Origin of the sequence: Arthrobacter sp. NtRootA1 (assembly GCF_019976975.1) — a bacterium.
GTDB lineage: Bacteria > Actinomycetota > Actinomycetes > Actinomycetales > Micrococcaceae > Arthrobacter > Arthrobacter aromaticivorans.
In genome coordinates this window covers 2,469,987-2,526,909 of sequence record NZ_AP024630.1, presented here as the reverse complement: position 1 = coordinate 2,526,909, position 56,923 = coordinate 2,469,987, and the positions used below count along the sequence as shown (strand labels likewise).

The following is a 56,923-nucleotide window of genomic DNA, read 5'->3' as shown; positions in this document are numbered from 1 at the left end:
GCTTGGCCAACTGCCATGCCCGGTGATCATTAGCCGGGTCCATGCAGTGAAGCACTCGGAGTAGCTTTGGGAAGCACTCAGGGAGTTGTGCGGGCCCCGGTTCCATCCATTGGTTCCGGGGCCCCGGACGCTATGACGGTTCAGCGTGCCTGACGACTATCACCGGGCAGCCGGCGTGGTGCAGCACCGCGTGTGCAGTTGAACCAATGCTGCCCCTGACGAGGCCGTGACCTGCACTCCCAACAATGACAACCTCGGCATCACTTGTTGCGCTCAGGAGGGTTCCCGCTACGGATGTTCCGGTCAGCAGGACGTCCGCCACGTCCAGGCCCGGGAAAGCGTTGCGTACCGACCGGACCGCCGAGTCAAGCATTTCCCGGGCACCGGGTCCGCCAGCCGGGTCGTGACCGTCGTGCTTCCTGCGAACGTGCACCGCCCTAAGGCTGGCGTTGGACTGGGACGCGTAGGACGCCGCGTACCTTAGCGTGGCCTCCCAGCCTTCCCCGTCAATTCCGACGACGACCGGCCCACCTGGACGCTCCACGGGACCGATAACGGCCACGGGACATACAGCAGTGGCAGCCAGCTCGAGGCTTACCGATCCCACCAGCAGGCCCAGGAATCCCCCCATGCCCCGGGTACCCACAACAAGAAGAGAAGCCCGTGAAGCGAGTCTGCGAAGATTCTCAGCCGGCCACCCGTATACCAGGCTGGTTGTGACCTCGAGATTGGTAGATACCTCGCGAGCGCGGGCCACGCCATCGGAAACGATCGACTCGGCCGCGTGGCGCAAGCCGCTTTCGGCGATTCCAGGCACAGGGTCCATGTTGTGCGTTATGACGGGCCAGAGCGAGCAGTGCACCAATTGCAGCGGGCAGTTTCTCCTGTCGGCCAGCCGGGCAGCCCAGTGCACTGCCCTGTCTGCTTCGTGTGAGCCGTCGTAACCAACGACGATCAGCTCTGTGTCGTTCATGGTTGCATCCTCACTCCGCCACCCCTGCCCACGGGTGTTCTCAGGCCAGGTAGACGTGGCGGCCCGTCAGCTCGACGGCCTGGATCCGGACGAAGAGGTCACGTCCGCCGCCAGCCCAAGGCTCGTGCATAGCCTTGCCCCAGAGCTGGGTCAACAACTCATGCTCAACGACATGGGAGGACGGGCCACTGGCCAGCACCGACCAGCCTTCGCTCCTGTCCGCCCGGAAGTCGTCAACCTGGAACGATATCTGCATCCGTGCAAATGGCTCACCGATGAGCCCTTCCGCAGCTGTGCGGAAGTAGATGTTGTTCTCGTGGATCACGTGGTTGACGGGCAGGATCATCACCCTCCCGTGGTGCACGAATCCAACCCTGCCGGTTGTATGGGATCGTAGCAATTCCCAGCACTGCTCTTTGCTTAGATCTTCGCTGACATGCCGTGCTCCGTCGATCCGGCTGGGTTCCATGCTTGGCAACGTCATCTTTATCTCCTCCATTGGGCGGGTGCGTTCACCCGTCGCCTACTGCGAGCCTAGGAAGTCCGGGGCATGTGGACCTAGGGCCAAAAGGCCCCGCCTACGCTTTCGGTGTCAAGTTGCACTGTCAAGAACTTCGGCCAGGATTCCTCCCCAACGGGTCGCGCGTTCAAGCTGGTCCGGGCCGACGGATGGCGTGGCGTCTACCTCGAAGCTCTGGGGCTCAGCAATCAGCGTGAAACCGGCTTTGCGTAGTCCGGTTGCGATGCCTTTGGATGCCCTTCCGGTGAGGAATGCAGGTCCGTGGTTGCGGGTATCGAATGATGCCGCCTTTTGGCCCTGGAAAGCCGGACGGAGCTGCGACAGCCACTCCCGCACGCCAACGGTCAGATTGGCATCCGGCACATCGGAACCACTTGCAGCCGCCACGTTGATGGCGGACCGTCTCGTTGACGATCGACTCATGCCGTGCACATGCGTCGGCCCTCCGACGATCAGCAAATCGCAAGCACCCGGTTCTTCCCCCGTGAGTTCGGCAACAGAGACAGTCCGGGCTTCGCCCCTGTCACTGAACCCCGCTGCAATTGCCTCCGCTACGCGGCGGGTATTCCCGTACACGGTTTCGTACACAATAAGAACATCCATTACTGGCTCCTGCCGCTGTCCGCCGTCGAACCCTTCTCCGGCTCATGCACAACGAGTACCGGGCAGTGGGCGTGTGCGACGCACGCTGAGCTGACAGATCCAACCAACAGTCCGCCGAACCCGCCATGTCCGCGCCGGCCAACGACGATCAAATCCGCCTCACGGCTGGCTTCGATGAGGCCTTGCCGGGGATGATTGCGGACGAGGTGGGACACGACGTTTTCCGGGATGGCAGGACCAAATGCTTTTTCCACTGATTGCTTGAGGACCTCCCCTGCGGCTTCCTCGAAGCCGGTGATTCCCATGGCAAGGTAGCCCTCATAGACGCGGGGATACTCCCAGAAAGCCGTAGCAACCACCTCAGCGCCCAAGGGCGCAGCCAAACGTTGGGCTTCCCGGAGTGCCGCGATTGATGCCTCCGACCCATCGACTCCAACGATGATAGTGCCCGCTGAATCTGAGTTGTTCATAGCCGTCCTCCCACCGAACAAAGCATTTGTACTGCCACATTCTCGTGAAAGCCCGGCGCCAACCAGAGTCTTAGGTCACGACGTGCTCACAGGACGTCGTTGGATTTTCCCGAGTCGTTGGATGTGTCCGAGCGGAGTCCCGCAATGGTTTGCCGGAGCGTCCGAATGGTGTCGTCCAGTTCCGACGATACGTCCTTCATCCGCTCCAAGGCTGAAGGGTCCTCCATGAATCGCCGAAGGTTCTGAATTCCCAGCCCTGCGGCAAAGAGGCGTTGGATGACGAGGTCGTGCAGGTCACGCGCGATTCGTTCCCTGTCCGTCAGCAGCAGCGCCTGTTCCCGGAGGGCGCTGACTCGCGCCAGGTCCAATGCGAGACCCACCCGGCTGCCAAACAAGGCGCTTGATTCAATATCTGAGCGGGTGTAGAGGGCGCCGCCCACTGGACGGGCCAGCAGGAGGACTCCGTTCCCAGTCCCGCGGTGTCCCAGGGCGGAAACCAGCACCGTGCCGAGCTTTTCCGACACCCCGGCCCCGAACACCACCGCGGCGTCGTTCACGAGCTGGGATTCTCCCGTTTCCAGCACCGACGCCACGACGTCATTGGCTGGAAGCTCTTGGCCCGAGTACAACCCCTGCACCCCTACAGCCGAACGGCAGCGCAGTATTCCAGTTGGAGTCGGTACGGCTACGACGCCAAGGATAGAGTCGGAGGCCCGCAAGGCAGTTTCGGCAACACGGTCAAGATTGGCCGAGCCACTGTCCGTCTGGCTGGCGATCAGGCGGCCGCCCAACTCCATTCCGGCTTCCAGCCACCGCTGCCGGCGACGGCTCTCTTCGAAAAGGCGGGCATTCTGGATGGCAACACCGGCAGCCGCTGCCAAAGCGATGGCAAGTTCCTGATCCGCTGCGGTGAAGTCCTGGCCATTGCTCTTTTCGGTGAGGTACAAATTGCCAAAAACGATGTCCCGGACCCTGATGGGAACGCCAAGAAAAGTCTTCATGGGCGGGTGGTTCTCCGGGAAACCAGCAGCCATCGGATGATCGCGCAGGTCGTGGAGCCGCAGGGGTTCCGGCTCCCGGATCAAGTGCCCCAGCACCCCATGTCCGGTCGGAAGGTCGCCAATGGAGCTTATGCCGTCCTCGTCGATGCCCACCGTGATGAAGTGGCTCAGACGCTGGTCCTCGCCGATCACGCCCAGCGCTCCGTACTTGGCGTCCACCAGCACACAGGCCGATTTGACCACGCGATCGAGAACGGCTTCCAGGCTGAGGTCCTCAGCGATTGAAACGACTGCTGCGAGCAGCCCGTTCATTTGTTCTTGGGCGTGGAGCAACTCATCTGCCCGCTCCACGAATTCGCGGAGCAGTGTGTCCACACGCCCTTTCACCGGGGCGCTCCAGTAGTGGTCCTCGTCCATTGGGATACCGGACTCCCTTGCGTCGGTCCACGGGTGTCTCTTGGTTGAGTCTAGGGGAAATCACGGGATACGGACATATGTCCCGGAACGTCTGAAGGGAGCACTTGCCGGGCCATGACCTTTGGCCCTAGACCAACGTCCCCATATCCGGAACCCTTTTATCTGAGCGTGAACAGCGTGGAGGTAGCATGCACCGTACGAGGGGTGCAAACGATTGCAGCGAGGGTTGCAGCCAGTGACCAATTCGTACGGTCGGCCTGCGGGTCTTACGGCCGAGGAAGTCTCGCAGCGGGTCCGTGACGGCATGGTCAACGTCATGCCCGACCCAACCAGCCGAAGCTTGGCGGCTATCGTCCGCGCCAACGTCCTTACGCTTTTCAACGGCATAGTGCTGTCCGGGTTTATGCTTCTGCTCTTCCTCGGACAGTGGCAAGACGCCCTTTTCGGGTTGGCGGCCATCGGAAACGCCCTCATTGGCGTGATTCAGGAATACCGCGCCAAACGATCACTCGATCGCCTGACCATCATCCACGCAGCCACGGCCAGAGTGGTCCGGGACGGACATAACCAGGAAATTCCCGCAACCGGACTGGTGATGGATGACCTGCTGTTGCTTGGCGCCGGCGATCAACTGCCAGCTGACGCAGTTGTCATCGGGGACGGTTCCCTGGAGGTGGACGAGTCGTTGCTCACCGGCGAATCCGCACCTGTCCCCAAGCGCAGCGGGGACCTGCTGTTGTCTGGCTCCTTGGTTTTTGCCGGGTCCGGTTCTGCCAGGCTCATCAGGGTCGGCAGGGAAACATTTGCCAACCGCCTGACAGCTGATGCCAAACGCTTTTCCCTTGTGACCTCCGAAATACGCAGGGGAATCGACAAGGTGCTTGGTGTCGTGGCCTGGATCGTCCTGCCGGTGACGCTGCTGGTATTGAATTCGCAGTTTGTCCAGCAGGACGGCTGGGAGGCAGCATTGGCTTCCGGGGATTGGCGGCAGAGCGCTGTATCCACAGTAGCAAGTACCATAGCCATGATTCCCCTCGGCTTGGTGCTATTGACCTCCGTCGCCTTCGCAGTTGGTGCCGTTCGCCTGGCCCGGCAGAAAGTCCTCATCCAGGAACTGGCAGCTGTTGAAGTACTCGCCCGCGTGGACGTCCTGTGCTTGGACAAGACAGGAACGCTCACGGACGGACAAATGGCCTTCGACGCCGTCCACCACCTCCGGGACGACGCTATGGATGGCTGGAGCGAGGCATTGGAATGGTTTGGTGCCAATCAGCCGGCCAACGCCACCTCACGGTCCGTCGGGGAGGCTTTCCCCCTGAAACGGGAGCCGTACGCCTTGGCTTCAGTGCCGTTCGACTCAGCGCGGAAGTGGAGTTCGGTGACACTCGAAAAATCCCAGGGCGGCTCCTGCACGTGGGTACTTGGGGCCCCGGAAGTTGTCCTGGCGGGAGGCCATCCTGGCTGCAGTTCCGCACGGCAACGGGCTGAACGGCTGATTTCGTCCGGTTTCCGAACCATGGCGTTAAGCCGCTCCATTTTGGACACTGATGGGTCCCAGATCCGCTTGCCCCCCGATTGCGAACCGGTGCTGCTCCTGACATTCCGTGAAAGTATGAGGCAGGATGCACCGCGCACGCTGGCCTACTTCCGTGAAGAGGGAGTGGCCATAAAGATTCTTTCCGGCGATAATCCGCGCACAGTTGGTCTGCTGGCCGGCAAGCTGGGCCTGGAAGACACGGGTGCAATCGACGCCAGCACCTTGCCGGAAGATCGCGCAGTGTTGGAAAGGCTCATCGAAGAACATTCGGTGTTCGGACGCGTCTCCCCGAAGCAAAAGAGGGAGCTGGTGCTCGCCTTGCAGCGCCGGGGCCACACAATTGCGATGACGGGAGACGGTGTCAATGACACCTTGGCGCTCAAAGTCGCAGACCTTGGCATTGCGATGGACTCTGCAGCGCCGGCCACCAAGGCTGTGGCGCGCATCGTCCTGCTCGACGGCAAATTCAGCCGGCTTCCTGCAGTGGTGGCTGAAGGGCGCAGGGTAATCAACAACATGGAGCGGGTTTCCATGTTGTTTCTCAGCAAAACGGCCTATGCGGTTGCTATTTCCGTGTTCTGCGGGACGCTCCTGCTGCCCTTTCCATTCCTTCCACGCCAACTGTCCGCCGTCGATGGACTGACCATCGGGCTGCCCGCGTTCTTCCTGGCCTTGCTTCCCAATTCGCGTGGCTATACCCGCGGATTCCTGCGCCGCTCGCTGTCCTTCGCTGTACCTGCGGGGCTGGCCACCGCAGCAGGGGTAACCGCGCTCAATTACTACGTCGAAGCCACAGGCAACTTCAGCATCGACCAGGCCCGCTCCGCATCGACCATGGCTTTGACACTCATTGGTTCGTGGATCCTGGCAGTCATCGCGCGTCCGCTCGACGCCAGGAAAACGGCTGTCCTTGTGTCGATGTATATCGGCACCATCAGTGTGTTCAGTTTCCCGCTGCTCAGTGACTTCTTCCGGCTCGACTGGCCCCCGGGCGATCTCTTACCGGTGACGTTGGTAGTTGCGGTGGCGTCCAGCGCCGCCGTCGAGATCGCAGGACGACTCCGCAGGAGGATCCCGCCCGGCCCCAAGAGTGGTGTCCCGTGACCTTTGGCTCTGGTTTGGGCCCATCCAACCTGCAAGCCTCGTGGCAGTGAATCATGGAAGGACGTAGTAATGCGTGCATGGTGGGTAGGTAATCCCGGACCAATATCGACCCGGCCCTTGGTGCAAGGAAATCGGACAGATCCCCGGCCCAAAGCCGGGGAGATATTGATCCGTGTGAGTGTGTGCGGTGTATGCCGGACCGACCTGCACTTGGCTGAAGGTGATTTGCCGCCGCGCGGCGCCAACGTGGTTCCGGGCCACGAGGCCGTTGGGACTGTGCTCGAAACCGGCTCGAATGAAAGCAGGTTCGCGCCGGGCGACCGCGTAGGCGTGGCATGGCTCGGTGGCACCTGCGGAACCTGTACCTTCTGCCGACGGGGCAAGGAAAACCTTTGCCTGGCACCAACCTTCACGGGATGGGACCGCGACGGTGGATTCGCGGAGCTGCTAACAGCCCAGGAGGATTTTGTCTATGCCGTCCCCGCCCGCTTCACGGACGAACAGGCCGCTCCCCTTCTCTGCTCGGGAATTATCGGCTACCGCGCGCTGAAACGATCTTCCCTACCGCCAGGTGGGCGCCTGGGCATCTACGGTTTCGGGGGCTCTGCTCACCTCACCGCCCAGATTGCGATGCATCAGGGCGCCTCGGTCTTCGTCATGACACGTTCAGCCGAAGCCCAGGCGCTTGCCCGTTCCCTTGGTGCGGAGTACGTTGGGGGCGCCGCAGACGTTCCTCCGGTAAAACTCGACTCCGCCATTCTTTTCGCACCGGCGGGAAATCTGGTGCCCTACGCATTGAGGTCGCTGGACCGCGGCGGAACCCTGGCCATTGCCGGCATACACCTCACGGACATTCCATCACTCCGGTATGCCGACGACCTGTTCTACGAACGCCAGGTCCGGAGCGTAACAGCCAATACGCGCGCGGACGGCGTAGAACTGCTGGCCATCGCAGCGGACATGGCATTGACACCGACCACAACCACGTACGACTTCGCGCGGGCAGACCAGGCCCTGGACGACCTGGCCAACGACCGGATCACCGGAGCTGCCGTGCTCCGCGTCCACTGACCATTAGAGGCCCCGGCAGGTGGCCAGGACCGGTTCGCTGGCTTCGAAGGACTTTCGACTCTGGATGGCCGTCCCTTGGTGACCGAGGCTATAAGTGCCCGGGGAACCAGTCCCGGCGTTGATTACACCAGAGTTGATCGGACCAGGAGGAAGACATGACGGACTTGATGAAATGGTTTGACTCGCGTCGTTCGCCCATTGAGCTAATCGAGAGGCTCTTCGATGCAGACACCGGCACGGGTGCGATAAGGGTTGAAGAAGTGATTGAGGGCAACACCTTGGTTGTCCGGGCCGAGCTCCCCGGAATCGATCCCGAAAAGGACGCTGAAATCACCGTCTCCGATGGCGCATTGACGATCAAGGCCGAAAGGCAGGAGAAGAAAGAGCAGAAGGACAAAGACAGTTATCGCTCAGAGTTCCGCTACGGATCCTTCTTCCGGCGCGTCCCGCTACCTGACGGGGTGCAGGAAAGTGATGTTAAGGCGTCGTATAAAGACGGGGTCCTGGAAGTAAGGGCTCCCATCCCGGAGCCGGCGTCGGTAGCCTCCCATTCAAGAATCCCCATCACCAGGGAGTAGTCGTTTGGCCCGGCCTCACCGGGCCAATCGATTTGTCGGGAACTTTGCTTCCGGCCGGGTGCGGCCGCCGGGGCCTAGCCGAAGAGTTCCTCGGCTTCCAAATACCGTGAAACCGGCACTGATTTGGTGGTCCCCAAGGCGGCTTCCAGGCCCACGGTAGTAATGTCCGTTCCGCGCAGGGACACCATAGTCCCCCATTCTCCGGCCGCGGCTGCCCGGACGGCTGCCATTCCCAGACGGGTTGCCAGGACCCGGTCAAAAGCAGTCGGCTCGCCGCCACGTTGAATGTGGCCAAGAACGGTTGCGCGGGTCTCGATTCCCGTAAGGTCCTGCAGTTGCTGTTCCAACAGCAACGCGATGCCACCGAGGCGGGGGCGGCCGAATGTGTCCAGTCCACGCGGCGAGTACGGTGCGTCCCGGCCGGCAGGCACAAACGCCTCGGCGACAACAACCAAGGGCGCCCGGCCGCGCGCATGCGCCGAATTGACCCATGCGGCAATCTGGTTCATAGTCACTCGATGCTCGGGAATGAGTATGGCGTGTGCACCTGCGGCCATGCCCGCATGCAGCGCGATCCACCCGGCGTTGCGTCCCATCACCTCAGCAATCATGCACCGATGATGCGACTCACCCGTGGTGCGCAGCCTGTCGATCGCTTCAGTGGCCGTCTGGACTGCGGTATCGAAACCAAATGTGAAGTCGGTAGCGCCCAAGTCATTGTCAATGGTTTTCGGCACCCCGATGACGTTGATCCCTGCATCCGACAGAATCCTGGCCGCAGCCAGGGTGCCCTCTCCCCCTATCGCAATCAATCCCTCCAATCCATTGCGCTGCAACGAGTCGGATACAGGCGCGGGGCTGTCCGCCTTCAACGGATTTGTCCGTGACGTGCCCAGGATTGTTCCGCCGAGTCGTGAGATTCCGCGAACAGCCCGCCGCGGCAACGGGATGACGTCGTCCTCCAGCACGCCTCGCCAGCCGTCGCGGAATCCAACGAATTCGACCCCATGGGTCAGGGCTCCTCCCAGCACCGCCCCTCTGATGACAGCGTTCGAGCCCGGGCAGTCGCCACCGCTTGTCAGGATGCCCAATCGGTTCATTGGCTATTGCTCCGGCGTGTTGACTGCATTCGGAAGCTTCGGGTGTCTCCACACGCCAACATCACGGTTTGGCCGTGGACCGTGACCCTTACCGGTGGTGCGGCGCCCGGGGCAGAGAATATTCTGATGCGTCCATCTTTCAGTTGGATGTCCATGAAGTGTCCCCTGTAGGTCACGTGGAAGGAGACCGATCGAAGGCCGTGGGGCATGTTCGGCGTGAACGACAACCCCATCCGGTCCAGCCGCAGGCCAGCGAAGCTTCTCTGGACCACGTCTATGGTGCCAGCCATCGCTCCCAGATGTATACCCGCTTTAGTGGTGCCGTGCTGGGTGTCATCAAGGTCAGCGTCTAGGGCTTCCCTGAAACTCTCCCATGCACGTTCCGGGTCCAAGGCGGCCAGTACAGAGGCGTGCGCGACCCTGCTCAAAGTCGAACCGTGCGCCGTTCTCGCCAAGTAGTACTCAATCGTTCGATCCAACTGTTGCGGCTGCAGGGCGTAACCCAGCCTGCCTAGAAACGAAATGAGACCTTGGCGTCCCATGAGGTAAGGCAGCATGAGAACGTCGGCCTGTTTGGCCAGCTTGTATCTGTTGACATCGTCTCCCTCTGCTTCGAGGATGAGGTCCAACCGCTCAATGTTGTCGTACCGTTGGCGGTACTTGTCCCAGTCCAGTTCCTCCAGCCGGTCATAGCCGGCGAATTGGCTGATGATTCCATCCTTGGTGAAGGGCACAAACATGGCACGGGACAGGCGGCTCCACCGGGCAACTTCGTGTTCCGTGACGCAAAGGCGTTCAAGGAGGTCGGCCAACTCATGACCCGAGAAGGTATCGGGAATCCCTGCTGCACAGGCACAGACCCACGCAGCCATCACGTTGGTGTACGCGTTGTCATCGAGGCCGGGATTCCTGTTTCCAGGCAACCGCGTGTGGTACTCGTCCGGTCCCACTACCCCACGGATGTGGTAGCGGTGGTCCGCGGAGTCGTACTCGGCGACAGCGGCAAAATAGCGGGCAACTTCCACCACAAGGTCCGCCCCTTTCCTCGAAAGCCACGCCAAGTCGTTGGTGGCCTCAAAGTACTGCCACGCGTTAAAGGCCACAGCAAGCCCCACATGCCTTTGCAAGTGCGAGTGGTCCGGCACCATACGTCCCGACCTCGCGTTGTACAGCCACCGCGGAGTTTCTTCAGTACCGTCGCTCCCGCTTTGCCACGGAAACCTGGCACCGGGTAGACCGCCGCCGGCCGCAGCCTGCCGGGCCGCGGGGAGCCGTCGCCAACGGTAGTCCAACAAGGCCCGCGCCACGTCAGGTGTCCTCGACGTGAGAACGGGAAGGACGAACAGCTCGTCCCAGAAGACGTGGCCCCGGTACCCTTCACCATGCAACCCCCGTGCAGGCACGCCAACATCAAGTTCGCTTGTATGCCGCGTCAGCGTTTGCAGCAAGTGGAACAGGTGGAGATTCAGGACCAGCTTTACCTGTGCCGGAGCATCCAATTCCACCTTGAACGGGCGGATCGTCCGCTGCCACGCCGCCTCATGGGCCCGCAGGAGCTTGTCGAAATCAGTGCCGGCCCTTACAAGGCACGCGGCGGCCGCCGTGCCAGCCGAGGAAATAGGCCTATCCCGGGAAGTCACTACGGCCACGATCCTCGTCACCGTCACTGCTGCACCGTCGGAACAATGGCTTTCGAAAGTCCGGAAGTGGAAAGCCCCCTTGCTCCCCGGAATCCCCTCGATGCCGCCGACATCAGCGCGAAGACCCACGCCGATCCGAATCTGGCTTTGGCTGGTTTCCGCTTCCACCATCAGGGTGTTCGCTTGATCGGCGCCCGCTCCGTCAAAGGTTGTCCGGTCAGTCAAGTGTTTCCGGCCCGTCAAGGGTGGTTCGGGAAGGTTTGCGTTGCGTACGCCCACATCGACACCCACCCGGATTCCAATCAATCCACTCCAACCCAGTGGCGTTATGCGGGTCTTGAGGGCCATCAGGTGGGGATCGGCCATGGAGACGAGTCGCGCCTCGCTGACTTCCAGGCGCCGTCCGTCGGGTGACTCCAGGACGAGACGCCGCGCGAGGACTGCCTTGTCCATCTGAAGTGTTCGTCGCTCATGGATCACCCGCAGCCCGTCACGAGACCACCAGGAACCGCCTTCCAGCCGCAAATCCATCGGGAGGCAATCGGGCCCGTTCACCATGTGTTCCTCGAAGACGGTCTCCTGACCGACTCCGGACGGGACACGATTGAACACCCCGGCAAGATACATCCCGGCATACCGCGTGGTCCGGTTGGATTCCATCACGGCGCCGCGGACGCCCATGTAGCCGTTCCCGAGTGTTGTCAGTGCCTCGCGATGCCCCTCGTGGTCCGGATCGGTGCCCTCGAAGATCAGCTGCCACGGCTCACCCATGACCAGCCCAAGGTCAAGTTCACTGACGTCGTTGAGCACTACGCTCGCGCCAGCGGCTTCGAGTTGGTTCCGGATTCCCCTGCGATCAATCCCCACCACCAGCCCGAACCCGCCCCGATGGGCGGACTCCACCCCCGCAACAGAGTCTTCTATGACCACTGCACGCGTTGGCGGGACGTTCAATCGGTGGGCGGCTTCAAGGAAGACCTCGGGCGAAGGCTTGCCGGGAAGGCCCATCGCGGTGGCTGTCGTCCCGTCAAGGACTACGGCGAAGGTATCTTCCATGCCGGCCGCAGCCAGGACGGCAGTGGCATTGCGACTTGAGGTCACCACAGCCGTTGGCACCCCCGATGCCTTCAAACCCGCCAGGAACTGGACTGTTCCGGGGTAGGTTTTGACACCGTCAGTCCGTAGACGCGCCAAGTAGGCCTTGTTTTTCAACGCCCCCAAACCGAAAGCGGTCCACTCCCCTGTGGGGTCGCTTGGTAGTCCCGCCGGTATTCGAACACCCCGGGACGCCATGAGATCCATCAAACCTTGTTCGCGGGGCTTTCCGTCCAGCAATCCGAAGTAGTCGCCCGGTTTAAAGGCGCGGCGGTCGGCGTCCGGCGGAAAGCGGGGATCACGAATGATCGCCTCATAGGCGTCCTTCCAAGCCGCTTGATGAACAGTCGCAGTGGTGGTCACCACCCCGTCCAAGTCAAGAATGACGGCATCATAAGGGGGCCTGGCCGCTGCAGCGGTGGGTGATCCCTTCATGTGACGCTGTCCTCGGCCGGCCGCTGTTCGGCCGCTGCGATCATCGGCAAGGTGCGGAGGAAGGTGTCCGGGTTCAATGAGATCGAGTCGATACCCTCGTGGACCAGGAACCCGGCGAAATCGGGGTGGTTGCTTGGCCCTTGACCGCACAATCCGATCTTGATTCCCGCACGATGTGCTGCCTTGATGACTTGGGAAATCATTGTGGTCACGGCGGGATCCCGTTCATCGAAAAGCCCGGCCAACATTTCCGAATCCCGATCGACGCCCAGAACCAATTGGGTGAGGTCGTTGGATCCCACTGAAAAGCCATCGAACATCTGCGCGAATTGTTCTGCCAGCACGACGTTCGAAGGCACCTCGCACATCATGTAGATCCTGAGCCCATTGCTGCCTCGCACCAGACCGTTGTCCGCCATGACATCCATGACCGTCTCCGCCTCGTGAATCGTTCGGCAAAACGGGACCATGACAATGATGTTGGTGAAGCCAATAACGTCCCGGACGCGCTTCAAGGCCCTGCACTCCAGCTCGAAACCCTCCTTATACTCATTGCTGTAATACCTGGAGGCGCCCCGGAAGCCCAGCATGGGGTTTTCTTCGGGGCGCTCGAAGTATTGGCCTCCCATCAGGTGCGCGTATTCATTGCTCTTGAAATCGCTGAGCCGTACAACCACGGGCTTGGGATGGAACGGAGCCGCGATCTTCGCAATTCCTGTGGCCAGGACCGAAACGAAATACTCCTCGGGACTTTCGTAATTGGCGGTCAGCTCACGGATCGACGCGGCTGTATCCGCATCAGTGATCCGCTCCGGGTGCACCAAGGCCATGGGATGAACGCGGATCAGATTGTTGATGATGAATTCCATCCTGGCCAAGCCCACCCCAGCTACCGGCAGCCGCCACCAGCGAAACGCGGCAGAAGGGCTGGCAACATTGATCATCACGTCAGTCCGGGTGGCCGGAAGCGTTCCCAAGTCCACTTCTTCGACGTCGAACTCCAGCAAGCCCTCATAAACCCTGCCTTGCTCACCTTCAGCGCATGAGACCGTCACTTCTGAGCCGGGCTTGAGGACTCCCGTGGCGTTTCCTGTTCCAACAATTGCCGGGACCCCGAGTTCCCTGCTGACGATGGCAGCGTGGCTGGTGGGGCCACCATGATCCGTGACAATGCCCGCAGCACGCTTCATGACGGGGACCCAATCGGGGTCCGTCATCTGCGTAACCAGAATGGAGCCATCCACGAACGATTCGATATCCCCCGCATCCCGGATGACACAGACGGGGCCCTGGGTGATCGACTCGCCCACCGCCGCACCGGTTGCCAGGAGCCTCCCAGGGCGCCGAAGGTGGTGCATGCGGAAACTGGAGGCAGACCGTTGGGCTTGGACAGTTTCCGGACGCGCCTGGACCATGAACAGCTCTCCCGTGACGCCGTCCTTTGCCCACTCCATATCCATGGGACGGCCGTAGTGCTCTTCCACAGCAGCGCCCCACCGTGCCAGCTGGAGTATCTCCGAATCCGTCAGGACCAACGAGCGCTGTTCCTGCTCGCTCGTGGCTACGAGCCGGGTCCGGGCACTACCACCCTGCCCGTAGACCATCTTCCGTTCCTTGGCTCCAATATCGCGTTGGATCACCGGTACCAGCGACGGATCGCCCAGGAGCGGCTTGAAGACCTGATACTTGTCAGGGTTGATGGTTCCTTGAACAACCGTCTCCCCCAGACCCCAGGCCGCGCTGATGACGACGCTCCGCGGAAAACCGGACTCAGTGTCAATAGAGAACATGACACCGGAGGCCCCGACGTCGGAGCGGACCATTCGCTGTACGCCTACTGACAGCGCCACGTCCAAGTGCCCAAAGCCCTTGATCTCCCTGTAGCTGATGGCCCGGTCAGTGAACAGGGATGCGTAGCACTGCCTGCAGGCCTCCAGGACGCCACGCTCGCCGGAAACGTTGAGATATGTTTCCTGCTGGCCGGCAAAGCTCGCGTCCGGCAAATCCTCTGCCGTCGCACTGCTCCGAACAGCCACCGCAAGCTGTTCCTGGCCTGCGCGTTCGCACAGCATGCCGTAACTCTGCTGAACGCTGCGGGCGACGTCCGGCGGGAATTCGGCCGATAGGAATGCTTCCCTGATGATGCTCCCGGCCTGCCGCAAGGATGAGCCTCCGGAACGGTAACGGTCCAACGAATCACTGATCACCGATTCCAGGCCGTTCGCGGAAAGGAAATGGCGGTAGGCGTCAGCAGTGGTGGCAAATCCATCAGGTACCTTCACTCCCGCGGACCGAAGAGACCTCGTCAACTCACCCAGTGAGGCATTCTTACCGCCCACGAAGGGGATGTCCTGGATGCCTGAATCTTCAAACCACATGATGTGGGCGCTGTTCAACGAAGCCTCATGTGCTGAATACATGCCTTGATTCTGGACGCACGGGCGCAGGATGGGGAGGGTCTTTGGTCCCCCGGGCCCGTTGTGACTTTTGGCCCTGTTTCGCATGCTGGCAGCCGCCCATGCTGGAAAAGAGAGCAGGAGGCAAAACCATGGAACTATCCAACTTCGAGAAGCTGGAATTGGACAAGATCGCGCGGGGACTCGAAGAAGACGACCCCAGGCTGGCCACCCTCATGAGCATGGAAGATCTGGGACGAATCCGTTGGAAGTACGCCATTCGGGGAGCCCTTGTCGGTCTCTCAGGACTGGCCTTGCTGCTGGCCGGCGTCGCGCTGGGTGAACCAGTGCTCGGAATAACCGGCTTCATGGTGATGGGCGGTGGCACCTACTGGGCAACGCTCTTCATGGATGCCCGTCCCGCCCGCAGGAAAACCGCGGCCACGAGGCTCCACCAGGGAAGAGACAGGGAAACACCATGAAAGCAGTCGTTGTCTACGACTCCGCTTATGGGAATACGAAGGCCATCGCGGAGGCCGTGGCGGCCGGTCTGGGAACGACCAACGCAAGGACAATGCCGGTCGGAAAGTTCGGCCGCGGGGACGTTTCGGTTGGCGACCTGTTGGTCGTGGGGAGCCCCATCAACGGCTGGCGGCCAACGCCCAAGACCCTGGAAGTTTTGGCCGCTCTTGGGACCCAGGGACTTTCCGGGATTCTCGCAGCTTCCTTCGACACCAGAGTCAAGTTGTTCATCCACGGCGATGCAGCCAAAAAGATCTCCCAGCAACTGAAAAAGGCCGGCGCAACGCTGGTCAGCCAGCCCACGCCCTTCTACGTCAAAGGGACGGAAGGCCCCCTTTTGGCCGGCGAGACTGAGCGCGCACGGACTTGGGGCGGGGAGCTTCTTGCACAGATGAAATCCCATGCAACCAGAAGGAGCGCCTGATGGCCGGTCGTTTGGACCCCAGCAAGATCATCGTCGGTGTCGATGGTTCCAAAGCGTCGGTAGAAGCCTTGCGCCAGGGCCAGCATCTGGCCCTGGCACTCAATGCCCCTCTGGAGGCATGGGGCTGCTGGGAGCTTCCGTTGGGATACGAAGGCTATTTGGCCATGGGCATAGACGGCTTTGCCCATGATGCCGAGCAACACGTGGCGGATGCCCTCAAGGAGGCTTTCGGGGCGGACTTGCCAAAGAACGTCAGTACACGGCTAGTTCAAAGCTCGGCCCGGGCCGCCTTGGTGGAAGGCAGCAAGCATGCAGCGCTCGTTGTCGTCGGCCGCCGTGGACACGGTGGCTTTGGTGGCCTCCTTCTTGGTTCAGTGAGTTCCGCAGTCGTCGCACACGCCCACTGTCCCGTCGTCGTCGTCCATTCACGCGAACCCGCCACCTGACATGGAACCGGACCAGAAAACGCGGCTTCCAGCCCAAAGGCCTGCGGCTCCTGAACCGGCAAGCCCACGTGCGGTGATTGAGTGCTCGGGCCTGAGCAAAGCCTTCGGACGCAAAATTGCCCTCGACGCGGTCAACCTGAGCGTCCCTGAAGGCTCGATCTTCGGTTTCCTTGGCCCCAACGGCGCAGGAAAGACCACACTGCTCCGCATCATGACGGGCCTCTCCCGTGCTACATCCGGCGGACTTCGGATACTCGGCATGGACGTCGGCGCCGAAGCGCCCCAGGTCCGTCGCGAAGTTGGCTACCTCCCTGACGTTCCGGCCTTCTACGACTGGATGACAGCTTCCCAAACCCTTGAGCTCGCCGGCCGGCTGTGCGGGCTCAAGGGCAAACTTCTTGCCGATCGGGTCCAGGAGCTGTTGGGCTTTATGAGGTTGAAGGGAAACAACCAGGCAATCGGGAAGTACTCACGGGGAATGCGTCAGCGTCTGGGTGTGGCGCAGGCCTTGATAAACGCCCCCAGGCTACTTTTGCTGGACGAACCCACCAGCGCGCTGGACCCCGGCGGACGAAGGGAACTCCTGGAATTCATCGGCGGGCTGCGGGGGCAGACAACGGTGTTCTTCTCAACCCATATCCTCAGCGATGTGGAGCGTGTTTGCGACTCAGTGGCCATCCTCGACAAGGGCAAGGTCCTCTCCCAATCCTCAATGGACGAGCTTCGGTCCAGGCATGGACAACAGACAATCGCAGTGGAGGTCAATACCGGAGCCGAGAGGCTCGCCCAAGCAATCGCCGGAAGGAAGTGGACCATATCGGTGCGCCCCGGTCCGCGGGGGGAAATCCTCGCGCGCGTATCGGATGTGGCTGCAGCCCAGCACGAGATCCCCGCTCTGGTCAGTGAGCAAGGTACCGGCTTGGTGCGTCTGGAAAGCGCCGAGATCAGCCTGGAAGACATTTTCCTCGAACTCGTTGGAGAACCGGTGCCATGAACAGCTTCCCAGTCCTCGCCCGGAAGGAAGCCCAGGAGATAGTACACACGTGGCGTATATGGGTGCTTCCCGCGATGGTGATCTTCTTTGCCGTCACCGGCCCGCCCCTGGCCCGGATCACTCCTGAGCTCCTGGGATCACTTACGGCCGGGACCCCGGGGTCGATCACGCTTCCCCCGGCAACGTTTGCCGACGCTTACGGGCAATGGGTCAAGAACCTGTCCCAGATCATCCTGTTCGCCGTCATCATCATGTACGGCGGAATGGTCTCCACCGAGGTCCGCGAAGGCACCGCCGCTTTCGTCCTCACCAAGCCTGTGCGCAGAAGCACGTTCATCACTGCCAAGGCAGCCGTTCATGGGCTCTTCCTCGCCATCGCGTTTGGCCTGGGCACCTTGGCAACGTGGCTGGTCACCCAATTGGTGTTTGGCGACGCACCCGCCGGCCGGCTCTGGGGCCCGGCGCTCCTGCTCCTCCTCTTCACACTGGTGATCCTCGCCTTTATGGAACTCTTTTCGGTCTTGATTCCGGCCCCGGCAGGGGCCGCCGGGGCCGGACTTGGCCTGTATGCCCTCCTCGCAGTGGGCGGAGCATGGGACCCGTTGGCGAGCTATTCTCCGGCAGGGGTCCCCGGTCTGGCAGCCGCCATAACGGCGGATCAAGCACATCCTTCGCCGGTCTGGCCTGTGATCACCGGGCTCGCTGGCATAGCGGCCGCTGTCGCCTTGGCCACGCTGGCTTTCAAAAGGAAAGAACTGTAGCGATGACGAAACCAGCCTCAATCGCAATGCTCGTCGTCGGCATCGTTTTGTCACTCTTGGGACTCGTCGTCACCACTGGAGGGGCAGCGGCTGCCTTATTGGCCTCGGGCCAAGGCGATGAGGGCTACTTCACCTCGCGCACGGAACGCTACACCGTGGCATCGTACGCGTTGGTCTCTCCACACCTGGATGCCATCGGCGAAGGAACCCCTGAAAGGCTCCCCTTCGACGTTGGCACACTGAGGCTCAGGGCAACGCCGGCCGAACCTGACGGCCGGGTTTTCATCGGCATCGCGCCACAATCCGATGTTGATACCTATCTGAAGGGAGTCCACTATACGGAGCTGCAGGAAGTGAAGTTCCAGCCCTTGCGCCCCGTCTACCGGGACATCCCGGGGTCGTCAACTCCGGCCTCACCCGATAGTCAACCCATGTGGGCCGCCTCAACTTCCGGTCCGGGACAACAGGAACTCACATGGAACATATCCGCAGGCAGCTGGACTGTGGTCGTCATGAATGCCGATGCAAGTGAGGGTGTTTCCGCCGATCTCCAGGCAGGCTTCCGATCAGAGCTCATTAAGCCTGCGGCAACGGGCCTGCTGCTCGCCGGGACTCTGGCCCTCGTCCTGGGCGTGCCGTTGTTGGTAGCAGGCGCCGTAGGCCTCGGCAGGCACGGCCGCGCCACATCGCCAGTGCCCCAGCAGGCACCCTTCGTCGCCGGGCAACAACCGGGAGCCGCAGGGACCATTGTCTATCCGGTTCGCTTGGGAGGCCATGTGGATCCGGCCTTGGCACGTTGGATATGGCTGGTCAAATGGTTCCTTGCGATTCCGCATTTCTTCGTGCTGTTCTTCCTTTGGTTTGCATTCGCGGTGACCACCGTTATCGCGTGGTTTGCCATTCTGTTCACGGGCCGGTACCCGCAGTCACTCTTCCACTTCAACGTGGGCGTCCTGCGGTGGACCTGGCGTGTGGCTTTCTACGCCTACGCTGCAGGCGGAACGGATCAATACCCACCGTTCACACTTGCACCTGCCAACTACCCTGCTGACCTGGACATCGACTATCCGCAGCGTCTTTCCCGTGGACTTGTCCTTATCAAGTCCTGGTTCCTGCTCATCCCGCACTTGCTCATTGTCGGAGCCATGACTGGCACGGCGACGTGGTCGTGGCGCTCGCAGGACGGACCCGCCGGTGTGGTGGGCGACCGCGGCGGAGGATTGTCGCTGCTTGCCCTGCTGGTGCTTATTGCCCTGGTGATGCTGCTGTTCACCGGCAGGTATCCCCAACCTCTTTTTGCTTTCATCATGGGCCTGAACAGATGGGTGTTCCGCGTCATTGCCTACGGCGCGCTCATGCGTGACGAGTACCCTCCATTCCGGCTTGACCAGGGACCTGATGAGCCGTACGTGGCCCGGGCTCCGGATCCAAACCAACAGGACGGCCACCCGTGACCGGGAACGGCCTGCCGCCCAGGCGTAAGGCTCGACGGCGGATGGTCGCCGTCGTGCTTTTGGTTGCCCTGGCGGTTATTGCGGCCGGCCTGACGCTGATGATCAGCTTGAGGCCAAACGGATCTCCGGGCGCCGTGACGCAGACTGCATCGCCCGAGCCAGATGCGGCAAGTACCCCAGCCAGTCCTACGCCTCCTACCCCCGACGCGACACCAACCACGACACCAACCACGGAGCCATCTCTGGTTCCCCCACCGGAACCGTCACCCACCGTTCCCGGAACCACGACGGCCGCGCCGCCTGCCCTCCCCTTTCCAGAGCCCCTCCTTGGACAGGACATCACGTCGATTCCAGGAGCAGGAAAACAGATCGCCTTGACCTTCGACGGCGGTGCCAATGCGGCAGGACTTCAGAGCATTCTGTCCACGCTCGAGCGGGAGAACGTCCGGGCGACGTTCTTCCTGACAGGAACCTGGGCAGCGGCCAATCCGGACGGCGTGGCCCGGATAGTGGCATCCGGGCATCGCCTGGGCAACCATTCGATGACCCACCCGGCTTTCACCCAGCTCACGGACCCGATAATCGCCGACGAAATCGGACGCGCCGAATCGGCCATCGTTGCTGCAGGTGGTTCACCCCGGCCCTTCTTCCGGTTCCCTTTCGGAGACAGGGACGCCCGGACCATCAACACAGTCAACGGCCTCGGCTATGTGCCCGTGCGTTGGAGCGTGGACACCCTCGGATGGCAGGGAACCAGCGGCGGCATGACCCGTGAATCCGTACTCCAACGGGTCTTGGGGGGTTTGCAGCCGGGCGGCATCGTCCTCATGCATATTGGTTCGAATCCCGACGACGGCAGCACCCTGGATGCAGACGCTTTGCCGTTAGTCATTGAAGGGACACGGTCCGCCGGATTTGGTTTCGTTACCCTCGATGCGCTCTTGGCCGGCTAGTCCAAAGGATGCGCCCCGATGAAGAACGGCATCCAGACAGCCCACCACAGCCTGCGCGCCCATGAGGTAGTGCTGCTCCTGGAAGCCGACGCGTTTCGCGGCCTCAAGGTTGATGAAATTGCGGGTCGGAGGCAAGCCTACGGACTGAACGTGCTCCCGCGCAGTGCCCGAAGCGGGATTCTGCGCGCCACGGGCCGTCAGTTCAACAATCCCTTGGTCTATGTGCTGATTGCTGCGGCCATCGTGACCCTGGTTCTCGGTGAGTTTGTGGACACCAGCGTCATTCTTGGAGTTGTGATCGTCAACGTCGTGATCGGACTCATCCAGGAAGTCCGTGCAGAGGCGGCGTTGGAGGCATTGCGCTCTCTTGTGGCTACGCGCAGCGTCGTGGTCAGAGGGGGCCAACGCATGGAGGTAGCCTCCGAGTATTTGGTGCCGGGAGACCTCGTATTGCTGGAAGCAGGCGACAAGGTTCCCGCGGACATCCGGCTGGTACGTGCTTCCGGTCTACGCGTTGACGAGTCCGCCCTGACGGGGGAATCCGAGGCAGTGAGCAAAGACGAGGTCGTCCTACCGCTCACCACACCCGTGGCCGACCGCCGCAACATGCTCTATGGAGGTACCCTGGTCACCACCGGCAACGGCTCCGGAATCGTCGTCGCCATTGCCGGCGAGACGGAACTCGGGGCGATCCAGCGGCTCATGGGGGCGGTCACTCCGGCACCCACTCCCCTTACCAACAAACTGGCCTCATTCAGCATGAGACTCACTGTGGCAATCCTCGCGTTGGCTGCGCTTGCCTTCATCATTGGCGTGGTCCGGGGCCAACATCCCGCCGGAATGTTTACCGCCGCTGTCGCCTTGGCGGTCGGCGCCATACCCGAGGGACTGCCAGCTGCCGTCTCCGTGACGCTGGCCATTGGAGTGAGAAGGATGGCCCGCCGACGTGCAGTGGTCCGTCGGCTTCCTGTGGTGGAGACCTTGGGGAGCACCACAGTTATCTGCTCGGACAAAACCGGCACGTTTACTGAGAACCAGATGACAGTGACCGCGCTAAGGACGCCCTCCTGCCACTATGAGGTCACAGGAACCGGATATGGTCCTGCGGGAGCCATCGCGGCTCCTTCCCCGGTGCAACCTGCAGTTCCTGCGGCCGCCGGTGACGCTGCGCTACGTTGGTGCCTTGTGGCCGGTGCTGTCTGCAACGATTCCGCAGTCTTCCAGGAAGATGGGCAGTGGCATGTGCGGGGTGACCCTACAGAAGCGGCCATGATCGTGGTTTCGGGCAAGGGCGGGGTGGATATCCAGCGCTTCATTTCCTGCAATCCCAGGCAGGGCACCCTCCCGTTCACGCACGAACGCCAATACATGGCAAGTTTCCATAAGGACGCTGCCTCGGAAACGGGCAGCCTGCTTCTGGTCAAAGGAAGCCTTGAACGTGTTTTGGAACTTTCTTCCAGCCACATGGGCAGCGACGGCAGCTCCATGCCGCTCGACGGGCGGACCATCAGCGAGGCCGCTGAGGAACTTGCCGGACGTGGCCTCCGGATACTGGCAACAGCCATGAAGCGCCTGCCCGGAGCACCGGAAATCGACGCCACGACACCGCTTGAAGGACTCGTGTTTACGGGGTTTCAGGCGATGTACGATCCTCCGCGGGCTGCAGCCGCAGGTGCTGTGCGCTCCTGCCGGGACGCCGGCATTGCCGTGAAGATGATCACGGGCGACCACCTTGGAACCGCCATCGCTATCGCCGAAGCCGTTGGTCTTGACAGCGTAACAACCCCTAAAAGAGCCCTTGCGGGCACCGACCTTGAAGGCATGGGCGAGGAAGAACTGGCGGCCGCGGCGGACAAGGCGTCAGTATTCGCAAGGGTATCGCCGGAACTGAAACTGCGCCTTATCGATGCGCTGCAAAACAAGGGGCACGTCGTCGCCATGACAGGAGACGGCGTTAACGACGCGCCCGCACTTCGGCAGGCCAACGTCGGGATCGCTATGGGCCGGTCAGGAACGGAAGTCGCCAAGGAGGCATCTGACATTGTGCTGACCGATGACAATTTCGCGACCATCGAAGCCGCAGTCGAGGAAGGCCGGAATGTCTTCGACAATCTGGTTAAGTTCATCACCTGGACCCTCCCGACCAATATGGGAGAAGGCCTGGTCATCCTGGTGGCCATTGTCCTGGGCTCGACGCTCCCAATCCTGCCGACGCAGATTTTGTGGATCAACATGACGACGGCTGTTGCCCTTGGGCTCATGCTCGCCTTCGAACCGAAGGAACCCGGTCTCATGTCCAGGCCTCCGCGGGATCCGGGCCAGTCCCTGCTGACCTGGACCCTGATGCTCCGCATCCTGCTTGTTTCCGTCCTCCTCGTGGGTGGTACCTGGTGGATCTTCGAATTCGAGACAACCCATGGATCCACGCTCGATGAGGCGCGCACGTCAGCCGTCAATCTCTTTGTCATGGTGGAACTCTTCTACTTGTGCAGCTGCAGGTCACTGACGCGCTCCGTGTGGAAGCTGCCCCTTTTCAGCAACCACTGGCTTGTTGTGGGTGTTGTCATCCAAGCAGCAGGACAAGCGGCACTTACCTACCTGCCGTCCATGAACGACGTGTTCCACTCTGCTCCCCTGTCATGGGAAGCGTGGCTGCGCATTCTCGGAGTCGCCCTCCTGGCGTCCCTGGTTGTGGCATTGGACAAGCACTTTCGTGGCAACATCATTTAGGAGGAAGAAATGACCATTGTGCTGCTTCTGATCGTTCTTGGCTTTGTAGCCATGACATCCATTGCCGGTGGTGCGGCCCTGGCGCTTGGATCCTGGCTGGGTCCGGAACGCCTCGGTCTGCCCGCCGAGATACAACTGCCGGCTGAGTACCTGGAGGGCTCTCCCTTCAGCACATACCTGGTTCCCGGAATCCTGCTCGCATGCGTCGTGGGCGGCCTCCATACGGCTGCCTTCGTCCTGCTCCTCAGGCGCAGTTCCTTGGCCAGTCCGGCAACCACCATCGCTGCCTACTCCATCCTGGTATGGATCTTCGTGCAGATGTCCCTGATACCGTTCAGCGCGTTGCAAGCCGTCTACTTCGGTGCAGGCCTCGCAGAACTGGGACTGCTGCTCCTTCTCCTTGGTGCCGTTCCTGGACTTGGCCGGCAAAACGGTATGCGGGGGGGTGGGACAGGACGGACCGCGCGGCAGGACTTTGGGCCCTGTTGGGCGCAACCGTGCCGCCGTAGGATCGCCGCATGACCGACAAGAACATAGTGCCTGAGGCAGAAGTACTCGAAGCCGATGATTGCTGGAGGCTTCTAGGTGAAACGAATGTTGGGCGTCTCTCCGTGATCGTGGATGGCCACCCTGACATCTTTCCGGTGAATTTCGCCGTGGACAACCGGACAATCGTCTTTCGGACCGGAATGGGGACCAAGCAGCAGGCCATGGAAGACGACGCCGTCGTCGCGCTTGAAGCCGACTCGGTAAGCGCCGAGTTCGGCATGGCCTGGAGCGTCGTAGTGAAAGGAGTTGCCGGGGAGGCAGGGTCGGGCGGTCCCGCCTTGGACGAAGTCAGGCGTTCTCTCTTCCCATGGCAAGGAGTAGGCCAGGACTTCCTCTACCGGGTAGTTCCCCAGTCCATCACCGGCAGGCGGTTTGATCTCTCGGCTCCCATGTCGCTGCAAACCCGGCTCGACGACGCTACCCGCGCCGGCTTGGAATAAGTCCGGCCGGGATCAATGGAGCGGGAACCCGCACCCCCTCTCACTGGAACGGCTCTTACGGCGCGCAACCTCGTCAAGCGGTTCGGTGACCTGACCGCCGTCGACGACGTCTCTTTCCAGATCCGGCCCGGCGAAACATACGGGCTACTGGGCCCCAATGGCGCGGGCAAGACGACCATCATTTCCATGGTGGCCGGGCTGTTTCCCCCCGACTCCGGCTCAGTAGACGTGACCGACATCCGGATGGGCCCGTCCAGCCTAGGAGCCAAACGGCATATAGGGCTTGTGCCCCAGGAGCTCGCAATCTACCCGGACCTGACGGCTGAGGAGAACCTGAACTTCTTCGGACGGCTACAAGGCCTCCGCCGCAAAGACCTGAAGTCAAGGGTGGCCCTAGTCCTGGACCTCCTTGGATTGGGCGAGCGGGCACGCGAACAGACCAAGAAATACTCCGGCGGAATGAAGCGACGCCTGAACATAGGTGTCGGTCTGCTCCACCGCCCCCTCTTGTTGATCCTGGATGAACCCACCGTGGGTGTGGACCCGCAGTCACGGAACTCGATCCTCGAAGCTGTGGCGCAACTCTCCACGGAGGGAACGGCAGTCCTCTACACCACGCACTATATGGAGGAAGCTGAGCGGCTATGCGATCGGATTGCCATCCTGGACCAAGGCAAGGTCCAGGCAGAAGGAACCAGGGATGAACTCATCACCCTGACTGGAGGCGTGGACCGGATCAACCTGATCGGCACCGGAAGGATGGTCGCAGCCGCAGAGTCCCTAAGAACCGTGCCGGGCGTCCAACAGGTCAGCGGAGGGGGACTCTCAGGGCTGACCCTCACCGTCACGGACGGTCCCGCCCTCCTGGCCTCAATCATCACGAACGCCGCCACCGCCGGCATGGCAGTGACCTCGGTGGAATTAACCCGCCCCGACCTTGAGTCTGTCTTCCTTCACTTGACCGGCAAGGCCCTGAGGGACTGATCGTGAGAGCCCTCGTGACCATGGTCGGAAACGACTTCCGTCAGCGGCTCCGGGACAAAACCGTGCTCATCTTCTCGTTGCTGGTTCCCTTGGCCCTCATGGGCGTCCTTAGTTTGACCTTCGGCCGGCTGGGAAACGACAGCGTTGAACTACAGCCCGCAACGGTCGTTGCAGCGTCCGAAGACAACGGACAACTCGGCAGCATTCTGCTGGACAGTCTCGACTCCCTGGAGACAATGGACGTTTCCATCCACCGTGTGCCTGCCGAGGAAGTCAGCCCGGAGACGCGCAATGGCGGCGCCGCGCTGGGCATAATGATTCCGGAGGATTTCACCACGGCTGTGACGTCAGGTGAGGAAACCACCATCCGCCTCATCGAGGGCAATGGCTCCCCGTTGGAGACGAGCGTCTTGATTTCAGTGGTCACCGGCATAGTGGACCAGTTCAGTGCCGGTTCCGTTACCGCGATCGCAGGCCGGATCGCCGGGCTTTCCCCTGAACAGGCGGCCGAAACAGGCAGGACGTCCGCGGCCGGACCGCCGCAGCTCGCCTTGGCAGAAGGATTCGCCCCGGCGGAGCAGCTCTCATTGCGTGCCAGCCTGGTGGCCGGCCAAACAGGGCTGTTCCTTCTGTTTACTGTGGGCTTTGGAGTCCTGGGACTCCTGACCGAGAGGGAGCAGGGAACTTTGGCAAGGATAAGGTCAACCACCGCACCGTCATGGACGGTCGTCACGGCAAAGGCGGTGGTCGGGTTTCTGCTTGGTGTGGTGGCCAGCGCTGTCTTGCTCACCAGCGGCAGTTTCCTCTTCGGCGTGAACTTCGGTTCACCACTGATCGTGGCGCTCCTGGTAACCGGGGTTTCGGCAGCCGCTACCAGCCTGACGTTCATCGTTGCGCGGCTGGTCCGTACGGCCGAACAGGCGAACGTAGCCCAATCCATCCTTGCCATGGTGCTGGGCATCGCCGGTGGAGCCTTCTTCCCCATCCAGTCCTCGGGCTTCATGGCCGCGATCATGGACCTGAATCCGGTGGGTGCATTCATCCGGGGGCTGGGCATATCCGCAGGTGGTGGGGGCATAGCTGAAATCGGCGCACCCCTGGCTGTCATGTGGGGATTCGCGGTGGTTTGCACTCTGGCTTCCCGTTTCCTGCCTGACCGCGGGGCAGCGGCATGAGCCCCGTTGCAGCCATAGCCGGCCTGGAAGTTCGCCGTTTCCTGAGGGATCGGTCGAACATCTTCTTTGTCTTCATCTTCCCGTTGCTCCTGATCCTGTTGTTGGGGTCCCAGTTCGGATCCAGCGCCGCATCGACACGTGTAGCAATAGCGGGTGGAGCGGGAACCACCCTGGAAAAGGCCCTCGCTGAACAGCTGACCTCAGATCGTTTGCAGGTCTATTCGGGCTCTCCCCAAGCGATACGCGAGGAAATCAGCAGAGGAAGGACCGACGTCGGGCTCTTCATCAGCGAGCAAGCGGCACAAGCATTCGACGACGGTGTCCAGGCACACATGGAGGTACTGACCGCATCGCAAGCCTCCGGACAAGCGGCCCTCCAAAAGGTGAGGGCATCCGTCCAAATCGTCAGTTCCAGGCAAAGCCAACTGTCAGCCTTGATGAAGGCAGGGCTGACGGGCGACGCAGCGCGTGCCGCGCTGGAGCGGTCAAAGGAGCAGGTCCATGCCCCAACCATCGATCTGGTGGATACCGGCGACGTTTCCCAGGAATTCCGGGGACTCGGGCAATTTGACCTCGGTGCTACCCAGCAGCTGCTGCTGTTCATTTTCCTCAGTTCCCTGACGGGAGCTGTCGCGCTTATCCAGGCGCGGCGGTTGGGCGTTGTTTCACGCACGTTGGCAGCACCGTTGTCGGCCCGCCAAGCGGTCTCGGGCCTGGCGCTGGGCAGGTTCGGGATCGCTGTCGTCCAGGGCATCTACATCCTTATCGGGACAGCCCTCCTGTTCGGCGTCGATTGGGGCAACCTATGGCTCACTGCCCTCGTGCTGGCGGCATTCAGCGCTGTGGCCGCCGCAGCGGCGATGGTGATCGGTTCACTGCTGGATCACGACGGCGCGGCGACAGGTCTGGGTATCGGTGCGGGCCTGGTACTGGCCGGGTTGGGCGGGTGCATGGTGCCGCCCGAGTTCTTCCCCGAACCGCTAAACACGATATCCAGCTTAACGCCGCATCGCTGGGCTTATGAGGCGCTCGCTGACATCCAAAGGCATGATGGAACGTTGGCCGACATCATGCCAAGTGTGGGTGTCCTGGTTGCATTGGCAGTGGTCCTGCTGGCCGTGGGCGCCCGAATTTTGCTTCGAAGCCTGGGCCGGGCGCTGTGACCCCGGATCTTCCTCCCGATGCCGTGGCCTTTTTCGACGGGTCATCCCAAGGACTGGCGTCCACTGCTTAGGTTTTAGAGTCCTTCGGCCCTGTCGTTTGCAGCACCGTCAGGGAAATCTGGAGACATGAGCACCATCGATCCGCAACCGAGAATGATTAAGACATCCGAGCAGCCCACCGCGGTGCTCCGCGAACGCGTGCCAATGGCCAACCTGACAGAGTTCTTCGGCCGTGCCTTCGGTGCTGTCATGGCCGCTGCCCAGGCCCAGCACGCCAGCCCCACAGGCCCTCCTTTTGCCCTGTACCACGGCATGCCTACCGACACAGTGGATGTTGAGGCAGGGTTTCCCGTGACCCCGGACTTCTCCGCTGCCGGGGACGTCATCAGTGGCCTGCTGCCGGGGGCAGACGCTTTCGAGGCCGTCCACAAGGGTCCCTATGACACGCTGGAAAGGACATACGCCTTGATCCTCGAGCGGATGAGTGCTGAAGGAATGACGCCCTCGGACACGATGTGGGAGTTCTACCTAAGTGACCCGGAAAGGGAACCGGACCCCGGCAAATGGCAGACACGCGTCGTCTGGCCCGTGGTCGGAGAAGTGCGGGCAGGCTGACCATGGCGATTCGACAGGACAAACCACGTAAGAGTGACCGCGGATTCCATCAGGGTTACCCATCCGACGCTCACCGGGGGCAGGCCCAACGAACCGGAAAACTGCAGATGGTGGTCAAGTTGGAGCCAGATTATCCGGCTGCAGGCATCATTGTCCGCGGACATATCACCAGCCAGAGCATCCCCGTCATCTTCGCGGTGGTGCGCCGGGTCAACGCAGCCGTGCCCGGCGTCGATATCTCCGTGGATCTTAGCCTTGCCGGCATAACGACCGAGGCACTGGAGGAACTCAAGGAGGTCTCCAGGACCGGCATGCTGCCTTTGGCCGCGGATCCTGCGAGGGTTCCATGCCACCTCCGGATTCTGGAATCCTCGAGGCAAATGGCCTGAACGGCTGTCGATTGCAACTTGACGAAAGCAGGCAACAACAATGAGCAATGACCACACGATCGCCGTCGGCGTAAAGGACTCTACCCAAAGCGAGGCCGCACTGGTTTGGGCTGGCCGGCGCGCCGAAAAGCAGCATGCACCTCTCGTAATCCTTCATGTCGTGGATGATCGCTGGCTTGTAGAACCCGGCTCCTGGAGGGCGTCCCTCGCTCAAACCGGCGAAAAACTGCTTCAGGCTGCGGCGGCCCGCATAGGTCAGCGTTTCGACGTCAAATCAAGCACGGAACTACTCACCGGAAGTGTGGCGGCGGCCCTTGGTGATTACGCCCGAAAGACCTCCCTGATGGTCATCGGTTCGGGAAGCCCCCATCTTGGCGGTTCCATGACAGACCGGGCTCTGCAGATAGCGGGCGCCTCCTCGGGGCCCGTGGCCGTCGTCGGGACTGCAAACGACTATGAGGACAGGCACGGAATCGTGGTTGGCGTGGACGGTTCGGAACACTCCCTCAGGGCCGTTGCCTTCGCTGCCGCAGAGGCGGATCGCGAAGGCCAGGAACTCACTGTGCTCCATGCTTACAACGCACCTGATCCGGTCGCGGATGCCGGTTTGGCGCCCGCGGAACTCAGGCAGTTGATCAGCGAACAGGAGCGCATTGTGCTATCTGAAACGGGGGCCGGACTGAGCAACTCCTATCCCGACCTGGCCATCAACAGGGTTTCGGAACCTCACAAGGAACCAGTGCGGGCCCTGGTGGACGCAGCTGCCAATGCACGACTGCTCGTTGTGGGAAGCCGCGGACGTGGAGGATTCTCCCGCCTGTTGCTTGGTTCGACTGTCCATGGCGTCCTGACTCATCTGCCCTGCCCCACCATCGTCATCCCACCCGCACACACTACGGAGAGCGACTAGCCTGCGCGGGTCCTGATGCCAGGTTCTCGTCAATAATCCGATTCGCGCGCTTGCAATCCTGAATGATGGATCCATAAAATAGTCAAATACAGATGCGGCGAACAAGGAGTCAATGGTGGAAACCTTTTCGGATTTTCGGGCGCCCTTGTATGAGGTGAAGGCCAATCTGTTCAAGGGTCTGGCCCATCCGGTCCGGATCCGGGTGCTGGAGTTGTTGTCGGCTGCCCCTGAGGTGTCGGTGACGGAGATGCTGGCTGCAACAGGACTGGAGGCCTCGCACCTGTCCCAGCACTTGATGGTGTTGCGCCGCTATCATCTGGTCACAGGTGAGCGCCGGGCGTTGCAAATGTTCTATTCGCTGGCGTATCCGCAGGTCGCCGAGCTGCTTTCGGTGGCGAGGCTTTTGCTGAACGACATGCTGCGCACGACGCGGGATCAGCTCGAGTCGTCCCAGGAAGTGTCCCGCGGGTCCGCTGCTGAAGCCAGCACGCGGTGAAGGTTTTCGCCGCAGGCTTGGCATTGCTGCCTGGCCGGCAAGACTATGCCGAACTCCCGCGCACCTGGAAGGGGGATCTGGTTGCCGGTGTCACCGTGGGCATCGTAGCCCTGCCGTTGGCGTTGGCATTCGGGGTCAGCTCGGGCGCGGGCGCGGCGAGCGGCCTGATCACCGCCGTCGTTGCGGGCGTGATCGCGGCGTTATTCGGAGGGTCCAATATCCAAGTCTCTGGACCCACGGGCGCCATGGTCGTGGTCCTTGGCCCGGTCATCGCCGCTCATGGGCTCGGCGCCTTGGCGGCGGTCTCCGTCATGGCCGGGGTGATCGTGCTTGCTGCGGGGCTGCTCAAGCTCGGCCGGGTGGTTACGTTGCTGCCTTGGCCGGTGATTGAGGGGTTCACGGTCGGTATCGCCGCGATTATCTTTCTCCAGCAGGTTCCCGCAGCGTTCGGGTCTGGTTCCGGGTCCAGCGGCAATGCCGCAGTCTCGGCCTTCCAGGCCCTCGGAACAGTTTCTGCTGCCTCTGCCTTGGCTCCGGCCGCGCTAGTTGCGGTGGTGGTGCTGATCATGGTTGCGGCACCGCGGATCCATCCCCGGATTCCCGCCTCTCTTATCGCTATTATTGTGGCCAGTGTCACGGCGCAAGTCCTGGATCTTCCGGTGGCGAGGATCGGCATCCTGCCCCAGAGCCTGCCTTCCCCTGTCATTCCTTCCTTGGACTGGGCGACACTGGCAACCTTGGCCAGACCGGCGGCGACGATTGCGGCCCTCGCGGCGATCGAGTCTCTACTCTCGGCGCGGGTTGCCGCCTCGATCTCCGATACGGGCCCCTACGACGCGGACCGTGAACTTTTGGGCCAGGGCCTGGCCTCCGTGGCGTCCGGCTTCTTCGGTGGCATGCCAGCCACCGGAGCCATCGCCCGCACCGCGGTGAACATCCGCTCGGGCGGCAGGACACGCCTGGCCGCCATCACCCATGCCCTCCTCCTGTTGGCCGTGGTGTACCTGGCCACCGGCCCGGTTTCCCGCATTCCGCTTGCCGCCCTTGCAGGGGTGCTGATGGTCACCGCGACCCGCATGGTCTCGCCCGCCGCGCTGCGCGCCGTGATCGGATCGACCAGGGCGGACACGGTCGTGTTTTTCGTCACCGCGCTCATTACTGTGTCCTTTGACCTGATCGAGGCCGTGGAGATCGGCATCGCCGTCGCTTCCTTCTTTGCCCTGCGCTCCTTGGTTCGCTCCAGCGGCGTCCACCGGGAGGAAATCCCCGGCCCGGTCCACGACGGGGACGAGCATATCGCCATCTTCAGGCTCGACGGAGCCCTCTTCTTTGCCGCCGCCGAACGCGTCCTGGACCGGGTCAGCGCGATCCAGAACGTCGACGTCGTCATCATCCGCATGTCACAGCTACAGACCCTGGACGCGACCGGTGCCAGGGTCATCACCGAGATCGTTAATGCCCTTGAACGGCGAGGGATCACCGTCCTCATCAAAGGCATCCAGGACCGCCACCTTCGCCTCCTCACCCGGGTAGGAGTCCTGGAATCCCTGCGCCACCACAAACACCTCTTCACCGAACTGGCCCCGGCAGTGGAGCACGCACGCAGCCACGTCGCCCGCGCGGCCACCGCGCGTGCCACCCGAACCCACGGCCCGGCCCTTGAATCCAACCCGGCCCCCACCTCAGGCCCCACCGACGAATGAAGAAGGTGTGTCAGCGCCTAGTCGGTGCCGCCCCATTCCCCCGCACGACAGGCGGGGCGCAAATGGGTACTAGGTGTTTGGGCGGACCACGCACCACTCGTTGCCCTCTGGGTCCAGGAGCACCTGGAAGGTCCCAGGACCATCCACATGAATCGCGCCAACCCTGACAGCGCCAAGGGCAGCAGCCTCATCGGAAGCTTGCGCCACGTCCTTCACAAGGACATCAATGTGCAGCCGGTTCTTGAGCTGCTTCACCTCAGGTACCCGTTGGAAGGCTAGCCGCGTCCAGCCCGGCGGGTCGATATACGACCAGTCATCACTTCGGTGTACGGGTGTACCACCAAGAATCGACGACCAAAACCGCGCAAGCGCGGCAGGGTTCTGACAGTCAACGACCACTTCATCAACGCTCCCGATCATGAACCGAGCATATTGGGAGCCGATCACATCACTCACCTATGACTGCTTGCGTGTCACAGCCGTACGTCCTTGGAAGTGGGACACGCGTGTACGGGGCACTCCCCCGCTCGCCCCATTCCGCGTCATGTCAAGTCCGGGATGTTATTCCAAAAACATGCAAATAAACGACTCTCACGGTGACCAGTGACGACACGTGCCCGAGGGGGCTTAAATGATGGCGTTCATGACGTTCCAGCCTTGGCCGACCTGGATTCTAGGCATCCAGCCGTAGTCGCCGGCTTCCGGATAGAGCCAAAGTATGCCGGTGCTGTCCCGTGCAAGCAGGTCGGGCCGGCCATCCCCGGTGAAGTCCCCCGGGACCATAATGGCGCTCATGACGTTCCAGCCCTGCCCTGACTGGAACCGGGGAAGCCAACCGCCGGCACCGTCGCCGGGGTATACCCACAGCAGACCTGCCGAGTCCCGGGCCAGGACATCAGGCTCCTCGTCCGCGTTCAGGTCACCGGCTCCAAGGATCGTCGTCATGCCGTTCCATTGCTGACCGACTTTGCTCCTGGGGAACCAACCCCCAGTCCCGTTGCCTGGATACAACCAGAGGTCTCCGCCGGGGTCCCGGGCAAGGACGTCGGGGAAGCCGTCGCCGTCGAAGTCCCCCGCGCCGGCAAGGGCCGTCATCGACTGCCAGCCTTGCCCCACTTGAAAACGTGGAAGCCAGCCGCCATCCCCATCCCCCGGGTATAACCACAACAACCCGGCAGAGTCGCAGGCCAACACGTCGGCCCGACCGTCGGTGTTGAAGTCACCCCCGGCGATGATGGCTGTCATGGAGTTCCAGCCCTGGCCAACGCGTCCAGAGGCAAACCAACCGCCAGAACCGTTGCTGGGGTAAAGCCAAAGCCCTCCATTGCCGTCACGGGCCAAAACGTCAATTCGACCGTCCGAGGTGAAGTCCCGGTTGGAAGGGTCCCGGATAACCGCTACTGCTCCGACCGGCGAGGGGACATAGACAGAGTGTGATACCGGGTCCACCACGGGTCGACCGGGTTTGTGAAACGAAACTAGAGAGGACACCGCACTGCCATGAATTACGGAAACCGTGTGGAGATCGGGACTTGCCACGTACGCGGTGTGGGTTGATGAATCCACCGCAACATCCCGTGGAAAGGGAACATCAATCGCCCGCACCACCGCTCCGCCGTTGATCACTAGGACTTTCTTGTTGAACTCGCCTGGAACGTAAACGTCATGGGTTACCGAATCGACAGCAATAGACCAACCGCTTGCCGCCGGGATGGTTTTCGTGACGGCACCATCGACAATGACCGAAACCGTGGCCTTGGAATAGTTGCCTGCGTACACGGCGTGCGTGGAGCTGTCCACAGCGATCGACCACACGTACCCCTCATCCTTCAAGGCGATCGTGCCAGTGACCTTATCGCCCTCAATGACAGTCACACCCACCATTCCGCTGGCGATGTAGATCTTGCCGGTGCCTGGGTCCAGTGCCAGATCCTGCGACCCCTCAGGAATCGGAATAGTGGCCGTCACGGTTGTTCCATCGATGACCGCGACGGCGTTGCGTGTTGATTCGAGCGCGTACACCGTGTGCGTCACCGGATTCACGGCCATAGACTTCGCAGCGACGGCGATCTTGCTCATCGGGACACCGTCCTTCAGAACGGAGATGGCTCCGTCTGCGCCCACGAAAAGTGTCCGTGTCGTCTGGTCGTAGGCAACCGCGGACGCGGAGTCGCCAACCCCAATCCAGTCGCTCACCTCTGGAGCTGCCATCGCAAGGCTACCGCCTCGAGCAGCAGCGGCGACGAACGTGAGGGCGATAACCAGGGCGATGCCGATACGAGCCAGATACCTGCGCATGTGGCTCACATTACAGCCGGTTTGCCGTGCCCGAGGTGGGACTCGAACGCGAGTCCCAGCCACGTCATTGCTGGGAAGTGGCGGAAATATGCGGAACTCGGCACAGTCCGGTGGCTGACGACGCAGCCTGAGGTGGAAGGTGTGGACATTGTCCGCACTCTCTTTTTTGTCCAGTCGCGACCACCCGCGCCATCCGCTCCGGCCGCCGGGGCGGCGGATGAAGCTCACGTGACCGTCGCTCTCATCCGCCCGGACGGGGCGTGGGCTGTTCCTTCCGTGCCAGGTCAAATCCTCGGCCCGAATGGGATACTAAGCTATGGCTTTTTCCTCGGGCAGGGGCACTCCGGGTGTGGTGGCAGTGGTCGGTGCGACCGGCCGGCAGGGATCGGCCGTGGTCCGTCACCTCCTCAAAGACGGGTGGCAGGTGCGCGCCCTGACCCGAAATCCGTCCAGCGACGCTTCGCAGGCCCTGCGCGCGCTCGGCGCCGAGGTCCAGCAGGCGAACACCGAGGATCCCGGCTCTCTTCGGACACCGTTCGAAGGGGCCTACGGGCTTTTCAACGTCCAGAATCCCATGACCAGTGGAATCGACGCCGAAGTCCGGCAAGGTAGCAACGTGGCGGAGGCCGCAGCTGAAGCGGGCATACGCCATGTGGTGTACGGGGCGGCAGGAGTCAGCGACCAGCCGACAGGCGTCGGCTCCTGGGACTCAAAGCTGGTCATCGCCCGGCGCTTTCGCGAACTCGGACTGCCACTCACCGTGCTCCGGCCGATGGCGTTCATGGAACTGATGACGGACAAAGGTTACTACCCACAGTTTTCCACCTGGCACCTGATGCCAAAGCTGATGGGCCCCACCCGGCCGCTGGGCTGGCTGTGCGTTGACGATCTGGGTGCCATCGCCGCCCGGATGTTCGCCGACCCCGAACGGTGGAGCGGGGCGGTGCTGGGACTGGCGTCGGACGTGCGGTCAATAGACGAGTGCCGCACTCTATGGCAGGAACGGACCGGACGAAAGCCCCGTGGGTTGCCAATGCCGGAGAAGTTGTTTGAACGGTTCGTCGGGAAGGACCTCACCACCATGTGGCGATGGCTGCGGACCGGGCAGTTCGACATGAGTACGCAGGCAACGCGCGAGATCCTGCCCGAGGCCCGGACGATTATGGAATGGCTGATACAACGGCCAAAGTGAGCGGTGCTGAGCAGGCGGCAGTGCTTACAAAGCCGGTAGTTGTTTGTGCCGGCTGCTTGTTGCGTTTGGCTACGTGCAAGGCGTCCTCAATGTCGAGGTACACGGTCACGCGTCCTCAAGGCGGGTCAGCAACTCGGCGTCATGGCCCACGACGACATCCAGGCCCTCACTGATCTCACGCCGGCGCGCGTGTCGCTGCAGGACCCGCTCGGCCCCCTGCAAGAGCAACGCTGACTTGGAGGTATGTTCCTCGTCCGCCAGCCACTGGGAAACAGCACGACCAAACCAGCTTCGACGCCGCCTTCAGCAGCCAGGACTAAGTGTTTGGGCCCGCAGCTCAACTGACAAGCTCCCGGGGCCGGGATCGTGGCCGCTCCACACATGACGACTAGTAGTGGACTCTATATACATGGTAGATATTCACCACTCGGCAGATACCGTTGGTTGGGGCAGCCTTCTCCGCAGATTGCCTGCTCGATGGCACGAAGCGACACCGAGCATCATGACAGGACCTTCCGCACCGGCACGACGACAGGACGACGCTTATCGGCGTTAGACATGGGAGCAATCGGATGAGAGATTCACGCGTTTGATGTTCCAGCGCCTTACGCCGCTGACGGAGCATTCCGACAAGGACGCTTCTTAATAGCGCGCATTTGAGCTGGCAAGCGGTGTTGAAGTGCGGTTTCTCTTGCTTTGACGGGGAAGCAGTTCCTAGCATGGGCGTTGTGGAGGAAGCGCGTCGGGTCGCGCTTGCCGTGCTGGACACCACCAGCACGACGGTCAACGATCTCTGGGTCTCGTTCTGGAGCATGGGCGGCAACGCCGATGTGCTGGATCTGGACGCCTATGTCCACGGATTGGCACCTTTCAGCGCCTCCGACAAGCTGGCTTTGGAGGCCGCCGTCGAGGAAATCAGCGCCCCGAACTGAAGCGAAATCCCGGACCAAAAAAGGGCCCCTCATCCGTCTTGCCCCGGTTAATACCCGCTTCTACAATGCTGGATGTGGACACTGAGGAGCAGCACGAAAACTTCCAGCGACTTCACCAACTCATCGCTGGTACCGATGACGTCAAGTCCTTTCTGGACGGAATGACGCGCTGTGCGGCTGCGACTTTAAGCCGCGCCACGCAGATCAGGATCGAATGCGCAGTCACTCTATGGCGCCGGAAGCGGGCCGTGACCCTGGCCGGGAGCAGCGACGAGGCGATCCTCTGGGATGGGATTGAACAGGGCCTGGGCGACGGCCCAGCCCTGGAAACACTCCAAACCGGCCAGCCAGTGGTGGTGGCTGACACCAGCGCCGATAATCCGTGGCCCAAGTACACCAGCACTATCGCTGAGGCCGGTGCGCGTAGTGTCCTCGCGGCACCACTGGAGCTGGGCCACGACGCCTCAGCGGCCCTGAATTTCTTCGCCCCCGAAGCGGGGGCCTTCACCAAGGACGTAGTGAACGAAGCCATGGTCTTCGCGGACATGGCCGGTCAGGCGTTGCGGCTGGCGTTGCGGATCGCCACAGCTGATTTGCTCACCGAAGATCTCAAAGCCGCCATGGCCCGCCGCACCGTCATCGATCTATCGACCGGGATCATCATGGCCGAGAACAACTGCACCCAGGAAGAAGCTTTCGCGTTCCTTCACCAGGCATCCCAGAATCGGAACCAAAAACTCCACGACGTCGCCGGGAGCATCATCGCCGAACGCAACGGCACCACCACGGCACCCGTAAACCATTTCGACGATTAAGGCCAACACTGGAAGCACGCATCTTCGACACGCTTCTTGGTTCAGTAGTCGCCGTCGTTGTCTTTGCCCTTTCAAGCAACGTGGTCACGTTGGTGAGGTCCAGGACGTGGCAAGCGCCTGACAAACCTCCTGTTGCGGGGCCCGCTCTGCGTCCCAAAGCCACGGGTTAGAACGCAGAGCAGGCCCCTCAACGCACGGGGCTACGAGACCAGGGCGCGGTACCGCGCGCGGCGGGCCTGCAGCCGTGGGAATCCCGAACCGGCCAGCGCTCCCGAACCGGCCAGCGCTTGAAGTTCGACGCCGATCACCTCACCCATGCGTCGGCAGAAGTCCACGGGTTCCTGGGCGGCATCGGGGCGTTCCTCCAACACCACGTCCACCACTCCCCTGCCCGCGAGCGCAGCGGCCGTGATGCCTTGGCTTTCTGCGAGCGCCGGGGCGTGCGACGTGGTCCGGTGGACGATGACGGACGCGCCTTCGGGAGGCAAGGGAGCAAGCCAGGCGTTCCGGGCGGCAAGGGTACGGTCCGCGGGCAACAGGGCCAAGGCTCCCCCGCCGGTCCCCTGGCCGAGTAAGACGGACAGAGTGGGGGTTCCCAATCCAAGGAGGTCGTAGAGCGCCCGGGCGATCTCCGCAGCGAGCCCGCCTTCTTCGGCTTCCTTGGATAGGGCTGCTCCGGGGGTATCGATGACGGTCACCAGGGGAAGCCTGAGGTCTTTGGCAAGACGGATTCCGCGTCGGGCGTCCCTTAGGGAGGCCGGTCCCATGGATTTCCCCGAAGCACCGTGACGCTGATGACCGACCACCACGCAGGACGTGTTACCGAAACGGGCCAGGGCCACGAGCATCCCGTTCTCCTTGGCACCGTCGCCGGCACCCCGCAGGAGAACCACGTCGCCGGCACCGTCACGGAGCAGTTCCTCGGTTGAGGGCCTCAAGGGATCGCGGGATCGCTGCACTGCGTCCCACGCGCCGGTTTGTTGGGTTTCGGGCGCGGCCGCTTGCCCAAGCCCGGCAGCTTGCCCAAGTCCGGCAACAGCAGCACTTGATGAACCACTGCTCCGCGCCCGCAATAGATCCAGCACGCGGGCAAAGTAGTCACTGAGCCCCTCGGGAGGAACCACGGCATCCACGTGCCCGTGATCGAACAGATTCTCGGCGGTCTGGACACCGGGCGGGAAAGCTTCGCCATGAAGTGCCTCGTAAACGCGCGGGCCAAGGAAACCCAGCAGGGCGCCCGGTTCCGCCGTGGTCACGTGCCCCAGCGAGCCCCAGGATGCCATGACTCCCCCTGTGGTCGGGTGCCGCAGGTAGACGAGGTAAGGAAGCCCGGCGTCGCGGTGGGCCTGGACGGCGGCAACGATTTCCACCATGGCCAGGAAGGCGCTGGTTCCTTCCTGCATGCGGGTCCCGCCGGAAGCGGGCATGGCCACGAGCGGCAGGCCGAGTTGGGTTGCGCGTTCGACGGCGGCAACGAGCCTTCGTGCCGCATCCCGCCCGATCGAGCCGGCCAGGAAAGCGAAATCGGAGACCACGACGGCGACGCGATGGTTCCGTATCCTGCCCTCGCCGGTGAGGACTGACTCGTCGCTGCCGGATTTCTCCGCTGCGGCTATCAGGTCTGCTGCGTATCCCGGTGCGGCAGAAAGGCCCACCACCCCACGCACCGGACTGTCCCACGAAACGAAGGTGCCGGCGTCGAGCATGTGCTCAAGCAGTTCCCGGGCGCCGAGGCGGCGACGCATGGCCATGGCGGTCATTCAGTCCTCCTCCCCTGTGGACAACCACTCACGAATGCTTGCGTCGTGCTCGTTGAGCAGCGGCGGTGCCGTGTGTACGCGGCGGGTGGACTCGGCTCCGGCAACGTTGTCGAAGAAGCGCAGCGGCGGGCCGGGCAAGGTGACCGGGCCCAGGAGCGGGTGCTCGACGTCGAGCAGGAGTCCCTGTGAGGCGAGCTGTGGCCACTCGTAGACTTCCTTTAAAGACCGGACTTTGCCCGCGGGGATGCCCGCGTCGGCGAGCTTCGCGAGGAGGGGCTCAGCGTCGTACTCCGCGAACGCCGCTTCCACGACGTCGATAACGCGCGAGCGGTTACGCACCCGGTCCGCGTTGCTTGCAAGACCCTCAGCTGCCGGATCAAGGCCAAACGTGGACATGAAGGCTGCCCAGAGCTTTTCGCTACCGACGCTGATCTGCACGCTCCCGTTGCGGCAACGGAAGAGTCCGTAGGGCGCGATGGAGGGGTGGTGGTTTCCCTGGGCCTCAGGCGATTCCCCGGCCACGGTGACTTTGGTTCCCTGGAAGGCGTGCACCCCGACGAGGGACGCCAGCAAGGACGTCCGAACCACTTGGCCCTGACCGGTCCGTTCGCGTTCGAGCAGCGCGGCCACCACCCCGTATGCGCCGTACATGCCGGACAGGAGATCGGCGATGGGTACGCCGACGCGTTGGGGGTCCTCGGGTCCGGAGCCGGTGAGCGACATGAGCCCGGCCTCGCCCTGGAGGATCTGGTCGTAGCCGCTGCGGTGGGATTCGGGTCCGTCGTGGCCGAAGCCCGTGATGGACAGGATCACCAGCCGGGGGTTGATCGAGTGCATGGCATCGGTGCTGAACCCGAGCCGTTCCAGGACACCGGGGCGGAAGTTTTCCACCACCACGTCGGCGCGCTCGAGGAGTTGCCGCAGGGTGGTCCGGCCATCGGCGCTCTTGAGGTCCAACGCCAGGGATTCCTTGTTGCGGTTGCAGGACAGGAAATAGGTGGCCTGCGGATCGTCTTCGGGTCCAACGAAGGGCGGGCCCCAACCACGGGTGTCGTCCCCGGTGCCAGGGTTCTCGATCTTGATCACCCTGGCACCGAGGTCACCCATCATCATGGCGGCGTGCGGTCCCGCGAGGGCCCGACTCAGATCCACCACGAGGCGGCCGGACAGGGGGCCGCCCGCTTCATGTGGAACAGACTGCGGTGCTTCCGTGGCGCGGGTTTCGGTCAATGCTGAAGTCATGGACATTCCTCCAAGATCAGTTGCCCAGGCGGGACAGGAGGACGGCGACGGCGGCCGAGACTCCGCCGGCGAGGGAACCTTCCAGCTCGGGGGCGAAGAAGGGTGAGTGGTTGACGGGGACAGCGCCGGGTCCGTCAAAGGCGGAGGCGGGCGTTCCGCCGAACATCCAGAACACGGACGGCACGCCAATCGCGGTACCCAGGTGACCGAAATCTTCGCTCCCCATCATCGGCGGGGTGACCTCAACGGACTCCGCCCCCAGCGCACCGCGCAGTGCCTCGAGAACGTAAGGAACGGCGTCGGGGTCGTTGAAGCACTGCGGGAAGCGGTACATCTCCTCAATCTGCGGGGTAGGCGCACCGGAGGCGGCGGCTTCGGCCTCGATGATGCGACGAACGGCGCCAAGGACCTGGCCACGAACGTCGTCGTCGAAGGTACGGATGTTGAGCGTGAACTCGGCCGAGGCCGGGATGATGTTTTCCTTGAGTCCGGCGTGGAATGTTCCAACGGTCACGACGGCGGACTTCCGCGGGTCCAGCTCACGGGACACGATAGTCTGCAGCCGCGTAACCATGTGCGCGGCCATGACGATGGGATCGATCGAGTCCTGCGGCTGCGACCCGTGGGACTGCTGGCCGTGGACAGTAACCCTGAGTGAATCCGCCATGGCCGCGACCGGGCCGCTGGAGATGGACACGGTACCCACCGGGCGGGGCATGACGTGCTGCCCGAACACTACTTCCGGCCGTGGAGCCTTGTCCCACAGACCGTCGTCGAGCATGGCCAAAGCACCTGCCGCAGTCTCTTCGCCGGGCTGGAAGATCAGCACCAGGGTCCCCGCCCATGCGTCCCGGTTTCCGGCGAGGATTTCGGTGGCTCCCAGCAGGCTCGCCACATGGGTGTCGTGGCCGCAACCGTGCATCACCGGAACTTCGGCGCCGTCCAGCATGCCCTTGTCCGTACTGGCGTACTCCAAACCCGTCGCTTCCTCGATGGGCAGTCCGTCGGTGTCTGCGCGGAACGCAACCACGGGGCCCTCGCCGTTGCGCAGGATGCCCACAACACCCGTACCACCGCAACGGAAATGTTCCACGCCCAAACCGTCCAGTTGTTCTTCGATTAGCTGTGCGGTGGCGTGCTCCTGCATGGACAGTTCCGGGTGGGCGTGCAGGCGGCGGTACAGGGCATGGAGCTTGGTGGTCTGTTCGCTGTCGAGTTCCAGGGCGGTGGCGGTTTGGGTCATGGTGATCTTCTTTCTGGTGCGTTCTGTGGGTTTGCCGTGCGACTCGGGTTTACTCGATGTGGATGGGTTTGGCCGCTGCCACCTGCTTCCCGCGGAAGAACCATGCCAGGAGGATGGTGCCGAGGACGGCGATGGCGGTGGACACCATGGCCAGCGACGGCACCATCGGCAGGACAACAAAGACGACGACGGCCGACACCAGTAGCGCGAAGACGGTGGTGCGGGGCTGCTTCATTGACACGATGGCCTGAACCAGTACCGCACCCAGGACGGTGGGCAGGACGTACAGCCGCGTGACCGTCAGCACCGACGGCGGAATGACGCTGATCAGCCAACTGCCCAGCAGTCCCACGAAGACGGCGAGCGACGTCAGGTGGACCACCGCCGCACCACAGATAGCCACGACGGCGGCAAGTTCGGCGCGCTTGCTGCCCGGCTTTGCGCCGATGTTCGTTTGGGCGATGAGCGCGGCGGGGAGGAGCTTGTTGGAGATGTTGCCGATCATGAACGCCTGGTACATGGCCGCAGGGCCGAGGATCGGGAAGTAGGTCAGCGGTTCGACGATCCAGATGATCCCGAACGTAGCGGCCACTGCGGCGAAGGCGATCCAGAGTTGGGCGGGTCCAATGTCCAGGCCGCTGGCGAATACGAGGTACAGCGGTCCGGCCACGGAGATCAGCAAACCCGCGATCATGGTGATTTGGCCCCAGCGGGAGGTGGTCCGATTGAACTCGGCCATGGCCGTGCCGGTGGTAGGAGTGATGGCGGCAGAAGTTGTGGAAGTCATGGGGATATTCCTTGTCTCTTGCTCAGTGCTCGGGAGCTCAGTGCTTACGGGAGCAGTGCTTGCGGGAAACGGGCTCAGGCGCCGGCGGCGAAGAAGGCCGCGCCGAGGCCGATGACGATGGAGAAGCCAAGGCCCCATTCCCTCAGCCAGCTCTTGCCGAGCTTGTTGGCGAGCAGCAGGCAAAGGCCCATGACCGCGGCGGAGACGAGGAACGAGAGGACATGGATCCAGGACTTGGGGAGCTCCGTAAGGCCGAGGCAAGAGAAAGCCCCGATCAGCGCAGCAGCGGGGACGATTGCCATCGCGGCGGGGTTCACGGAGCGGATCTTGGCGTCGCCCTTGCGCAGGAGCGGCGTCAGGATCAGGGTGGCCAGCATCCACATGGCCCCACCGATGCTCATGGCGAAGAAGGCAACGGCGAAGACGCTCTGTGTATAGCTGGCGTCACCAAGCTTGGCGCCCATGGAACCTGCGGCGATACCGGCAGCGGAGACATCGTAGGCGGCCGAACCGATCAGGCCGATCCGGGACAACACCGCCGGGGCTCCGAACAGGCCAAGCAGCGCAATGGCCACGAGCGAAACGGCCAAGGAGGGTCCGATCGCCGAGACGGCGCCGGAACGGAACGACGTTTTGATGTCCTGGGAGCTCATCTCCACCGAGGGAGCCGCCCGACGTGCCGCCTTCATGAAGATGGCGGACTGGATGATGATGACGCCGAAGACGCCGGCCACGCAGATCCACAGGACCGGGTTGTTGGCGATGGCCAGGATGTCGGTTGCGCTGTTGGACGCGAGGGGTTGAAGTGCCAGGGGTTGGTGCATGGAAACCTCCGGTGTAAGCCCCGCGCACTCCACAACCGAACCACTTTGTTACGGCTGTTTCCTGCTCCGGGGGCGAATCCACACCCATCGACCAGATCGGCCAGTGGGTTACGAACACCATCCGCTATGAGCCGGATCACACGCAATGGCTGACGGAATCAGCCATTGGATTGGCCGAAACGGTCAAACAGCACAGCGCCGACCCTCGAGGCTTCCACCAAGGGCATGTGACTCGGCACACTTTCAGGCAGCGAACATCCAGCAAAGGAGCACCATGCCCGAGACCATTGGCGAGCTGTCCGCCGTCGAACTCACCACCGCGATCCGCAAGAAGGACATCTCGGCGCGCGAAGCCCTGGCCGATCATCTGGACCGGATCGCGGACATCAATCCCGCGATCAATGCCGTGGTGACCATTGACCCCGAGGGCGCACAGTCACTGGCGCACCAGGCCGACCAACTGACCGCCTCCGGGGCCGAACTGCCGCCGTTGCACGGACTACCCATGACGCACAAGGACACCAACAACACCGCCGGGATGCGCACCACCCAGGGCTCGGTCGCCTTGCGCGACTTTGTGCCCGACGCCGACGACCTCATCATTGCGCGGCTCAAGGCGGCCGGCGTGGTCAGCAGCGGCAAGTCGAACGTCCCGGAGTTCGGCGCAGGATCACACACCTTCAACGACCTCTTCGGAACCACCACCAATCCATACGCGCCCGCGCTGAGCGCCGGCGGAAGCAGCGGCGGGGTTGCCGCCGTCGTTGCTTCCCGCGTCCAGAGCATCGGCGACGGAAGCGACATGGGCGGCTCGCTCCGCATCCCGGCTTCGTTTTGCAACGTGGTGGGTTTCAGACCGTCGACGGCGGTCATCCCCATGCCGTCCGACGTCAACGCTTACGCGTGGCTAGGGCGGACCGGTCCGATGGCGCGCACCGTGGAGGACATTGCGTTGTTCATGTCCGTCACGGCCGGTCCGGATCCTCGCGTCCCCCATCCGGCGGGGCTTGACCCGGAGGTATTCCGCTCGTCGCTGGAAACGGACATGCGTGGCGTGCGGATCGGCTGGTCCCGCGACTTTGGCATTGGCGTGCCGGTGGAACCCGAAATCCTGGAGCACCTGGAACGGCAGCTCAGGGTTTTCGAGGAGCTGGGGGCGATCGTGGAGGAAGCCACTCCGGACTTCAGCGAAGCCGACCTGGTCTTCGGGAACACACGGGCCATGGATTTCGCCGCAGGGCTGGGACCCCTCCTGGAAAGGGCAGGGGACGTGATCAAACCTGAAGTGCACTGGAACGTGAACAAGGGACTCGCCCTGACTGCCCGGGACCTGATCGAAACCGCTGCTGCACGCACGCGTCTTGAAGCGGGCGTGCAGTCGTTCTTCGGCCGCTACGACCTCTTCGCGAGCCCCTGCGCGCAGGTTCTGCCGTTCGATGCGACGCTGCGCTACCCGGCCTCGGTCGCCGGGGTTCCTTCGGAGACCTATTTGGACTGGATGCGCTCAGCCTGCGTGCTGTCCGCCACCGGCCTGCCCGTGCTCAGCGTGCCCGCCGGGTTCAGCGCCGCCGGGCTGCCGATCGGGCTCCAGCTGGCGAGCAACCACTACACGGACATGCAGCTGCTCCGCTGGGGCCGGGCGTTCGAGCAGCAGACGGGGTACGCCGCCGTCGCGCCCGTCATCCCCACCGAGGTGCCAGTCCTTACGACGACGTCCGCATGAACCGTCCGCCGCGCTTATGCGCGTCCAGGAGGACGGAGACATCCACGCCGGATGCGTACTGGACCCAGCCCGAAGCCGTGATGAAGCGGTAGAGGGACGACATGTCTCCAACGGTGACATCCGCGATGACCTGGTAGTCCCCGGCGATCGCCGCAGCGTAGCGGACCATCGGAAGTTCGGCGAGGCTCTTGCCCAGTTGTTCGACGTGCAGCGGCGACGCCCTGATCCACAGGAGCGCTTCGACGGCGAGGCCAAAGGCCGCCGGTTCGATCACCACGCGCAAATGGACCTGGTTGTTGGCAAGGAGCCATTCTGTGCGTCGTCGGGCTGTGGCCTCCGACACCCCCACCCGGCGGCCCAGCGCCTCGAAGCTCATCCGACCATCGGCGCACAGCGCTTCCACGATTTCGGTGTCCTGCCTGCTCAGTTCCTTCTGGGCCTCCAGGATGCCCGAATCCAGGGTGAGCGTTGATCGGAGCGCCTCGGCACGGTCCGCGCTAAGAATCTCCGGCCGCCACCCCCGGATGGTGCGGAAGTATCGCAGCACCGGGTAGCTCGTTGAATCCCTGAGGCCAATGGTGGAGGGGAGCTCGTCTGACAGCACGTCAGCCATGTGCCTGGGGTCGGTCATGATCTCGGCCACGCAATCGCCAGTGCCCGTTGTGGTGTAAACGAATGTGATGTCTTTCCGCTGGGCCAGTGCTTTCGCTGCCGTCCTCAGCGTTCCGGGAATGCACCGCATCTCGAAGAGCACAGCCGCAGGCTTTGGCCGTACGCCAACCACCGCAACGGCTCCGGACTCCAACAGTTGGGAGCCCCGGCGTGCCACCGTTCGCTCAGCCTCCCCCAACACGGCAGCCATCTTGCGCCAAGGGCAGCGCGGATCGATCTGAAGGGCGGCCACGATCTGCCGCTCCAATGCGTCAAACAACACCGGGGGCGCTCCATTCGTTCCGGTTGGAGCCCTGGGTTTCTTTCACGGGTCCACAGACAGAATATAGGTGGATGGCCAGTTCGAACTGCTTCCCGGGTGCGGCCCGTTCCCGCGCCAGGGCACCAACGACGGCGTCCGCCCCAGCCATGTACGACACCAGCAACCCGCTCGGCTGCAACTAACACATCCAATCAATGAAAGGGCAATGACCCGCCCACCCAACTGCAGTCAGTTGAGTAGCGCCACGCCGAACTCAGCGACGACGGCCCGCAATTCCTTGAGGTAGCGCTGCGCTTGGTCGGTGAGCGGAATCGCGGCGTGGCCGATCCAGCCGATCTCGATGCGTTCGTCAACGTCGAGCGGGATGGCGACGATCTCCGGGTCGAGCTGCCCGCTGATGATGCCCGTCGAGATCGTGTAGCCGTGGAGCCCGATCATGAGGTTGAAGATCGTGGCCCGGTCAGAGACCCGGATCTCCTGCTTACTGGACAAGGTGGAGAGAATCTCCTCGGCGAAGTAAAAGGAGTTGTTCGCACCTTGATCGAAGGTTAGCCGGGGCAAACCGGCGAGATCGGCGAGAGTCGCACGCTCTTTTGAGGCGAGCGGATGGTTCCGTGAAATGAAAATGTGCGGATCGGCGAGGAAAAGCGGAGTGAACGCGAGCCCGGATTCCCGGAGCAGCTTGTCGATGACCTTCCGGTTGAAATCGTTCCGGTAGAGGATGCCTATCTCGCTGCGGAGCGTCCGGACATCCTCGATGATGTCCCAGGTACGGGACTCACGCAGAGAGAACTCGTATTCGGCCACATCAGTGGCCTTGACCATCCGGACGAAGGCATCCACCGCGAATGAGTAGTGCTGCGTTGACACCCCGAGAAGGCGTCGCCGCGGTGGCCTACCAAGGTAGCGCTGCTCGAGGAGAGCGAACTGCTCGACGACCTGCCTCGCGTAGCCGAGGAACTCTACCCCGTCGGCGGTAAGGGTGACTCCGCGGGCGGAGCGAACCAGAAGCGCACGGCCAACCCGGGCCTCAAGGTCCTTCATCGAGGCGGACATTGTCGGCTGCGCTACGAAGAGAAGATCGGCGGCCGCGGAGATCGACCCCTCAGCCGCAACTTCTATGAAGTAACGGAGCTGCTGCAGGGTCAATCCGCTCGAAATCTGAGGCATAGGAAGATTCTATATGAATGCATAGTAACCACTAGTTACTTGATACCCATCGGAAGGCTGCACCATGGATACATCCCCTTCGGAAAGGCCGTCTCCGGCCCATCAACGGATTGGCAGCACATGGCAGACGACTTCACCTTCAGCATCACCACGACCCCCTTCGACGAGGACTACTCCCCGTCGGAAGGCTCGCGGATCACGACGAATTTCGCCAACCTGGCACGGGGCGAGCACCGCCAGGAGAACCTCCGCAACGCCTTGACCATGATTCGGCGCCGCTTCAACGATCTCGCAAGCTGGGACAACCCGGACCGGGACCGCTACACGCTCGAGCTTGAGATCGTTTCCGTGCAGATAGAGTTCACTGCCGAAGGTACGGATCAGCAGTTCCCCCTGTTCGAGGTTCTCGACATCCAGATCGTCGACCAGCTGAACGGGGTCCGCCACCAAGGGATCGTGGGGAACAACTTCTCCTCCTACGTCCGTGACTTCGACTTCAGCGTCGTACTGCCAGCGGCAGCAGCGGAGTCTGGCAAGCCCACCGTTCCCGAGAACTTCGGCGATCTTCACGGCAAACTGTTCCAGCAATTCCTCGATTCCCCGGCATGCCAGGAACGCTTCCCGCAGTCGCCTGTGGTGTGCATCAGCGTCTCCACGAGCAAGACGTACCGGCGAACGGAGAACCGTCACCCGGTCCTGGGCGTCGAGTACCAGCAGGACGAGTTCTCGCTGACGGACGCGTACTTCGCAAAGATGGGGCTCCAGGTTCGCTACTTCATGCCACGCGGCAGCGTTGCGCCGCTCGCCTTCTATTTCCGCGGCGACCTGCTCAACGACTACTCCAACCTGCAGCTCATCGGCACGATCAGCACCATGGAGACGTTCCAGAAGATCTACCGCCCGGAGATCTACAACGCTAACTCCGCCGCCGCCCACGTCTACCAGCCGAGCCTGGGAGAGCAGGATTACTCGCGGACCCAGATCGCTTACGACCGCGTCGAGCGCAGTCAGCTCGCGGTCACGCAGGCGAAGTACACGGAGGAACACTTCATCACGCCCCACAAGGATCTATTGGACCAGTGGACCGCCAAATACCCCGCTCTCGTCAACTGACCCACGGAGAATCGTCAATCATGAACACACTTTTGCCCACCACCGTTGTCGGAAGCCTGCCGAAACCATCGTGGCTCGCGCAGCCGGAGACTCTTTGGTCCCCGTGGAAGCTGGAGGGAGATGCGCTGCTCGAGGGCAAGCAGGATGCGCTGCGTATCGCAATCCACGAGCAGAGCCGACGCGGCATCGACATCGTCAGCGACGGCGAGCAAACCCGCCAGCACTTCGTCACGACCTTCATTGAGCATCTCAGCGGGGTCGACTTTGAACAGCGCAAGACCGTGCGCATCCGCGATCGTTACGACGCGAGCGTGCCGACCGTCGTCGGACCGGTGCGCCGCGAGCGGCCGGTATTCGTCGAAGACGCAAAGTTCCTCCGCGCGACCACCGACCGGCCGATCAAATGGACTCTTCCCGGTCCAATGACGATGGTGGACACACTCTACGATGACCACTACAAGAGCCGCGAGAAGCTGGCCTGGGAGTTCGCCGCGATCCTGAACCAGGAGGCGAAAGAACTAGAGGCAGCCGGCGTGGACATCATCCAGTTCGACGAGCCCGCGTTCAATGTCTTCCTCGATGAGGTCAAGGACTGGGGCGTGGCTGCGCTTGAGAGAGCGGCCGAAGGACTGCGCGCGGAGACCGCCGTGCATATCTGCTACGGCTACGGGATCAAGGCGAATAATGACTGGAAGGCGACGCTCGGCTCACAGTGGCGCCAGTACGAGGAAACGTTCCCGCTGCTTCAGAGCTCCAGCATCGACATCATCTCACTGGAATCCCAGAACTCCCACGTGCCCATGGACCTCATCGAGCTCCTCCGCGGCAAGAAAGTCATGCTCGGGGCAATCGACGTCGCAAGCGAAACCATCGAGACCCCGGAGGACGTCGCCAACACCCTCCGCAAGGCCCTGCAGTTCGTCGATGCGGACAAGCTCATCGCCAGCTCCAACTGCGGCATGGCACCGTTCCCCCGGGACGTCGCACTGGCCAAGCTGAGTGCTCTCAGCGCAGGGACGAACATCATTCGCGAGGAACTCGCCCGCTCCGCCCCCAGGGTGTCCTAACGATGTTTCACGCCTACCCCGCAGACACCTGGCTCGAGGCTCCGAAGCAAAGCTTCCCGTCCTCCCTCTCGGCCGACGAATTCAAAGCACTGTTCCGTGGCCACCCGGGAGGTGTCGCCGTTATCACGGCTGATGCCGGCGAAGGACCGGTGGCACTGACGGTATCGTCGGTCGTGTCAGTGAGTGCGGAACCTCCGTTGCTGATTTTCTCGGTCTCGGCACTGTCCTCCGCGTCCGTGGTGCTCTCGCGCGCCGAAACCGTCGTCGTGCACCTGCTGGACGCACACGACGTCGACTTGGCGAAGTTTGGCGCGACCCCCGGCGTCGACCGCTTTGACCAGACGCACCGATGGTCGGCCCTTGCAACCGGCGAAGCGGTGTATAACGATGTCCGCGCCTGGGTGCGCTGCGCCGTCATCAATCGTATGGAGGTAGGGACCTCCACAATCATCGCCGTTCACGCCCTGGAGTCTCGCGTGATGCGTGACGTCCACGCGGGCGAACCCGGTGACGCTCTGGTCTACCACAACCGTTCATGGCACCGTCTGGGCGAGCATTCCAAGCTTGAAGGCTGAGCGCTCGCGCCAACAATGCGAGGCGGCAAGCCGAACGGCTCACGACGGCGGGAGGTGACTCCCGCCGTCGTCCTCGTTAACATCGGACGTCCATCGACTTCCTGAATGGCCCGGATGCAACCCTGGTGTGCACGCATGCGACGCCTCGGTTTGCCCTCAACAAGCACCCACCGAAAGCGTTTTGACGGTACTGGCGATCGATGAGTTCCATCATGTCTCCACGCTCCAATGAAGCTGTGTGAGCAAGAAATCCGGAACCGGCTCCCCCACCCAAACTGAACTGGCCGCACCCGGCGGCCAGGCACCAACCGGGCCTCCAAATCAGAGACAAATGTCAAGCTTTGTACACACTCAAAAGCAAAAACCCCTCTGACGAGGGGTTATGCCGTGCCCGAGGTGGACTCGAACGGGATTCCGGCCCGCGTGAACACTGGGAAGTGGCAGGAACAGGCGGAATCCGGGCCAATCCGATGGGTGTACGAGCCAGTCCAAGGTAGAAAATGTGCACATTGTCCACACCACTTTTTTGCTCGATCTACCACGGAGGAACAGACAACCGTTCTCCGCACACTCGGGCCGGCGCCAATAAATAGGTGCCGCCACATCTGCAGATCGTCCGGCTCAATCTCACGCTTTCAGCCCGCTGGGACCCTCCTGATTCGATGAGGGCGCAGCCTCCGGGGCATGACTCCCACGAATCCGTCGAACAACCCAGAATCCGGCCACACTCCGCCCCGCAGAACGATGAAACACCTCGCCAAGCTCCCTGAGTTCCCAGGGTGCGCCCAGAAGACACTGCAACGTTGGTATGCAACAGTGTCATGTATGTGACGGAAACGTGAAGAAGCTTCGACGAGAGACCCGTAACGAGCAAAGAATATGTTTGACAACAAACCAACCCTAGCCCCACGCTGTTGCCTAAGGCGAGACTTGATGATCATTGCGGAACAGCACGCGGGGGTCGTTGTCACACAAGACTTCTCGGTGCGGCAGGCACCGGACGGTCCCTCCCGATGGGCTCTTCCCCGACGCGCGTTTACGGTGCAATAGGAAACTTTGAACCGGCCCGAGCCGACGGCGGCCTCGGCCAGATGAAAGGAAGAAAAATGACCGATCCCCAAGAGCATCCCCCAGTCCCCACTCCCGGGAGCGCGCAGGGCTTGAACCCGAAGGTGGAGGGCGGATGCCCGGTGGCCCATGGCAGTGCCACGGACCAGGGCAGCGAAAGTGAAAACCCGGCAATCGATTCCCCCCGGCCCAAAGGCCACCGGCCGCGGACCAACCAGGATTGGTGGCCCAACCAGCTGGACCTTTCCGTGCTGCACACGCACGGCAAGTCAAGCAATCCGCTGGACCCGTCGTTCAGCTACCGGGAGGAATTCCAGAAGCTCGACCTCGATGCTCTGAAGCGTGACATCACCGAGGTCCTGACTACCTCGCAGGATTGGTGGCCGGCGGACTTCGGCCACTACGGTGGCCTGATGATCCGCCTGAGCTGGCACGCGGCCGGCACCTACCGCGTCCATGACGGCCGCGGTGGAGCGGGAGACGGCAGCCAGCGGTTCGCGCCGCTCAACAGCTGGCCGGACAACGCCAATCTGGACAAGGCTCGGCGACTGCTGTGGCCGGTCAAGCAGAAGTACGGCCAGAAGCTCTCCTGGGCCGACCTGCTGGTCCTGGCCGGCAACGTCGCCTTGGAATCGATGGGCTTCGAGACCTTCGGCTTTGCCTTTGGCCGCGAGGACGTGTGGGAGCCCGAGCAGATCTTCTGGGGCCCCGAAGACGCCTGGCTCGGTGATGAGCGTTACGTTGGTGAAGGCCAGATGTCCGAGGACGTCGGTTCCACTGAAATGGGCCTGATCTACGTCAACCCCGAAGGCCCCATGGGCAACCCGGACCCGGTAGCTGCTGCCGCCTTCATCCGGGAGACGTTCAAGCGCATGGCGATGAACGACGAGGAGACCTTCGCGCTGATCGCCGGCGGCCACACGTTCGGCAAGACCCATGGCGCCGGCCCCGCCGATGCGCATGTGGGCCCCGAACCGGAGGCCGCCAACCTGGAGGCGCAGGGCCTGGGCTGGCTCAGCACCTACGGCAGTGGCAAGGGCGCGGACACCATCACCTCGGGCCTCGAGGTGACCTGGACGGACATGCCGACCCAGTGGAGCAACCGCTTCCTGGAGATCCTGTTCGAGTACGAGTGGGAACTGGTCAAGAGCCCTGGCGGTGCTCACCAGTGGGTTGCCAAGGATGCTCCGAAGATCATCCCGGACGCGCACGACCCGGAGAAAAAGAACCGACCCACGATGCTGACGACGGACCTATCACTGCGCTTCGACCCCGTCTACGAGGAAATCGGTCGCCGCTTCCTCAAGAACCCGGACGAGTTCGCCCTGGCGTTCGCCAAGGCCTGGTACAAGCTGCTGCACCGCGACATGGGACCCGTTGGCCCCCACATGCTGGGCCCGTGGGTTCCGGAAGCCCAGCTGTGGCAGGATCCCGTTCCCGCCGTCGACCATGAACTGATCGACGAGCAGGACATCGCTTCGCTGAAGGCCAAACTGTTGGGCTCCGGCCTGACCATCCCGCAGCTCGCGGGTACGGCCTGGGCCTCGGCAGCCACCTACCGCAAAACGGACCGGCGCGGCGGCGCCAACGGTGCAAGGATCCGCTTGGAGCCGCAGCGCAGCTGGGAAGCCTCCGAACCGGAGCAGCTGGCAACCGTTCTTCCGGTGCTCGAACGTGTGCAGGAGGAGTTCAACTCTGCGCAGGCTGGCGGCAAGAAGGTCTCCCTTGCAGACCTGATCGTCCTCGGCGGTGCCGCCGCGGTGGAAAAGGCCGCTGCCGACGCCGGATTCCCCATCACCGTGCCATTCCGGCCGGGACGCACGGATGCCGCCCAGGAGCAGACCGACGTCGAATCTTTCCAGTACCTGCAGCCCAAAGCTGACGGGTTCCGCAACTACCTGCGGCCCGGCTCGAAGCTCCCGCCCGAGAGCCTCCTGCTGGACAAGGCCTACATGCTGGACCTCACCGCACCGGAGATGACGGCGCTGGTAGGCGGCATGCGCGCCCTGGGCACCAACGTGGGCGGTTCCAGCCACGGCATGCTGACAGACAAGCCACAGGTCCTGAGCAACGACTTCTTCGTCAACCTGCTCTTGCCGGGCACCAAGTGGAGGGCGTCGGAGTCGGAGGAGAACGTCTATGAGATCACCGACGCCGCCACCGGCGAGCTGAAGTGGACGGCCACCCCGGTGGACCTGGTCTTCGGGTCCAACTCACAGCTGCGCGCCCTTTCCGAGGTCTACGCCAGCGAAGACGCCAGAGAGAAGTTCGTCAACGACTTCGTGGCCGCGTGGGCCAAGGTCATGGAGCTGGACCGCTTCGACCTCCAGTAACAAGTTCAACTGAACAGTGGTGTCAGGGCCGGTTGCAACTGCAGCCGGCCCTGACACTTTTCGAAACCTAGTGTTCAGCGGGGAAGCTGACCTGGTCTACCGACTGGTACTGCCGCGCCGGAGCGCATCCCGGCCAGGACCTTCGCGTCGCTCTGCGATATTCTGGACTGCACCCCAATCGACCTGTTCGAACCGTTCGTGGAGATGTGCCGCCGCGGCGACAGCGAATGCACCACAGCGCAGCGAAGGCATCGGAATCCAGCCCCGGTAACCTGATCGCCAAGCGGATCCGACTCGTCCGTCCCGAAGACGGTGAGTAGGCCACGCACACCGGAGGATCCCATCCGCTGGACAGACCCCCGCGCCCGGATAAGCTCCGCCTAGATGCCGCCGTCGGCACCTTGGTTGATGTCTTCGAAGAAGGCTTTGTACATAGTCGCATCGATCGATAGCCGCAGCCATCGGATTCAGACCTCTGGGTTGAACGACGCCGCCATCTAAACGGATCGGTGGGCATACCCCCACCCAAACTAAACAGGCCGCACCCGGCGGCGACACCCACCACTAGTCTGAAGCCCTCGTCAGTTGTGAAGTTATGACGGTAGCCGTTGATCCATAGCAGGAGCACCATAATCGTCCACGCAGTCCGTTTGTTCCCATCAAGCAGTGGATGGAACCGCGCGACCGACTCAAGCAAAGCAGCCGCCTTCACCGCTAGTTCCGGATAAGCTTCCGCGCCCCTTACGGTTGTCGCCGGCCTGGTCAATGCCGACGCCAACAAGCCGACGTCGCGGATCTGGAAGCCATAGCGATCTACAACTTGAAGCGCGTCTTCAATTTCCAGGTAGGCGGTCACGCGTCCTCAAGGCGAGTGAGCAACTCAGCATCATGGCTCATGACAAAATCCAGACCCTCAGTAATCTCGCGCCTACGAGCATGGCGCTGCAAAACCAACTCGGCCCCCTGCAAGAGAAGCGCGGACTTGGACGTGTGTTCTTCAGCGGCCAGCTTCTCCAGCCGACGATCGAGCTCATCAGGGACGCTCAGATTCATAGCCATGAACCCACGGTACCAAAACGGTACCCCTTGCGCTCCGGACTAACTTCCCCACGCCGAGGGATGTAAACCGATAATGGCGCAGCTCAATGGTTACGCTGCGTCCGCGACGCTGGCACAACAATCGTCTCGCACGCTCGATCCCCAAATCGGCGCAATCCGGTCATGGTGAGGGCAGGTCAAGCGTCCATGGATGTCTGGAGGCCCAGCAGAACGGGCCCCGTCAACAACGGTCAAGAACGCACGAGGAGCCAGGGCCATGAATGCTCTCACCATCAAGGACCCCGCGGACCTGCCTAGCTTCATCGGGCACACCCTCCGGTTCTGGCCACAAGAAAGCCTCGTCTGCGTCACCCTCGACAATGACAAGGTCGGCGCCACCCTCCGCATCGACCGCCTCCAACTCGCCCTCGACACCGACCCCGGCTACCGCTTCGCACGGCTCAGCGACCAAATGCTCGGAGCTGGCATCATCGCCGGCTGGAACACCAACAGAGACACCGCCTACAAAGCCCACCTGGATATGCCGTAATCAGAGCGGTGGGAAGCCATAGAGGCCGGCCACTGTCTTACTGGGCGGCGTCGAAGCCCGCGAGCAGGCGTCGAGATGCGGTTTCCATGTGGGCGCGCATCGTCTTTGAGACAGCCGCAGGGTCACGTGTTTCAAGTGCCTTAAGGATGGCCGCGTGTTCCTTGAGCGCGGCTTCTGCATGGCCTTCATCCGTCAGTGCCCGGTCAACCCAGATCCGCAATAGCGAGCGGATGCTCTGCAGGAGCTCTTCGAGGACCGTGTTCCCGGAGGCCTTGGCGATCTCGCGGTGGAACAAAGCGTCGGCCTCAACGAAAGCTGTGAGGTTGTCCAGGTTCTTTTCCATGGCGTCGAGGTTGGCTCGCATACGTCCCAATGCCTCTTCCGTGACTCGGAGCGCCGCTAGTTCCACAGCCTGAACCTCCAGCCCGCTGCGCAGTTCGACCAGCTCGCGGGTCCTGGGCTCGCCAAGCATGAGTCCCCAGCTGAGCGTTCGAGGCAACAGTTCGGAGACGCCGTCGCGCAGGTACGTTCCCGAACCGGGTCGTACAACGACGATGCCGAGTATCTCCAGTGCGGCCAGTGCCTCGCGCACAGCTGAACGGCCGACGCCAAGGGAAGCCGCGAGTTGGCGCTCAGCGGGTAGGCGCGTACCTGGCGCGATGTCGCCGCTCGTGAAGTAGGCGAGCAGCCGCTCCGCTACCTCGGAAACAACGGAGCCTTGCTCCATGGGGGCGAGAGCCGCCGTCATATGGGCCGCTGCTGCGGCGGAGTTCGCTGACACCTTCACAGCGTAGCAACCGGATGACCAATCCTTCGGTTACGGTGGCGAAGAGAAATATGTCAACCGGTTGACCAATTTACGATCCCGCCCTATGGTTTAAATCACAAGCTTCCCGCTCGCCGACCCGTCCCCGGCAAGGACACGAATCAGCCCAGCGCATCCAATGCAGGAGCCGCAGGGATACCAACATCTAGGAGTCAATGTGGACACCACACAATCGGTGGTCGAAAAATCCGCAATCAAGAAGGTAGCTATCCGGCTGGTGCCGTTCGTCGCCCTGATGTTCTTCATCAACTACCTGGACCGCACAGCCATCTCGTTCGCCGGCCCCAACGGCATGAACAACGATCTGGCTCTCTCGGCGGCCCAATTCGGCTTCGCCTCAGGAGTCTTCTTCATCGGCTACATCCTTCTTGAAGTCCCCAGCAACCTGGCCCTGCACAAGTTCGGCGCCCGCCGCTGGCTTGCCCGCATCATGGTCAGCTGGGGCATCGTTTCCCTCCTCTTCACCTGGGTGGGAAATGTGGAGCAGCTTTACATCCTGCGCTTCATCCTGGGCGTGGCAGAAGCCGGATTCTTCCCCGGCGCCATCCTCTTCCTGAGCCTCTGGGTTCCCTCGAAGCACCGCAGCAAGATCCTTGCCCTCTTCTACTTGGCACAGCCCCTCACTACCGTCATTGGCGCCCCGCTTGCAGGCGCCCTGATCCAGCAGCATGGCGTGTTCTTCGGCCTTGAGGGCTGGCGGTTCATGTTCTTCGGCGTTGCCATCCCCGCGATTGTCATCGGCATCGCCGCCTGGTTCTACCTGGCCGACTCCCCCGCCAAGGCCAAGTGGCTGACGTCCGAGGAAAAGACCTGGCTGACCAGCGCCCTTGAAAAGGAAAAGAACGAAACCGCCGCCAGCAACAAGCACGTCAGCGTCCGCACTGTGTTCGGCAACGGCCGGGTCTGGATGCTCTCCCTGATCTACTTTGGTTTCATCTACGGCCTCTACGCGCTGGGCTTCTTCCTGCCGACCATCATCGCCGGCTTCGAAGGTCTCTACGGCACCAAGTTCGATGTCTTCCAAAAGGGCCTGATCACGGCCATCCCATATCTGCCGGCTGCTTTCGCGCTGTACTTCTGGTCCAAGGACGCCACCAAGCGCGGTGTGCGGACCTGGCACATCGCACTCCCCGCGCTCATTGGCGGCATCAGCATCCCGCTGGCTCTGTTCGCTGGATCCCCGGCAGCAACCATCGCCGTCATCACCATCACCGCCATGTCCATCTTCGCGGCGCTACCCAACTTCTGGACAGTGCCAACACAGTTCCTCACCGGTGCAGCAGCTGCGGCAGGCATCGCACTCATCAACACGGTGGGCAACCTTGCAGGCTTCAGCGCCGGCTACATCACGGGCTGGCTCAAGGACCTGACAGGGGGCTACACGGTTCCCATGTTCGTCGTCGGAGGCTTCATGTTGCTCTCCTCGATCCTTATGGTCACCCTCAGCCGTCAGCGCAAGGCTTCTGAAGGCATCCCCGCCGAGGCCCTGGATCCCCAGGGCGCTGGACACCACGCAGAACCCTAACCATCCCCTTGGAGTTTGTGTACGGCAGTTGCCCTCTGGCGACGTCTGGTCAGGGCATCTGCTGTACACAAACCCGCCGGAACGCACCGACTTTCCATCCATAGCTCCAGGAGCCCCCGCATGACCCGCTTGTTCAATGAACCCGCAGCTTTCGCTGACGAGATGATCGAAGGATTCGTCGCCTCGCACGGCCGTTGGGTACGGCGCGTCTCCGGCGGCGTCGCCCGCAACACCCGCAGCACCCCGGGCACAGTCGCGTT

At 62.5% G+C, this 56,923-nt stretch carries 54 protein-coding genes (2 of these 54 only partly in view); 33 read left to right on the top strand and 21 right to left on the bottom strand.

All coding sequences use genetic code 11. The features are described 5' to 3' along the window. Window positions 1–64, top strand: the 3' portion of a protein-coding gene (locus LDN90_RS11285) for a universal stress protein (RefSeq protein ID WP_216923626.1). Its footprint begins 800 nt before the window's first position; only the last 64 of its 864 coding nucleotides appear in the window; its start codon lies off the left edge, out of view; it ends in the stop codon at window positions 62–64. Window positions 65–130: 66 nt separating this feature from the next. Here the strand turns inward: LDN90_RS11285 and LDN90_RS11280 are convergent, their stop codons facing one another. From LDN90_RS11280 to LDN90_RS11260, 5 genes are all read right to left on the bottom strand, one after another. Beyond that, entirely contained in the window at window positions 131–973 is an 843-nt protein-coding gene (locus tag LDN90_RS11280; RefSeq protein ID WP_223949126.1) for a universal stress protein, read from the bottom strand. 40 nt (window positions 974–1,013) lie between these two features. Then, window positions 1,014–1,457: a pyridoxamine 5'-phosphate oxidase family protein gene (locus LDN90_RS11275; protein ID WP_223949125.1), complete on the bottom strand. Its 444-nt coding sequence runs from the start codon at window positions 1,455–1,457 to the stop codon at window positions 1,014–1,016. Between the two features lie 108 nt (window positions 1,458–1,565). Then, on the bottom strand, window positions 1,566–2,096 hold the full coding sequence (locus LDN90_RS11270; RefSeq protein WP_216923623.1) for a flavodoxin domain-containing protein: 531 nt from the start codon (window positions 2,094–2,096) through the stop codon (window positions 1,566–1,568). Continuing rightward, window positions 2,096–2,566, bottom strand: a complete 471-nt coding sequence (locus tag LDN90_RS11265; RefSeq protein WP_223949124.1) for a universal stress protein — start codon at window positions 2,564–2,566, stop codon at window positions 2,096–2,098. Before LDN90_RS11265 ends, LDN90_RS11270 begins: the two co-directional genes overlap by 1 nt. Before the next feature lie 86 nt (window positions 2,567–2,652). After that, a complete protein-coding gene (locus tag LDN90_RS11260; RefSeq protein WP_346347007.1) occupies window positions 2,653–3,984 on the bottom strand; it encodes a GAF domain-containing protein in 1,332 nt (443 codons plus the stop codon). 235 nt (window positions 3,985–4,219) lie between these two features. On the opposite strand from LDN90_RS11260, the gene LDN90_RS11255 reads away from it, so the two are divergent. The 3 genes from LDN90_RS11255 to LDN90_RS11245 all read left to right on the top strand — a co-directional run bounded on the left by LDN90_RS11255 (window position 4,220) and on the right by LDN90_RS11245 (window position 8,274). Continuing rightward, window positions 4,220–6,625 (top strand): HAD-IC family P-type ATPase, encoded by a 2,406-nt coding sequence (locus tag LDN90_RS11255; RefSeq protein WP_223949123.1) that lies wholly within the window; start codon window positions 4,220–4,222, stop codon window positions 6,623–6,625. Window positions 6,626–6,694: 69 nt separating this feature from the next. Then, the gene (locus LDN90_RS11250; RefSeq protein ID WP_223949122.1) at window positions 6,695–7,696 is read left to right on the top strand and encodes a zinc-dependent alcohol dehydrogenase family protein; all 1,002 of its coding nucleotides are present in this window, start codon (window positions 6,695–6,697) and stop codon (window positions 7,694–7,696) included. A gap of 155 nt (window positions 7,697–7,851) precedes the next feature. Next, on the top strand, window positions 7,852–8,274 hold the full coding sequence (locus tag LDN90_RS11245; protein WP_216923619.1) for an Hsp20/alpha crystallin family protein: 423 nt from the start codon (window positions 7,852–7,854) through the stop codon (window positions 8,272–8,274). A 74-nt stretch (window positions 8,275–8,348) separates the two neighbouring features. Here the strand turns inward: LDN90_RS11245 and LDN90_RS11240 are convergent, their stop codons facing one another. From LDN90_RS11240 to ppsA, 3 genes are read right to left on the bottom strand one after another with little or no spacing between them, the layout of a single operon-like run. After that, entirely contained in the window at window positions 8,349–9,374 is a 1,026-nt protein-coding gene (locus tag LDN90_RS11240) for an ATP-dependent 6-phosphofructokinase (RefSeq protein WP_223949121.1), read from the bottom strand. Then, window positions 9,371–12,544, bottom strand: coding sequence for an HAD-IA family hydrolase (locus LDN90_RS11235; protein WP_223949120.1), 3,174 nt, complete (start codon window positions 12,542–12,544; stop codon window positions 9,371–9,373). Before LDN90_RS11235 ends, LDN90_RS11240 begins: the two co-directional genes overlap by 4 nt. Beyond that, on the bottom strand, window positions 12,541–14,964 hold the full coding sequence (gene ppsA / locus LDN90_RS11230) for a phosphoenolpyruvate synthase (protein ID WP_223949119.1): 2,424 nt from the start codon (window positions 14,962–14,964) through the stop codon (window positions 12,541–12,543). The genes LDN90_RS11235 and ppsA overlap by 4 nt, the downstream gene beginning before the upstream one ends. A gap of 128 nt (window positions 14,965–15,092) precedes the next feature. Here ppsA and LDN90_RS11225 point away from each other — a divergent pair, with 128 nt between their 5' ends. The 18 genes from LDN90_RS11225 to LDN90_RS11140 all read left to right on the top strand — a co-directional run bounded on the left by LDN90_RS11225 (window position 15,093) and on the right by LDN90_RS11140 (window position 31,648). Continuing rightward, the gene (locus LDN90_RS11225; RefSeq protein ID WP_223949118.1) at window positions 15,093–15,422 is read left to right on the top strand and encodes a DUF3040 domain-containing protein; all 330 of its coding nucleotides are present in this window, start codon (window positions 15,093–15,095) and stop codon (window positions 15,420–15,422) included. After that, on the top strand, window positions 15,419–15,886 hold the full coding sequence (locus LDN90_RS11220; protein ID WP_216923614.1) for a flavodoxin domain-containing protein: 468 nt from the start codon (window positions 15,419–15,421) through the stop codon (window positions 15,884–15,886). Before LDN90_RS11225 ends, LDN90_RS11220 begins: the two co-directional genes overlap by 4 nt. Beyond that, the gene (locus LDN90_RS11215) at window positions 15,886–16,332 is read left to right on the top strand and encodes a universal stress protein (protein ID WP_216923613.1); all 447 of its coding nucleotides are present in this window, start codon (window positions 15,886–15,888) and stop codon (window positions 16,330–16,332) included. Before LDN90_RS11220 ends, LDN90_RS11215 begins: the two co-directional genes overlap by 1 nt. 1 nt (window position 16,333) lies before the next feature. Beyond that, the gene (locus tag LDN90_RS11210; RefSeq protein WP_223949117.1) at window positions 16,334–17,326 is read left to right on the top strand and encodes an ABC transporter ATP-binding protein; all 993 of its coding nucleotides are present in this window, start codon (window positions 16,334–16,336) and stop codon (window positions 17,324–17,326) included. After that, window positions 17,323–18,087 (top strand): ABC transporter permease subunit, encoded by a 765-nt coding sequence (locus LDN90_RS11205; protein WP_216923611.1) that lies wholly within the window; start codon window positions 17,323–17,325, stop codon window positions 18,085–18,087. The genes LDN90_RS11210 and LDN90_RS11205 overlap by 4 nt, the downstream gene beginning before the upstream one ends. Before the next feature lie 2 nt (window positions 18,088–18,089). Then, window positions 18,090–19,541: a DUF4389 domain-containing protein gene (locus LDN90_RS11200; protein WP_223949116.1), complete on the top strand. Its 1,452-nt coding sequence runs from the start codon at window positions 18,090–18,092 to the stop codon at window positions 19,539–19,541. Next, window positions 19,538–20,494 carry a polysaccharide deacetylase family protein gene (locus LDN90_RS11195; protein ID WP_223949115.1) on the top strand — a complete coding sequence of 319 codons (957 nt, stop codon included), beginning with the start codon at window positions 19,538–19,540 and terminating at the stop codon, window positions 20,492–20,494. Before LDN90_RS11200 ends, LDN90_RS11195 begins: the two co-directional genes overlap by 4 nt. An 18-nt stretch (window positions 20,495–20,512) precedes the next feature. Beyond that, the gene (locus LDN90_RS11190) at window positions 20,513–23,224 is read left to right on the top strand and encodes an HAD-IC family P-type ATPase (RefSeq protein ID WP_223949114.1); all 2,712 of its coding nucleotides are present in this window, start codon (window positions 20,513–20,515) and stop codon (window positions 23,222–23,224) included. A 9-nt stretch (window positions 23,225–23,233) separates the two neighbouring features. Continuing rightward, window positions 23,234–23,746, top strand: a complete 513-nt coding sequence (locus LDN90_RS11185) for a hypothetical protein (RefSeq protein ID WP_223949113.1) — start codon at window positions 23,234–23,236, stop codon at window positions 23,744–23,746. After that, a complete protein-coding gene (locus tag LDN90_RS11180; RefSeq protein ID WP_216923607.1) occupies window positions 23,743–24,213 on the top strand; it encodes a pyridoxamine 5'-phosphate oxidase family protein in 471 nt (156 codons plus the stop codon). Before LDN90_RS11185 ends, LDN90_RS11180 begins: the two co-directional genes overlap by 4 nt. Window positions 24,214–24,228: 15 nt before the next feature. Then, window positions 24,229–25,197, top strand: a complete 969-nt coding sequence (locus LDN90_RS11175; protein WP_216923606.1) for an ABC transporter ATP-binding protein — start codon at window positions 24,229–24,231, stop codon at window positions 25,195–25,197. A gap of 2 nt (window positions 25,198–25,199) precedes the next feature. After that, window positions 25,200–26,372, top strand: a complete 1,173-nt coding sequence (locus tag LDN90_RS11170; protein WP_223949112.1) for an ABC transporter permease — start codon at window positions 25,200–25,202, stop codon at window positions 26,370–26,372. Beyond that, window positions 26,369–27,535, top strand: coding sequence for an ABC transporter permease (locus LDN90_RS11165; RefSeq protein WP_223949111.1), 1,167 nt, complete (start codon window positions 26,369–26,371; stop codon window positions 27,533–27,535). Before LDN90_RS11170 ends, LDN90_RS11165 begins: the two co-directional genes overlap by 4 nt. Window positions 27,536–27,661: 126 nt before the next feature. Continuing rightward, a complete protein-coding gene (locus LDN90_RS11160; RefSeq protein ID WP_223949110.1) occupies window positions 27,662–28,150 on the top strand; it encodes a GyrI-like domain-containing protein in 489 nt (162 codons plus the stop codon). A 2-nt stretch (window positions 28,151–28,152) separates the two neighbouring features. After that, complete coding sequence (locus tag LDN90_RS11155; protein ID WP_216923603.1) at window positions 28,153–28,539, top strand: hypothetical protein; 387 nt, start codon at window positions 28,153–28,155, stop codon at window positions 28,537–28,539. Window positions 28,540–28,579: 40 nt separating this feature from the next. Further along, window positions 28,580–29,449, top strand: a complete 870-nt coding sequence (locus LDN90_RS11150; protein ID WP_223949109.1) for a universal stress protein — start codon at window positions 28,580–28,582, stop codon at window positions 29,447–29,449. A 112-nt stretch (window positions 29,450–29,561) separates the two neighbouring features. After that, window positions 29,562–29,945: a metalloregulator ArsR/SmtB family transcription factor gene (locus tag LDN90_RS11145; RefSeq protein WP_223949108.1), complete on the top strand. Its 384-nt coding sequence runs from the start codon at window positions 29,562–29,564 to the stop codon at window positions 29,943–29,945. Beyond that, window positions 29,942–31,648: a SulP family inorganic anion transporter gene (locus LDN90_RS11140; RefSeq protein ID WP_223949107.1), complete on the top strand. Its 1,707-nt coding sequence runs from the start codon at window positions 29,942–29,944 to the stop codon at window positions 31,646–31,648. Before LDN90_RS11145 ends, LDN90_RS11140 begins: the two co-directional genes overlap by 4 nt. A 69-nt stretch (window positions 31,649–31,717) precedes the next feature. Here LDN90_RS11140 and LDN90_RS11135 read toward each other — a convergent pair whose 3' ends face one another. Both LDN90_RS11135 and LDN90_RS11130 read right to left on the bottom strand, forming a co-directional pair. Continuing rightward, on the bottom strand, window positions 31,718–32,068 hold the full coding sequence (locus tag LDN90_RS11135) for a VOC family protein (RefSeq protein WP_223949106.1): 351 nt from the start codon (window positions 32,066–32,068) through the stop codon (window positions 31,718–31,720). A 207-nt stretch (window positions 32,069–32,275) separates the two neighbouring features. Further along, window positions 32,276–33,946, bottom strand: a complete 1,671-nt coding sequence (locus LDN90_RS11130) for an FG-GAP-like repeat-containing protein (protein WP_223949105.1) — start codon at window positions 33,944–33,946, stop codon at window positions 32,276–32,278. A gap of 316 nt (window positions 33,947–34,262) precedes the next feature. Between LDN90_RS11130 and LDN90_RS11125 the strand changes: the two genes are divergently transcribed. The 3 genes from LDN90_RS11125 to LDN90_RS11115 all read left to right on the top strand — a co-directional run bounded on the left by LDN90_RS11125 (window position 34,263) and on the right by LDN90_RS11115 (window position 36,885). Continuing rightward, complete coding sequence (locus LDN90_RS11125) at window positions 34,263–35,138, top strand: NmrA/HSCARG family protein (RefSeq protein WP_223949104.1); 876 nt, start codon at window positions 34,263–34,265, stop codon at window positions 35,136–35,138. A 719-nt stretch (window positions 35,139–35,857) separates the two neighbouring features. Then, window positions 35,858–36,070, top strand: a complete 213-nt coding sequence (locus tag LDN90_RS11120; protein ID WP_216923562.1) for a hypothetical protein — start codon at window positions 35,858–35,860, stop codon at window positions 36,068–36,070. Window positions 36,071–36,135: 65 nt separating this feature from the next. Next, entirely contained in the window at window positions 36,136–36,885 is a 750-nt protein-coding gene (locus LDN90_RS11115) for a GAF and ANTAR domain-containing protein (protein WP_223949103.1), read from the top strand. Window positions 36,886–37,085: 200 nt separating this feature from the next. Here the strand turns inward: LDN90_RS11115 and LDN90_RS11110 are convergent, their stop codons facing one another. The 5 genes from LDN90_RS11110 to LDN90_RS11090 all read right to left on the bottom strand — a co-directional run bounded on the left by LDN90_RS11110 (window position 37,086) and on the right by LDN90_RS11090 (window position 42,741). Continuing rightward, a complete protein-coding gene (locus tag LDN90_RS11110; protein ID WP_223949102.1) occupies window positions 37,086–38,645 on the bottom strand; it encodes a carboxyl transferase domain-containing protein in 1,560 nt (519 codons plus the stop codon). Continuing rightward, window positions 38,646–39,887, bottom strand: coding sequence for a CoA transferase (locus LDN90_RS11105; protein ID WP_223949101.1), 1,242 nt, complete (start codon window positions 39,885–39,887; stop codon window positions 38,646–38,648). 16 nt (window positions 39,888–39,903) lie between these two features. Then, a complete protein-coding gene (locus LDN90_RS11100) occupies window positions 39,904–41,130 on the bottom strand; it encodes an amidohydrolase (protein ID WP_223949100.1) in 1,227 nt (408 codons plus the stop codon). Window positions 41,131–41,179: 49 nt separating this feature from the next. Continuing rightward, window positions 41,180–41,917, bottom strand: a complete 738-nt coding sequence (locus LDN90_RS11095; protein ID WP_223949099.1) for a hypothetical protein — start codon at window positions 41,915–41,917, stop codon at window positions 41,180–41,182. Window positions 41,918–41,991: 74 nt separating this feature from the next. Next, a complete protein-coding gene (locus tag LDN90_RS11090) occupies window positions 41,992–42,741 on the bottom strand; it encodes a DUF5058 family protein (protein ID WP_216923552.1) in 750 nt (249 codons plus the stop codon). A 274-nt stretch (window positions 42,742–43,015) separates the two neighbouring features. On the opposite strand from LDN90_RS11090, the gene LDN90_RS11085 reads away from it, so the two are divergent. Further along, entirely contained in the window at window positions 43,016–44,464 is a 1,449-nt protein-coding gene (locus tag LDN90_RS11085) for an amidase family protein (protein WP_223949098.1), read from the top strand. Here the strand turns inward: LDN90_RS11085 and LDN90_RS11080 are convergent. From LDN90_RS11080 to LDN90_RS11070, 3 genes are all read right to left on the bottom strand, one after another. Next, a complete protein-coding gene (locus LDN90_RS11080) occupies window positions 44,445–45,398 on the bottom strand; it encodes an AsnC family transcriptional regulator (RefSeq protein WP_223949097.1) in 954 nt (317 codons plus the stop codon). The genes LDN90_RS11085 and LDN90_RS11080 overlap by 20 nt on opposite strands. Beyond that, complete coding sequence (locus LDN90_RS11075) at window positions 45,388–45,546, bottom strand: hypothetical protein (protein WP_223949096.1); 159 nt, start codon at window positions 45,544–45,546, stop codon at window positions 45,388–45,390. Before LDN90_RS11075 ends, LDN90_RS11080 begins: the two co-directional genes overlap by 11 nt. 80 nt (window positions 45,547–45,626) lie before the next feature. Beyond that, window positions 45,627–46,568, bottom strand: coding sequence for a LysR family transcriptional regulator (locus tag LDN90_RS11070; RefSeq protein ID WP_216923542.1), 942 nt, complete (start codon window positions 46,566–46,568; stop codon window positions 45,627–45,629). Between the two features lie 120 nt (window positions 46,569–46,688). On the opposite strand from LDN90_RS11070, the gene LDN90_RS11065 reads away from it, so the two are divergent. The 4 genes from LDN90_RS11065 (at window position 46,689) to katG (ending at window position 52,724) form a co-directional block, all read left to right on the top strand. After that, window positions 46,689–47,681: a DUF1852 domain-containing protein gene (locus tag LDN90_RS11065; protein WP_216923540.1), complete on the top strand. Its 993-nt coding sequence runs from the start codon at window positions 46,689–46,691 to the stop codon at window positions 47,679–47,681. Between the two features lie 20 nt (window positions 47,682–47,701). After that, the gene (locus tag LDN90_RS11060; protein ID WP_223949095.1) at window positions 47,702–48,748 is read left to right on the top strand and encodes a methionine synthase; all 1,047 of its coding nucleotides are present in this window, start codon (window positions 47,702–47,704) and stop codon (window positions 48,746–48,748) included. A 2-nt stretch (window positions 48,749–48,750) separates the two neighbouring features. After that, complete coding sequence (locus LDN90_RS11055; protein WP_216923536.1) at window positions 48,751–49,323, top strand: flavin reductase family protein; 573 nt, start codon at window positions 48,751–48,753, stop codon at window positions 49,321–49,323. A 1,106-nt stretch (window positions 49,324–50,429) separates the two neighbouring features. Next, on the top strand, window positions 50,430–52,724 hold the full coding sequence (gene katG / locus LDN90_RS11050) for a catalase/peroxidase HPI (RefSeq protein ID WP_223949094.1): 2,295 nt from the start codon (window positions 50,430–50,432) through the stop codon (window positions 52,722–52,724). Between the two features lie 67 nt (window positions 52,725–52,791). On the opposite strand, the gene LDN90_RS24295 is transcribed toward katG, so the two are convergent. After that, entirely contained in the window at window positions 52,792–53,580 is a 789-nt protein-coding gene (locus LDN90_RS24295) for a Fic family protein (protein WP_346347006.1), read from the bottom strand. Beyond that, window positions 53,577–53,783, bottom strand: coding sequence for a ribbon-helix-helix protein, CopG family (locus LDN90_RS11035; protein WP_223949093.1), 207 nt, complete (start codon window positions 53,781–53,783; stop codon window positions 53,577–53,579). Before LDN90_RS11035 ends, LDN90_RS24295 begins: the two co-directional genes overlap by 4 nt. Before the next feature lie 256 nt (window positions 53,784–54,039). Between LDN90_RS11035 and LDN90_RS11030 the strand changes: the two genes are divergently transcribed. Then, on the top strand, window positions 54,040–54,312 hold the full coding sequence (locus LDN90_RS11030; protein ID WP_223949092.1) for a DUF4192 domain-containing protein: 273 nt from the start codon (window positions 54,040–54,042) through the stop codon (window positions 54,310–54,312). 37 nt (window positions 54,313–54,349) lie between these two features. On the opposite strand, the gene LDN90_RS11025 is transcribed toward LDN90_RS11030, so the two are convergent. Next, complete coding sequence (locus LDN90_RS11025; RefSeq protein WP_223949091.1) at window positions 54,350–55,093, bottom strand: FadR/GntR family transcriptional regulator; 744 nt, start codon at window positions 55,091–55,093, stop codon at window positions 54,350–54,352. Window positions 55,094–55,295: 202 nt separating this feature from the next. Between LDN90_RS11025 and LDN90_RS11020 the strand changes: the two genes are divergently transcribed. After that, window positions 55,296–56,663 carry an MFS transporter gene (locus LDN90_RS11020; protein WP_223949090.1) on the top strand — a complete coding sequence of 456 codons (1,368 nt, stop codon included), beginning with the start codon at window positions 55,296–55,298 and terminating at the stop codon, window positions 56,661–56,663. A 120-nt stretch (window positions 56,664–56,783) separates the two neighbouring features. Further along, a protein-coding gene (locus LDN90_RS11015) for a dihydroxyacetone kinase family protein (protein ID WP_223949089.1) crosses the window boundary here: on the top strand, window positions 56,784–56,923 show its start. It continues 1,618 nt past the right edge of the window; 140 of the gene's 1,758 nt are visible here — the first part of the coding sequence; its start codon is at window positions 56,784–56,786; the stop codon falls past the right edge of the window.

Bases quoted from the DNA above. Each gene is read 5' to 3' on its own strand.
- LDN90_RS11280 (WP_223949126.1), bottom strand. From the start codon at position 973: ATGAACGACACAGAGCTGATCGTCGTTGGTTACGACGGCTCACACGAA.
- LDN90_RS11275 (WP_223949125.1), bottom strand. From the start codon at position 1,457: ATGACGTTGCCAAGCATGGAACCCAGCCGGATCGACGGAGCACGGCAT.
- LDN90_RS11270 (WP_216923623.1), bottom strand. From the start codon at position 2,096: ATGGATGTTCTTATTGTGTACGAAACCGTGTACGGGAATACCCGCCGC.
- LDN90_RS11265 (WP_223949124.1), bottom strand. From the start codon at position 2,566: ATGAACAACTCAGATTCAGCGGGCACTATCATCGTTGGAGTCGATGGG.
- LDN90_RS11260 (WP_346347007.1), bottom strand. From the start codon at position 3,984: ATGGACGAGGACCACTACTGGAGCGCCCCGGTGAAAGGGCGTGTGGAC.
- LDN90_RS11250 (WP_223949122.1), top strand. From the start codon at position 6,695: ATGCGTGCATGGTGGGTAGGTAATCCCGGACCAATATCGACCCGGCCC.
- LDN90_RS11245 (WP_216923619.1), top strand. From the start codon at position 7,852: ATGACGGACTTGATGAAATGGTTTGACTCGCGTCGTTCGCCCATTGAG.
- LDN90_RS11240 (WP_223949121.1), bottom strand. From the start codon at position 9,374: ATGAACCGATTGGGCATCCTGACAAGCGGTGGCGACTGCCCGGGCTCG.
- LDN90_RS11235 (WP_223949120.1), bottom strand. From the start codon at position 12,544: ATGAAGGGATCACCCACCGCTGCAGCGGCCAGGCCCCCTTATGATGCC.
- ppsA (WP_223949119.1), bottom strand. From the start codon at position 14,964: ATGTATTCAGCACATGAGGCTTCGTTGAACAGCGCCCACATCATGTGG.
- LDN90_RS11225 (WP_223949118.1), top strand. From the start codon at position 15,093: ATGGAACTATCCAACTTCGAGAAGCTGGAATTGGACAAGATCGCGCGG.
- LDN90_RS11220 (WP_216923614.1), top strand. From the start codon at position 15,419: ATGAAAGCAGTCGTTGTCTACGACTCCGCTTATGGGAATACGAAGGCC.
- LDN90_RS11215 (WP_216923613.1), top strand. From the start codon at position 15,886: ATGGCCGGTCGTTTGGACCCCAGCAAGATCATCGTCGGTGTCGATGGT.
- LDN90_RS11210 (WP_223949117.1), top strand. From the start codon at position 16,334: ATGGAACCGGACCAGAAAACGCGGCTTCCAGCCCAAAGGCCTGCGGCT.
- LDN90_RS11205 (WP_216923611.1), top strand. From the start codon at position 17,323: ATGAACAGCTTCCCAGTCCTCGCCCGGAAGGAAGCCCAGGAGATAGTA.
- LDN90_RS11200 (WP_223949116.1), top strand. From the start codon at position 18,090: ATGACGAAACCAGCCTCAATCGCAATGCTCGTCGTCGGCATCGTTTTG.
- LDN90_RS11190 (WP_223949114.1), top strand. From the start codon at position 20,513: ATGAAGAACGGCATCCAGACAGCCCACCACAGCCTGCGCGCCCATGAG.
- LDN90_RS11185 (WP_223949113.1), top strand. From the start codon at position 23,234: ATGACCATTGTGCTGCTTCTGATCGTTCTTGGCTTTGTAGCCATGACA.
- LDN90_RS11180 (WP_216923607.1), top strand. From the start codon at position 23,743: ATGACCGACAAGAACATAGTGCCTGAGGCAGAAGTACTCGAAGCCGAT.
- LDN90_RS11175 (WP_216923606.1), top strand. From the start codon at position 24,229: ATGGAGCGGGAACCCGCACCCCCTCTCACTGGAACGGCTCTTACGGCG.
- LDN90_RS11165 (WP_223949111.1), top strand. From the start codon at position 26,369: ATGAGCCCCGTTGCAGCCATAGCCGGCCTGGAAGTTCGCCGTTTCCTG.
- LDN90_RS11160 (WP_223949110.1), top strand. From the start codon at position 27,662: ATGAGCACCATCGATCCGCAACCGAGAATGATTAAGACATCCGAGCAG.
- LDN90_RS11155 (WP_216923603.1), top strand. From the start codon at position 28,153: ATGGCGATTCGACAGGACAAACCACGTAAGAGTGACCGCGGATTCCAT.
- LDN90_RS11150 (WP_223949109.1), top strand. From the start codon at position 28,580: ATGAGCAATGACCACACGATCGCCGTCGGCGTAAAGGACTCTACCCAA.
- LDN90_RS11145 (WP_223949108.1), top strand. From the start codon at position 29,562: ATGGTGGAAACCTTTTCGGATTTTCGGGCGCCCTTGTATGAGGTGAAG.
- LDN90_RS11135 (WP_223949106.1), bottom strand. From the start codon at position 32,068: ATGATCGGGAGCGTTGATGAAGTGGTCGTTGACTGTCAGAACCCTGCC.
- LDN90_RS11130 (WP_223949105.1), bottom strand. From the start codon at position 33,946: ATGCGCAGGTATCTGGCTCGTATCGGCATCGCCCTGGTTATCGCCCTC.
- LDN90_RS11125 (WP_223949104.1), top strand. From the start codon at position 34,263: ATGGCTTTTTCCTCGGGCAGGGGCACTCCGGGTGTGGTGGCAGTGGTC.
- LDN90_RS11120 (WP_216923562.1), top strand. From the start codon at position 35,858: ATGGGCGTTGTGGAGGAAGCGCGTCGGGTCGCGCTTGCCGTGCTGGAC.
- LDN90_RS11115 (WP_223949103.1), top strand. From the start codon at position 36,136: ATGCTGGATGTGGACACTGAGGAGCAGCACGAAAACTTCCAGCGACTT.
- LDN90_RS11110 (WP_223949102.1), bottom strand. From the start codon at position 38,645: ATGACCGCCATGGCCATGCGTCGCCGCCTCGGCGCCCGGGAACTGCTT.
- LDN90_RS11105 (WP_223949101.1), bottom strand. From the start codon at position 39,887: ATGACTTCAGCATTGACCGAAACCCGCGCCACGGAAGCACCGCAGTCT.
- LDN90_RS11100 (WP_223949100.1), bottom strand. From the start codon at position 41,130: ATGACCCAAACCGCCACCGCCCTGGAACTCGACAGCGAACAGACCACC.
- LDN90_RS11095 (WP_223949099.1), bottom strand. From the start codon at position 41,917: ATGACTTCCACAACTTCTGCCGCCATCACTCCTACCACCGGCACGGCC.
- LDN90_RS11090 (WP_216923552.1), bottom strand. From the start codon at position 42,741: ATGCACCAACCCCTGGCACTTCAACCCCTCGCGTCCAACAGCGCAACC.
- LDN90_RS11085 (WP_223949098.1), top strand. From the start codon at position 43,016: ATGCCCGAGACCATTGGCGAGCTGTCCGCCGTCGAACTCACCACCGCG.
- LDN90_RS11075 (WP_223949096.1), bottom strand. From the start codon at position 45,546: ATGGCTGGGGCGGACGCCGTCGTTGGTGCCCTGGCGCGGGAACGGGCC.
- LDN90_RS11070 (WP_216923542.1), bottom strand. From the start codon at position 46,568: ATGCCTCAGATTTCGAGCGGATTGACCCTGCAGCAGCTCCGTTACTTC.
- LDN90_RS11065 (WP_216923540.1), top strand. From the start codon at position 46,689: ATGGCAGACGACTTCACCTTCAGCATCACCACGACCCCCTTCGACGAG.
- LDN90_RS11060 (WP_223949095.1), top strand. From the start codon at position 47,702: ATGAACACACTTTTGCCCACCACCGTTGTCGGAAGCCTGCCGAAACCA.
- LDN90_RS11055 (WP_216923536.1), top strand. From the start codon at position 48,751: ATGTTTCACGCCTACCCCGCAGACACCTGGCTCGAGGCTCCGAAGCAA.
- katG (WP_223949094.1), top strand. From the start codon at position 50,430: ATGACCGATCCCCAAGAGCATCCCCCAGTCCCCACTCCCGGGAGCGCG.
- LDN90_RS11035 (WP_223949093.1), bottom strand. From the start codon at position 53,783: ATGGCTATGAATCTGAGCGTCCCTGATGAGCTCGATCGTCGGCTGGAG.
- LDN90_RS11030 (WP_223949092.1), top strand. From the start codon at position 54,040: ATGAATGCTCTCACCATCAAGGACCCCGCGGACCTGCCTAGCTTCATC.